Source organism: Silanimonas lenta DSM 16282 (genome assembly GCF_000429065.1).
GTDB lineage: Bacteria > Pseudomonadota > Gammaproteobacteria > Xanthomonadales > Xanthomonadaceae > Silanimonas > Silanimonas lenta.
In genome coordinates this window covers 450,287-506,179 of the sequence record NZ_AUBD01000001.1, presented here as the reverse complement: position 1 = coordinate 506,179, position 55,893 = coordinate 450,287, and the positions used below count along the sequence as shown (strand labels likewise).

Annotated in this window: 48 protein-coding genes and 1 tRNA gene (2 of these 49 only partly in view); 27 read left to right on the top strand and 22 right to left on the bottom strand. The window is 71.4% G+C overall.

Going from position 1 to position 55,893, the window contains the following annotated elements:
• From thrA to G408_RS0102355, 3 genes are all read right to left on the bottom strand, one after another.
• On the bottom strand, positions 1-2,375 hold the 5' portion of the coding sequence (gene thrA, locus G408_RS0102365; RefSeq protein ID WP_084628022.1) for a bifunctional aspartate kinase/homoserine dehydrogenase I. 103 nt of this gene lie to the left of the window's left edge; 2,375 of the gene's 2,478 nt are visible here — the first part of the coding sequence; it begins with the start codon at positions 2,373-2,375; its stop codon lies off the left edge, out of view.
• A 244-nt stretch (positions 2,376-2,619) separates the two neighbouring features.
• Positions 2,620-4,536, bottom strand: coding sequence for a GGDEF domain-containing protein (locus tag G408_RS0102360; RefSeq protein ID WP_028769782.1), 1,917 nt, complete (start codon positions 4,534-4,536; stop codon positions 2,620-2,622).
• A gap of 104 nt (positions 4,537-4,640) precedes the next feature.
• Complete coding sequence (locus G408_RS0102355; protein ID WP_028769781.1) at positions 4,641-6,143, bottom strand: aminotransferase class III-fold pyridoxal phosphate-dependent enzyme; 1,503 nt, start codon at positions 6,141-6,143, stop codon at positions 4,641-4,643.
• A gap of 249 nt (positions 6,144-6,392) precedes the next feature.
• On the opposite strand from G408_RS0102355, the gene G408_RS0102350 reads away from it, so the two are divergent.
• From G408_RS0102350 to G408_RS0102335, 4 genes are read left to right on the top strand one after another with little or no spacing between them, the layout of a single operon-like run.
• Positions 6,393-7,343, top strand: coding sequence for an ABC transporter ATP-binding protein (locus G408_RS0102350; RefSeq protein ID WP_051282521.1), 951 nt, complete (start codon positions 6,393-6,395; stop codon positions 7,341-7,343).
• The gene (locus tag G408_RS0102345; protein ID WP_028769779.1) at positions 7,340-8,113 is read left to right on the top strand and encodes an ABC transporter permease; all 774 of its coding nucleotides are present in this window, start codon (positions 7,340-7,342) and stop codon (positions 8,111-8,113) included. Before G408_RS0102350 ends, G408_RS0102345 begins: the two co-directional genes overlap by 4 nt.
• Before the next feature lie 9 nt (positions 8,114-8,122).
• Entirely contained in the window at positions 8,123-9,316 is a 1,194-nt protein-coding gene (locus G408_RS0102340) for a sensor histidine kinase (protein WP_051282520.1), read from the top strand.
• Complete coding sequence (locus G408_RS0102335; RefSeq protein WP_028769777.1) at positions 9,313-9,918, top strand: response regulator transcription factor; 606 nt, start codon at positions 9,313-9,315, stop codon at positions 9,916-9,918. The genes G408_RS0102340 and G408_RS0102335 overlap by 4 nt, the downstream gene beginning before the upstream one ends.
• 12 nt (positions 9,919-9,930) lie before the next feature.
• Here the strand turns inward: G408_RS0102335 and ahr are convergent, their stop codons facing one another.
• On the bottom strand, positions 9,931-10,944 hold the full coding sequence (gene ahr, locus G408_RS0102330) for an NADPH-dependent aldehyde reductase Ahr (protein WP_028769776.1): 1,014 nt from the start codon (positions 10,942-10,944) through the stop codon (positions 9,931-9,933).
• A 157-nt stretch (positions 10,945-11,101) separates the two neighbouring features.
• On the opposite strand from ahr, the gene queA reads away from it, so the two are divergent.
• The 5 genes from queA (at position 11,102) to secF (ending at position 16,614) form a co-directional block, all read left to right on the top strand.
• Complete coding sequence (gene queA, locus G408_RS0102325) at positions 11,102-12,142, top strand: tRNA preQ1(34) S-adenosylmethionine ribosyltransferase-isomerase QueA (protein WP_028769775.1); 1,041 nt, start codon at positions 11,102-11,104, stop codon at positions 12,140-12,142.
• Positions 12,139-13,260: a tRNA guanosine(34) transglycosylase Tgt gene (tgt, locus tag G408_RS0102320; protein ID WP_028769774.1), complete on the top strand. Its 1,122-nt coding sequence runs from the start codon at positions 12,139-12,141 to the stop codon at positions 13,258-13,260. The genes queA and tgt overlap by 4 nt, the downstream gene beginning before the upstream one ends.
• 97 nt (positions 13,261-13,357) lie before the next feature.
• Positions 13,358-13,699: a preprotein translocase subunit YajC gene (gene yajC, locus G408_RS0102315; protein ID WP_028769773.1), complete on the top strand. Its 342-nt coding sequence runs from the start codon at positions 13,358-13,360 to the stop codon at positions 13,697-13,699.
• Positions 13,700-13,766: 67 nt separating this feature from the next.
• A complete protein-coding gene (secD, locus tag G408_RS0102310; protein WP_028769772.1) occupies positions 13,767-15,644 on the top strand; it encodes a protein translocase subunit SecD in 1,878 nt (625 codons plus the stop codon).
• Positions 15,607-16,614, top strand: a complete 1,008-nt coding sequence (gene secF, locus G408_RS0102305) for a protein translocase subunit SecF (protein WP_051282519.1) — start codon at positions 15,607-15,609, stop codon at positions 16,612-16,614. Before secD ends, secF begins: the two co-directional genes overlap by 38 nt.
• A 110-nt stretch (positions 16,615-16,724) precedes the next feature.
• Here the strand turns inward: secF and G408_RS12750 are convergent, their stop codons facing one another.
• Positions 16,725-17,561, bottom strand: a complete 837-nt coding sequence (locus G408_RS12750; protein WP_051282518.1) for an inositol monophosphatase family protein — start codon at positions 17,559-17,561, stop codon at positions 16,725-16,727.
• Between the two features lie 95 nt (positions 17,562-17,656).
• On the opposite strand from G408_RS12750, the gene G408_RS0102295 reads away from it, so the two are divergent.
• From G408_RS0102295 to G408_RS0102285, 3 genes are all read left to right on the top strand, one after another.
• On the top strand, positions 17,657-18,415 hold the full coding sequence (locus tag G408_RS0102295; protein WP_028769770.1) for an RNA methyltransferase: 759 nt from the start codon (positions 17,657-17,659) through the stop codon (positions 18,413-18,415).
• 94 nt (positions 18,416-18,509) lie between these two features.
• Positions 18,510-19,376: a phosphate/phosphite/phosphonate ABC transporter substrate-binding protein gene (locus tag G408_RS12745; protein WP_245584242.1), complete on the top strand. Its 867-nt coding sequence runs from the start codon at positions 18,510-18,512 to the stop codon at positions 19,374-19,376.
• Positions 19,373-21,466: a putative bifunctional diguanylate cyclase/phosphodiesterase gene (locus G408_RS0102285; RefSeq protein ID WP_037411768.1), complete on the top strand. Its 2,094-nt coding sequence runs from the start codon at positions 19,373-19,375 to the stop codon at positions 21,464-21,466. The genes G408_RS12745 and G408_RS0102285 overlap by 4 nt, the downstream gene beginning before the upstream one ends.
• A gap of 12 nt (positions 21,467-21,478) precedes the next feature.
• Here G408_RS0102285 and G408_RS12740 read toward each other — a convergent pair whose 3' ends face one another.
• On the bottom strand, positions 21,479-22,099 hold the full coding sequence (locus G408_RS12740) for an exopolysaccharide biosynthesis protein (RefSeq protein WP_051282516.1): 621 nt from the start codon (positions 22,097-22,099) through the stop codon (positions 21,479-21,481).
• A 46-nt stretch (positions 22,100-22,145) separates the two neighbouring features.
• Positions 22,146-22,553: a hypothetical protein gene (locus G408_RS0102275; RefSeq protein ID WP_028769768.1), complete on the bottom strand. Its 408-nt coding sequence runs from the start codon at positions 22,551-22,553 to the stop codon at positions 22,146-22,148.
• Between the two features lie 33 nt (positions 22,554-22,586).
• On the opposite strand from G408_RS0102275, the gene G408_RS0102270 reads away from it, so the two are divergent.
• The gene (locus G408_RS0102270; protein ID WP_051282515.1) at positions 22,587-22,928 is read left to right on the top strand and encodes an MGMT family protein; all 342 of its coding nucleotides are present in this window, start codon (positions 22,587-22,589) and stop codon (positions 22,926-22,928) included.
• Between the two features lie 90 nt (positions 22,929-23,018).
• Positions 23,019-23,645 (top strand): rhomboid family intramembrane serine protease, encoded by a 627-nt coding sequence (locus G408_RS0102265; RefSeq protein ID WP_028769766.1) that lies wholly within the window; start codon positions 23,019-23,021, stop codon positions 23,643-23,645.
• Between the two features lie 42 nt (positions 23,646-23,687).
• On the opposite strand, the gene rapA is transcribed toward G408_RS0102265, so the two are convergent.
• Both rapA and G408_RS0102255 read right to left on the bottom strand, forming a co-directional pair.
• Complete coding sequence (gene rapA, locus G408_RS0102260; protein ID WP_028769765.1) at positions 23,688-26,525, bottom strand: RNA polymerase-associated protein RapA; 2,838 nt, start codon at positions 26,523-26,525, stop codon at positions 23,688-23,690.
• Positions 26,525-28,414, bottom strand: a complete 1,890-nt coding sequence (locus G408_RS0102255; RefSeq protein WP_028769764.1) for a M13-type metalloendopeptidase — start codon at positions 28,412-28,414, stop codon at positions 26,525-26,527. Before G408_RS0102255 ends, rapA begins: the two co-directional genes overlap by 1 nt.
• 106 nt (positions 28,415-28,520) lie before the next feature.
• Here G408_RS0102255 and G408_RS0102250 point away from each other — a divergent pair, with 106 nt between their 5' ends.
• The 5 genes from G408_RS0102250 (at position 28,521) to G408_RS0102230 (ending at position 35,256) form a co-directional block, all read left to right on the top strand.
• The gene (locus tag G408_RS0102250) at positions 28,521-29,072 is read left to right on the top strand and encodes a GbsR/MarR family transcriptional regulator (RefSeq protein WP_028769763.1); all 552 of its coding nucleotides are present in this window, start codon (positions 28,521-28,523) and stop codon (positions 29,070-29,072) included.
• Positions 29,065-30,438, top strand: coding sequence for a cytochrome ubiquinol oxidase subunit I (locus G408_RS0102245; RefSeq protein WP_028769762.1), 1,374 nt, complete (start codon positions 29,065-29,067; stop codon positions 30,436-30,438). Before G408_RS0102250 ends, G408_RS0102245 begins: the two co-directional genes overlap by 8 nt.
• Positions 30,439-30,449: 11 nt before the next feature.
• On the top strand, positions 30,450-31,550 hold the full coding sequence (locus tag G408_RS0102240) for a cytochrome d ubiquinol oxidase subunit II (protein WP_211226632.1): 1,101 nt from the start codon (positions 30,450-30,452) through the stop codon (positions 31,548-31,550).
• Positions 31,551-31,576: 26 nt separating this feature from the next.
• Positions 31,577-32,152, top strand: a complete 576-nt coding sequence (locus tag G408_RS12735; RefSeq protein ID WP_051282513.1) for a copper chaperone PCu(A)C — start codon at positions 31,577-31,579, stop codon at positions 32,150-32,152.
• Between the two features lie 119 nt (positions 32,153-32,271).
• Positions 32,272-35,256 carry a TonB-dependent receptor domain-containing protein gene (locus G408_RS0102230; protein ID WP_028769760.1) on the top strand — a complete coding sequence of 995 codons (2,985 nt, stop codon included), beginning with the start codon at positions 32,272-32,274 and terminating at the stop codon, positions 35,254-35,256.
• 214 nt (positions 35,257-35,470) lie between these two features.
• On the opposite strand, the gene G408_RS0102225 is transcribed toward G408_RS0102230, so the two are convergent.
• Positions 35,471-35,555: transfer RNA gene (locus G408_RS0102225), tRNA-Leu, on the bottom strand.
• A gap of 97 nt (positions 35,556-35,652) precedes the next feature.
• On the opposite strand from G408_RS0102225, the gene rnr reads away from it, so the two are divergent.
• From rnr to G408_RS0102210, 3 genes are read left to right on the top strand one after another with little or no spacing between them, the layout of a single operon-like run.
• On the top strand, positions 35,653-38,127 hold the full coding sequence (gene rnr, locus G408_RS12730) for a ribonuclease R (protein WP_425423331.1): 2,475 nt from the start codon (positions 35,653-35,655) through the stop codon (positions 38,125-38,127).
• A gap of 22 nt (positions 38,128-38,149) precedes the next feature.
• Positions 38,150-38,896 carry a 23S rRNA (guanosine(2251)-2'-O)-methyltransferase RlmB gene (gene rlmB / locus G408_RS0102215; protein ID WP_028769759.1) on the top strand — a complete coding sequence of 249 codons (747 nt, stop codon included), beginning with the start codon at positions 38,150-38,152 and terminating at the stop codon, positions 38,894-38,896.
• Positions 38,893-39,186: a CBU_0592 family membrane protein gene (locus G408_RS0102210; protein WP_028769758.1), complete on the top strand. Its 294-nt coding sequence runs from the start codon at positions 38,893-38,895 to the stop codon at positions 39,184-39,186. Before rlmB ends, G408_RS0102210 begins: the two co-directional genes overlap by 4 nt.
• Before the next feature lie 8 nt (positions 39,187-39,194).
• Here G408_RS0102210 and rnt read toward each other — a convergent pair whose 3' ends face one another.
• The 8 genes from rnt to G408_RS0102170 form a co-directional block, all read right to left on the bottom strand.
• The gene (rnt, locus tag G408_RS12725; protein ID WP_051282512.1) at positions 39,195-39,878 is read right to left on the bottom strand and encodes a ribonuclease T; all 684 of its coding nucleotides are present in this window, start codon (positions 39,876-39,878) and stop codon (positions 39,195-39,197) included.
• Positions 39,879-39,915: 37 nt separating this feature from the next.
• Complete coding sequence (gene phoU, locus G408_RS0102200; protein WP_028769757.1) at positions 39,916-40,614, bottom strand: phosphate signaling complex protein PhoU; 699 nt, start codon at positions 40,612-40,614, stop codon at positions 39,916-39,918.
• 16 nt (positions 40,615-40,630) lie between these two features.
• Positions 40,631-41,446, bottom strand: a complete 816-nt coding sequence (gene pstB / locus G408_RS0102195) for a phosphate ABC transporter ATP-binding protein PstB (protein WP_028769756.1) — start codon at positions 41,444-41,446, stop codon at positions 40,631-40,633.
• Positions 41,439-42,395 (bottom strand): phosphate ABC transporter permease PstA, encoded by a 957-nt coding sequence (gene pstA, locus G408_RS0102190; RefSeq protein WP_028769755.1) that lies wholly within the window; start codon positions 42,393-42,395, stop codon positions 41,439-41,441. The genes pstB and pstA overlap by 8 nt, the downstream gene beginning before the upstream one ends.
• Complete coding sequence (gene pstC / locus G408_RS0102185; RefSeq protein WP_028769754.1) at positions 42,395-43,354, bottom strand: phosphate ABC transporter permease subunit PstC; 960 nt, start codon at positions 43,352-43,354, stop codon at positions 42,395-42,397. Before pstC ends, pstA begins: the two co-directional genes overlap by 1 nt.
• Positions 43,355-43,454: 100 nt before the next feature.
• On the bottom strand, positions 43,455-44,522 hold the full coding sequence (gene pstS, locus G408_RS0102180; protein ID WP_156890027.1) for a phosphate ABC transporter substrate-binding protein PstS: 1,068 nt from the start codon (positions 44,520-44,522) through the stop codon (positions 43,455-43,457).
• 26 nt (positions 44,523-44,548) lie between these two features.
• Positions 44,549-45,568 (bottom strand): phosphate ABC transporter substrate-binding protein PstS, encoded by a 1,020-nt coding sequence (gene pstS / locus G408_RS0102175; protein ID WP_028769752.1) that lies wholly within the window; start codon positions 45,566-45,568, stop codon positions 44,549-44,551.
• Between the two features lie 77 nt (positions 45,569-45,645).
• Complete coding sequence (locus G408_RS0102170) at positions 45,646-46,836, bottom strand: OprO/OprP family phosphate-selective porin (protein ID WP_028769751.1); 1,191 nt, start codon at positions 46,834-46,836, stop codon at positions 45,646-45,648.
• A 276-nt stretch (positions 46,837-47,112) separates the two neighbouring features.
• Here G408_RS0102170 and G408_RS0102165 point away from each other — a divergent pair, with 276 nt between their 5' ends.
• From G408_RS0102165 to G408_RS12720, 5 genes are read left to right on the top strand one after another with little or no spacing between them, the layout of a single operon-like run.
• Positions 47,113-47,676, top strand: coding sequence for a hypothetical protein (locus G408_RS0102165; protein WP_028769750.1), 564 nt, complete (start codon positions 47,113-47,115; stop codon positions 47,674-47,676).
• A gap of 37 nt (positions 47,677-47,713) precedes the next feature.
• The gene (locus G408_RS0102160) at positions 47,714-49,273 is read left to right on the top strand and encodes a sensor histidine kinase (RefSeq protein WP_028769749.1); all 1,560 of its coding nucleotides are present in this window, start codon (positions 47,714-47,716) and stop codon (positions 49,271-49,273) included.
• Entirely contained in the window at positions 49,270-49,959 is a 690-nt protein-coding gene (locus tag G408_RS0102155) for a response regulator transcription factor (RefSeq protein WP_028769748.1), read from the top strand. The genes G408_RS0102160 and G408_RS0102155 overlap by 4 nt, the downstream gene beginning before the upstream one ends.
• A gap of 11 nt (positions 49,960-49,970) precedes the next feature.
• Positions 49,971-51,269 (top strand): porin, encoded by a 1,299-nt coding sequence (locus G408_RS0102150; RefSeq protein WP_028769747.1) that lies wholly within the window; start codon positions 49,971-49,973, stop codon positions 51,267-51,269.
• A gap of 45 nt (positions 51,270-51,314) precedes the next feature.
• On the top strand, positions 51,315-53,033 hold the full coding sequence (locus tag G408_RS12720) for a putative bifunctional diguanylate cyclase/phosphodiesterase (RefSeq protein WP_051282511.1): 1,719 nt from the start codon (positions 51,315-51,317) through the stop codon (positions 53,031-53,033).
• Positions 53,034-53,058: 25 nt separating this feature from the next.
• Here the strand turns inward: G408_RS12720 and nth are convergent, their stop codons facing one another.
• The 4 genes in view from nth to G408_RS0102125 are tightly spaced (each overlapping or abutting the next) and all read right to left on the bottom strand, a layout consistent with a single transcriptional unit that may run on beyond the window.
• Positions 53,059-53,700, bottom strand: a complete 642-nt coding sequence (gene nth, locus G408_RS0102140; protein WP_028769746.1) for an endonuclease III — start codon at positions 53,698-53,700, stop codon at positions 53,059-53,061.
• Positions 53,697-54,389, bottom strand: coding sequence for an electron transport complex subunit RsxE (rsxE, locus tag G408_RS0102135; protein WP_051282510.1), 693 nt, complete (start codon positions 54,387-54,389; stop codon positions 53,697-53,699). Before rsxE ends, nth begins: the two co-directional genes overlap by 4 nt.
• Entirely contained in the window at positions 54,386-55,051 is a 666-nt protein-coding gene (locus G408_RS12715; RefSeq protein WP_051282509.1) for an RnfABCDGE type electron transport complex subunit G, read from the bottom strand. The genes rsxE and G408_RS12715 overlap by 4 nt, the downstream gene beginning before the upstream one ends.
• Positions 55,048-55,893 carry the 3' portion of an RnfABCDGE type electron transport complex subunit D gene (locus G408_RS0102125; RefSeq protein WP_051282508.1) on the bottom strand. The gene runs 117 nt beyond the window's last position, so only the last 846 of its 963 coding nucleotides appear in the window; its start codon lies beyond the right edge, outside the window; the stop codon is at positions 55,048-55,050. The genes G408_RS12715 and G408_RS0102125 overlap by 4 nt, the downstream gene beginning before the upstream one ends.

Here is a 55,893-nt window from a genome sequence, read left to right as displayed (position 1 = left end):
CGGGAGTGGTAGCGCGCGGTGTGGAAGGCGAACAGGTTGTCGGTGCCCTGCGCGCTTGCCGCGGGGTGGTGGGGCTCCACCGCCCGCAGCGCCACCGAGGCGCCGCCGCTCGCGTCCACCTCGGCGAGATAGCGCAGCACCTTGCCCTCGGCCTTCGCGGCGGCGAGGCGTTCGGCCATCGGCGCGTCGAACTCGCCGAGGCGCTGCAGGAACTCGGGCAGGGGAAGGTCGCGCAGTGCCGGCGGCACGAGGGTCTCCACCGCCACCTGCGGCAGTGAGAGCGGCCAGCCGGCCTCGCGGGCGAGGATCACCGCCTTGCGCGCCACGTCGGTGCCCGAGAGGTCGTCGCGCGGGTCGGGCTCGGTATAGCCGGCGGCGCGGGCCTCGGCCAGCAGCGCGGAGAACGGCCGGCGGCCGTCGTAGTGGTTGAACAGCCAGGCCAGGGTGCCGGAGAACAGGCCGGCGATGCGCTGCGGCACATCGCCGGTATCGAGCAGGTTGCGCAGGGTGCCGATCACCGGCAGTCCGGCGCCCACCGTGGCCTCGTAGCGGAAGCGCGCGCCACTGCGCCGCCCGGCCTCGTGCAGGGCGGCGAGCCGGGCAGGATCGCCGCTGCCGGCATGCTTGCTCGGGGTGACGACGTGGATGCCCTGTGCCAGCCAGCCCTCGTAGCGCTCGGCCATTTCGGCCCGGCCCGAGCAGTCGACGATGATGGCGTGCGGAATGTGCTCGCTCTTCACGTGGCGGGTGAAAGCCTCGAGGTCGAGCGGCTCGCCGCGCTCGAGGTCGAGCGAGGCCAGCGTGGTATCGGAGCGCAGCATCCGCCGCGAGTTCGCCACGGCGCGGATGCGCAGGTCGAGCTGGCGCTCGCGCATCAGCCGGGGGCGGGCCTCGAGGATCTGCCGCAGCAGGGCGCCGCCCACGTTGCCGGGGCCGATCAGGCCGATCGACACCGTCTGCGGCGAGAGCCAGAAGGCGGTGTGCGCCACCCGCAGGGCGCGTTCGGCATCTTCCTCGCGCACGGCCAGCGAGACGTTGCGCTCGCTGGCGCCCTGGGCAATGGCCCGCAGGTTGATGCCGGCCCTGGCGATCGCGCTGGAGAGGCGGGCTACGATGCCGGGCGTGCCGATCATGCCGTCGCCCACCGCCGCCAGCACGGCAAGGTCGGGCTCGAGGTCGATGCCCTGCACCTGGCCGCTGGCGATGTCCTCGGCGAACTCGGCCCGCGCGGCCTCCAGCCCGGCCCCGGCCTGCTCGCGGCGCACCAGGGCGCAGATCGAGTGCTCGCTGGAGGCCTGGGTGATCATCACCACCGAAACGCCGGCCCGGTGCAGGGCGGCGAAGAAGCGCTCGGCGCTTCCCGGTACCCCCATCAGGCCGGAGCCGGCCAGTTCCAGCGCCGAGAGCCCGCGCACCAGCGAGAGGCCCTTCACCGGGCTGGCCGGGGCCGTGGGCCTGGCCACCACCCGCGTGCCCGGTTTTTCCGGCTGGCGCACGTCGCGCACGTGCAGCGGGATGCCGGCGGCCATGGCCGGGGCCAGGGCCTGCGGATGCAGGGCCTTGGTACCGAAATAGGCCAGTTCCATCGCCTCGGCGTAGCTGAGTTCCGGCAGCACCACGGCCTCGGGCTCGAGGCGTGGATCGGCCGACATCAGACCCTCGACTTCCTTCCAGATCGTCAGCTCGCGCGCCCCGAACAGCGCGGCGAACAGGGCCGCGGAGTAGTCGCTGCCGTTGCGGCCGAGCGTGGTGTGCGTGCCATCGGCGAGCCGGGCGAGGAAACCGGTGGCCACGAGATGGGGCTGCGGGTTGGCCTGCCGCCAGAGGGCAAGGCGCTCGCGGGTGGCATCTTCCTCCAGCCGCGCCCCGAGTTCGCCCTGCCGCACCACCAGCAGTTCGCGGGCGTCGAGCAGGGCCCAGTCCTCGCCGAGCAGGGCGGCGAGCAGGCGCGCCGACCACACCTCGCCCATGCCGCTGATGCGTGCGGCCTGGCCTGCATCCGGCCTGCCGGCGCGCAGATGCGCGAGGTCGGCCTCGAGCTGGGCGATGTCGCCATCGAGCAGGCTTGCCGGCAGGCCCAGCGTGGCGGGCAGGGCGCGGTGCGCGGCGAGCAGGAAGGGCAGGTCGGCATGTTCGCGCCCCGCGCGTGCTGCCGAGAGCGCGGCCAGCAGGCGGTCGGTGGTGCCCAGGGTGGCGGAGACCACGGCGAGCTGCGGTCGCGGCAGGCCGGCCTTCAGCAGCGCGGCGGCGCGTCGGAAGCCCGCGGCATCGGCCAGCGCCGCGCCGCCGAACTTGTGGGCATCGGGCGCGAGGCGGGCCTGCCGGTGCGCGTCGGCAGGGGCAGCGGAAGCGGAAGCGAGGGGGGCGGCATCCAAGGGGCGACTCCTTCGAGGAGGCCGGTCATTGGATGGGAAACCCCGCGTCCGTGACCGGCGCGGGGTGGTGGATCAGGTCGGCCACCCCGGCCCCTGGCAGGTGCCGGTCGTGGTGGTGAGGCCCACGACCGGCACGCCAATACCGATCACACCACCGCGGGTGGTGAGGCGAAGGGCAGGCGTGGCGAGTGCGTGGCGCATGACCCCACTTGAACCCGGCGCTCGTCGAGTTGTCAAGCCGGTGTCAAGTGGTTTCGTCGGAAACCACGCGGTTCCGGCCTTCCTGCTTGGCCCGGTACAGGGCGGCATCGGCACGGGCCAGCACGGCGGCGAAATCGGCATCGGTGGCACGCGCCTGCGCCACGCCCACGCTGACCGTCACCCGCAGGCCCGGCGCCACATCCCCGAGATCCAGGGCCTCGACGCCGGCCCGCAGCCGCCCGGCCACCTGCAGTGCCGCTTCGTTCGCGGTTTCCGTCAGCAGGCCGCAGAACTCCTCGCCGCCGATGCGGCCCATCAGGTCGAGGCGGCGCAGGGTGCGCTGGCACTCGCGGCCCACCCGCTGCAGCACCAGGTCGCCGACGGCATGGCCGAAGGTATCGTTCACCCGCTTGAAATGGTCGATGTCGATGGCGAGCACGCTGAAGGGCTGGCCCGAGGCGCGGGCCAGCCTGAAGGCCTCAGCGCCTCGGTACTCGGTCTGGCGGCGGTTGGCGAGGCCGGTGAGCGGGTCGGTCAGGGCCAGCAGGCGCAGGCGCCGCATCCGGGCCAGCTGACGCGCCATCAGGCCTGCCAGCACCAGCAGCAAAAGACCGCCGAGGACGAGCGCCACTCCCTGCCAGCGGCGCGCCGTCTCGAGCGCGCTGATCTCCTTGAGGCGTGCGGCTTCGCGGGCGCGCAGCTCGGCATTCTCGATCTCGCGCCGCGAGGCGTCGAACTGCTCGCGCATGAACTCGGTGCGCTGCGCCGAGCGCTGGCGGAAATCCTGCTCGTGTACTTCCACGAAGCGGTGCAGGTCGGCCAGCGCCTCGCGGTCCCGGCCTAGGCGCTCGTACAGGCGCGAGCGCTCGGGCAGGGCCAGGGCGAGGTAGCGCGCGTTCGATTCCGCCTCCCATGCCGCGATGGCGGCATCGAGCAGCGGCAGGGCTTCCTGTACGCGGCCGAGCCTGGCCAGCGCCTGCCCACGGATCAGGGCGACCATGCTGGGATCGCCCGGGTCGCCGGAGGCCTCGAAGTCGGCCTCTGCCTGCGAGAGCACGCCGAGGGCGCGCTGCGGAGCGCCGGCCCTGGTCTCGACGCTGGCCAGGGCGAGGCGGGCATAGCCGCAGTCGCTGCGGCTCTCGTTCGCGGTACAGAGCTCGAGGGCTTCGCCGATCACCCGGCGGGCATCCGCGAAGCGGTCGGTTTCCTCGAACAGGTAGCCGAGCTGCAGCAGGGTGATGAGCCGGTAGACCCAGTTGCCCTGGATCTCGGGCAGGGCGAGGCTGCGCAGCAGGTACTCCTCGGCCTGCCCGTACTCGCCCATGCGGCGGTAGGCGATGCCGGCGTTCTGCAGCACGATGGCATTGAGCGCGTCTTCGCCCAGGGCTTCCAGCAGGCGCTGCGCCTCGAGGGCGTCGGACAGGGCGCGGCCGAAGGCGTCGTTCATCGACTGCGCCCCCGCCCGTGCCGACAGCAGGGTGCCGAGCAGCAGGGTGTTGCCGCTCTCCCGGGCCTGTTCCACGGCGAGGTCGTAATCGGCCAGCACCAGCCCAGGCTCGCTGTTGCCCGGGCGGTAGATGCCGCGGCAGAGGTAGAGCAGGGCGAGGTTCGTCGGATCCGGCGCCGCCTCGGCCCGTTCCGCGGCGAGCAGGGTCTCGGCATGGCGCAGGGCCTCGCGGCGGTTGGCCCGTGGGGCGGAACAGGTGGCGGCCTCGAAACGGCGCAGGCGGAAGCGGTCGCCGTCCGGGACCAGGGCGCGCAGGCGGGCGATCAGTGGCGCGGCCTCGGCCGGGGTGCCCCCCAGACCCTCGCGGAGGCTCTGCTCGAAGGCCGCATCGAAGGCTGCGGCGTCCGCCGCCGGCGCACCGGCAAACCCACCCTCCGCGGCCGGAGTGGCGGCATGGAGGCGACAGACCGCCAGCAGGGCGAGCAGAAGAGCGATGGTACCGAGGCGTTGCATGGGCTTTCCTCGGGGATGCCGGCCCATCTTGACGGCATCCGCCATGAAAACAAGCCACCCGGCCGGAGCCGGGTGGCAGTCGCCTCGACGCGGGTGATGAAACCTCAGGCCGCCTCGGCCTCGGCAAGGCGCGGGCCGTGCAGCAGGGCCTGGCGTACCGCATCGACGATGAGCTCGGCCTCGGCGCTACCCACGGCGAACACCGGGGTGAAGCGCAGCGAGTTCGTGCCGCCGTGGATCACGTTCACCCCGCGCTCGCGGATGTATTCCTCGGTGCTGCCGGCGCCATAGCACTTGTAGTGCGGGGCGATCTCGCAGGAGAACAGCAGGCCGGTGCCCTGTACCTTGGTGATGGTGCCGGGCGGCAGCTCGGCCTTCAGCGCCTCCAAGCGGGCGAGGAACTCGGCACCGCGGGCGCGGATATTGGCCCGCAGCTCGGGAGTGAGTTGCGAGAGCGTGGCCGCGGCGGTGTCCATGGCGCGCGGGTTGGCGGTCATGGTGTTGCCGTAGGTGCCGCGGCGGTAGAGCGAGGCCGCGCGCTCGGTGACGGCGAGGATCGACATCGGGAACTGCGCGGCGTTCAGCGCCTTGGAGTAGGTCTCCATGTCCGGCGCCTCGAGGCCCTCGAAGCCCGGGTAGTCGACGATCGAGAGCACGCCATGGGCGCGCAGGCCGGCCTGGATGCTGTCGATGAGCAGCAGGGTGCCGTGCTCCTTGGTGAGTCGGCGGGCCTCGGCGTAGAACTCGGGCGGCAGGGCGCGGCCCGGGTCGCCTTCGCCCATCACCGGCTCGAGGAACATGGCCTCGAAGTACCAGCCATTGGCCTCGGCATCGGCGAAGGCCTGGCGCAGCGCCTCGATCGAGTAGGGCTCGATGGTGACGAGCTGGTCGGCGTGGTGCTTGTGGCTGGCGAGATGCTGGGCGTAGGTCTTGCGGCTGGAATCCGAGTACAGGGCCGGCAGCTCGGTGCGGCCGTGGAAGGCGCCCTTGATGGCGAGGCGCTTCACCCGCTTGCCGGCATGGCGGCCGCCCGGATCGGTGTGGAGCTTGGTGTTGACGTCGGCGATGCGTCCGGCCAGCGACACCGCCTCGGAGCCGGAGTTCAGCGCCAGGAACTTCGCGTAGGGGCAGCCGCCGCGGGTATGGCCGATCTCGGCGCGCAGGGCGCGCTCCAGCCGCAGGTGGCTGAGCGAGGGGGTCATGATGTTGGCCATCACCTGCGGCCTGGCCATGGCCGAGAGCACGGCGAAGGGCGTGTGGCCGAAACCGAGCATGCCATAGCCGCCGCAGTCATAGATCACCGCGCCCTTGAGCGTGACGATCCAGGGGCCGCGCGCGGCCAGCGCCACGTAGGGGTTCACCGCGTCGTCGGGGTAGAAGTTGAGGAAGCCGCCCTGTGCCAGCGCGATCTGCTCCGCCTCGCCGAGATCCAGCAGCTCCGGGAACTCGGCCTTCACCGCCGCGTACGCCTCCAGCGCGGCCTCGACGGCGGCGGACAGCTGCGGATGGGTGGCGGAGAAGCGCTCGATGACCTCGTCGGGAAGGCCGGGAGTGCGGACGGTGCCCGGATGGGCGCGGAGCGGTTGCAGGCGTGCGGCGAGGCTCATGGAAACTCCGTGTGGGCGGGAAACGAAAACAGCGCCAAGGCGGTGCTGGGCGCTGTTTTCCTTTGGAGAACAACAACTTGCCCCGATGCTAACACTGCCGGCGGGGGGTGGTAACCCCCGCTGCTTCAAACATGTGAATGAGGGCGGGGCCCGCCATGACAGCTGTCATGGCGCCGGGCTGACGCCGGCCACTGGGAGGGCGGACCGGCGGCGGGCGAGGCTGGACTCCCCCGTCCCGAGCCGACCGCCATGCCTGCCCTCCACGCCGCCCCCCGCCCGCTGCCCGAGGCCGCCGTCCTTGCCCGCCTCGCCGGCGTTCGCCACCGCTACGGCGCCGTCACCGCCCTCGATGGCCTCGATCTTTCTCTGCATGCCGGCGAGATGCTGGCCCTGCTGGGGCCGAACGGCGCCGGCAAGAGCACCGCCATCGGCCTGCTCACCGGCCTCTTGCGCGTGCAGGCGGGGCGGGTGGAGCTCTGCGGCGGCGATCCGCGCGACCCGGCCCGGCGGCAGGCCCTGGGCGCCATGCTGCAAGCGGCGCAGTTGCCCGAGACCCTGACGGTGCGCGAACTGCTGCAGCAGGCCAGCGCCGCCTATGCCATGCCGCGCCCGGAGGCCGAGACCCTGGCGCTCGCCGGTCTCGAGGCCCTGGCCCGGCGCCGCTACGGGGCGCTCTCGGGCGGCCAGCAGCGGCGGGTGCAGTTCGCCCTCGCCATCTGCGGGCGGCCGCGGGTGGTGCTGGTGGACGAGCCCACCACCGGCCTCGATGCCGAGGCCCGGCGCGCCTTCTGGGCGGTGCTGCGCAGCCTGCGCGAGGCCGGCGCGGCCCTGCTGCTGACCACGCATTACCTCGAGGAGGCCGATGCCCTGGCCGACCGGGTGGTGGTGCTGCGCGAGGGCCGCATCGCGGCCGAGGGCACGCCGCGCCAGCTCAAGGCGCGCAGCGGGGTGGCGCGTCTGCGGGCGGTGAGCGCCCTCGATCCGGCCGAAGTCGCCGGCCTGCCCGGGGTGCTCGAGGCCTGGCGCGAGGGCGCGGTGCTGCAGGTGCGCTGCCGCGACGCCAGCGCGCTCGCCCGCGAACTGCTGGCCCGCGATGCCGCGCTCAGCGGTCTGGAAATCCAGTCGGCCAGCCTCGAGGAGAGCGTGCTCGGTCTCGTCGCCGGCGATGCCGCCGCGCAGGATGCGGAGGCCGCGGCATGAACACCGCCGTCCTGCGCTTGCCGCCGCGCCGCCTGCTGCGCCTGCAGGCCCTCGAAACCCGCAATGCCCTGCTCGAGGTCTGGCGCCAGCCGTCCTTCGCCGTTCCCACCCTGCTGTTCCCCTTGCTGTTCTACGTGCTCTTCGGCCTCCTGTTGCCGAGCAGGACCGGCAGCGCCGCGCCGGCCCACTACCTGCTCGCCACCTATGGCGCCTTCGCGGTGATCGGCCCGGCCCTGTTCGGCTTCGGTGTGGGCATGGCAATGGACGAGGAGCGCGGCTGGCTGCGGCTGCGGCGCGTCTCGCCCATGCCGATGGCGGTGTATTTCCTCGCCCGCATCGCCACCGGCATGGTGTTCGCGCTGGCCGTGGTGCTGCTCTTGAGCGCGCTTGCCGCCCTGGCCGGCGGGGTGCGGCTGGAGCCCTGGCGCTGGGCCCTGCTCTGGGCAACCCTGGTGCTCGGCACGCTGCCCTTCAGTGCGCTCGGCCTGCTGGTGGGCTCGCTGGTACCGGCCCGGAGCGCGGTGGCGGTGGTGAACCTCATCTATCTTCCCCTGTCCCTGCTCTCCGGCCTCTGGGTGCCCATCCTGTTCTTCCCCGAGGGGCTGCAGCGCTTCGCCATCGCGCTGCCGGCTTTCCACCTCGGCGATCTCGCGCTCGCCATCGTGGGTATCGGTGAGGCCAATGTGCCGCTCTCGCTCACCGTGCTGGCCGGCTCGGGGCTGCTTTTCCTTGGCCTCGCGCTCGCCGTGCAGCGCCGCCGCCGCGGCTAGACTCGCCCCATGCGCACCTCCTCGCCCCAGGCCATCGGCCATTCCCCCGCGGATTCCGCCCCGGACTCCTGCGAGGCCCTGCGCGAACGCCTCGCCGCCGAGCCCGGCAGCCCCTCGCAGCGGGCCTGGCGCCGGCTCAACCTGGTCTACCTCGTCTTCGTCTTCCTGCCGCTCGTCTGGGCCCGGGGCGAGATGCTGCTGGCACTCGGCGCCACCCTGCTGGCCGTGGCCCTGTTCCTGCCGGTGTACTGGAAGGGCTACGAACTCGAGGGCCGGGCGGCCTGGGGCGCGGCGCTGGCGATGGCGGCACTGGGCTTCGCCCTCACGCCCTGGAACCCGGGCGGCAACACCTTCCTCGTCTACGCCTTCGCCAGCCTCGGCTTCTCCCAGCCCTGGCGCGCGGCCGTGGGCGGTGCGCTGCTGCTGATGCTGCTCTACGCCGGCTGGCTGCTGGCCCTGGGCCTGCCCATACCCTTCGCCATCGGCCCCGTCATCATCGGCGGCGCGGTGCTGGTGGGCGCCATCCTCGGCCGGCGCGAAATGCAGCGTAACGAGCGCCTGCGCCTCACCCAGGCCGAGGTGGAGCGCCTGGCCCGCGTGGCCGAGCGCGAGCGCATCGCCCGCGACCTGCACGACCTGCTGGGGCACACCCTGAGCGTGGTGGCGATGAAGAGCGAACTGGCGCGCAAGCTGGCCGAGCGCGACGGCTCGGCGGCGGCGGCGCACATCGGCGAAGTGGAGCAGGTGGCGCGCGAGGCCCTGAAGCAGGTGCGCGAGGCGGTGAGCGGCATGCGCTCGGCCCAGCTGGCGGTGGAACTGGTGAATGCCCGCCTCGCGGCGCTGGCGGTCGGTCTCGAGTTCGAGGCCCGGGTGGACCCGCTGCCGCCGCTCGATGCCGCGCAGGAGAACGCGCTCGCCATGGCCCTGCGCGAGGCCGTCACCAATGTGCTGCGCCATGCCGAGGCCTCCCGCATCGAGGTGGAACTGGCGCGCGAGGGCCGGGAACTGCGGCTTTGCGTGCAGGACGATGGCCGCGGCTGCCGGGGCGCGCCCGGCAACGGTCTGTCCGGCATGCGCGAGCGCGCCGGTGCCCTGGGCGGGCAGGTGCTGCTCGAGGTCCCGCCGGGCACCGGGCGCGGCACCCGGCTGTGCTTTGTGCTCCCTGTGGACGGGCGGCGGGCGGGCGAGGGGGCGCGGGCATGATCCGCCTCGTGCTGGCCGAGGACCAGGCCCTGCTGCGCGGCGCGCTCGCGGGCCTGCTGTCGCTGGAACCCGATCTGGAGGTCGTGGCCGAAGCCGGCGATGGCGACGCCGCCTGGGCCGCCGTGCAGCGCCACCGGCCCGACCTGCTGCTCACCGACATCGAGATGCCGGGCCTCACTGGCCTCGACCTCGCCGCCAGGGTGAAGGAGGCCGGCCTGCCCACCCGCGTGGTCATCGTCACCACCTTCGCCCGCGGCGGCTACCTGCGCCGCGCGCTGGACGCCGGCGTGCGCGGCTACCTCTTGAAGGACGCGCCGGTGGAGACCCTGGCCCGTGCCCTACGCGACGTGCATCGCGGCGGCCGCGCCATCGCCCCCGAGCTGGCGGTGGACGCCTGGCGCGAAGAGGCCGACCCGCTCACCGAGCGCGAGCGCGCCGTGCTGCGGCTGGCCGGCGAGGGCCTCTCCTCGCAGGACATCGCCCTGAAACTGCACCTCTCCAATGGCACCGTGCGCAACTACCTCAGCGAGGCCATCGGCAAGCTGGGTGCCAGCAACCGCGTCGAGGCGCACCGCCTCGCGCGGCAGAAGGGCTGGCTCTAGGCCGGCAGCGCCTCAGGCGAAGTCGGCATCCAGCACGATGCGATAGCGCGCCTTGCCGCTGTGCAGGTGCTCGAAGGCCTCGTTGATCCGCGACATCGGGAAGCGTTCCACCTGCGGGGCGATGCCGTGCCGGGCGCAGAACTCCAGCATCTGCGCCGTGGTGGCCGGGCTGCCCAGCGGCGAGCCGCTCACCGATTTCTGCCCGCCGATCAGGGCGAAGGCCGGCACCGGCACCGGCTCCAGCACCGCGCCCACAAAGTGCAGGCGGCCATTGGGCGCGAGTGCCGACAGGTAGGCGCCCCAGGGCAGGGTGACATTGGCGGTGACGAGGATGAAATCGAAGCGCCCGGCCTCCTTCGCCAGCGCCTTCGCATCGGTGCTGACCACCGTGCGGTGGGCGCCGAGCCGGATCGCTTCCTCGTGCTTGCCCTCGCTGGAGGTGAAGGCCGTGACCTCGCAGCCCCAGGCCTTGAGGAACTGCAGGGCGAGGTGGCCGAGGCCACCGATGCCGACCACGCCCACGCGGTCGGTGGGCTTGATGCCGAAATGGGCGATGGGGCCGAACACGGTGATGCCGCCGCAGAGCAGGGGGCCGGCGCTGGCGGCGTTCACGCCCTCGGGAATCGGCGTGGCCCAGACCCAGTGCGCGCGCACGCGCTCGCCAAAGCCGCCATGGCCGGAGACGATGAGCCCGCTCGATTTCCCGCAGACGTTGTGGTGGCCCGAGAGGCACTGTTCGCAGGCCATGCAGCTGCTCTGGTACCAGCCGATGCCCACGCGGTCGCCCACCTTCACCCGCTTCGCCTCGGGGCCGACCGCCACCACGCGGCCGATGGCCTCGTGGCCCGGTACCAGCGGGTAGCGGGCATTGCCCCAGTCGTTGTTCACCATGCTGAGGTCGGAGTGGCACAGGCCGCAGTGCTCGACCTGCACCTCGACGAACTCGGGCGGCAGCGGGCCGGGCTCGTACTCGAAGGCCTCGAGGCGGCCCTTCGGGGCCGTGGCGGCATAGGCGCGGATGGGCATGGCGGGCTCCGGGGTAGGTTCAATCAAGGGAAAGTGTGAGCTTGCACGCAGGCAAGGGAATGTCGAGGGGAGAGCGCGGTGATGGGAGTCCGACGCGTACAATCGCTACCCCGCGCCGCACGGCGCCTGCTGGAGGAGCGGCCAGTCAAGCCGGTCCATGAAAAAGTCTGATTTTGCTTACGAGCTGCCGCCGGAGCTGATCGCTCAGGCGCCGCTTCCGGAACGTTCCGCATCTCGCCTGCTGCATGTGCCGCCCGCTCCGGCGCCGTTCGAGGACCTCGGGGTGCGTGATCTGCCGGGCCTGCTGCGCCCCGGCGATCTCCTGGTCTTCAACGACACCCGGGTGATCCCGGCGCGGCTGTTCGGCCGGAAGGCCACCGGGGGGCGGGTCGAGGTCCTGCTCGAGCGCATCACCGGGGCGCACGAGGTGCGGGCGCAGGTGGGCGCCAGCAAGTCGCCGAAGCCGGGAAGCACCATCACCCTCGACGAGGGCACGGTGCTCACCGTGCTGGGCCGCGAGGGCGAGTTCTACCGCCTGCGCTTCGAGACCGCCGAGCCGCTGGAGAAGGTGCTGCTGCGTGCCGGGCGCATGCCGCTGCCGCCCTACATCCAGCGCGAGGCCGACATCCGCGACGACGAGCGCTACCAGACGGTGTTCTCGAAACACGTGGGCGCGGTGGCCGCGCCCACCGCCGGCCTGCATTTCGACGAGACCCTGCTGGGAGCGCTGCAGGCGCGCGGCATCGCCTTTGGCCACATCACCCTGCACGTGGGCGCGGGCACCTTCCAGCCCATGCGCGCCGAGCACGTGAAGGACCACGTGATGCACAGCGAGTGGCTGAACGTGGGCGCGGAACTCTGCCAGCAGATCCGGCAGACCAAGGCCCGGGGCGGTCGGGTGGTGGCGGTGGGCACCACGGTGATCCGGGCGCTGGAGACGGCCTGGCGCGATGGCGAGGTGCTGCCCTTCGCGGGCGATACGCAGATCTTCATCACCCCGGGCCACCGCATCCGCTCGGTCGATGCCCTGTTCACCAACTTCCACCTGCCGGAATCCACGCTGATGATGCTGGTGAGCGCTTTTGCCGGACATGCCCGCATCATGGCCGCCTACCGCCATGCGGTGCAGCAGCGCTACCGCTTCTTCAGCTATGGCGATGCGATGCTGCTCTGGCCCCCGGCGGAGGTGGGCGCATGAGCCGCATGCAGTTCGAGAAACTCGGGCAGGATGGCGCGGCCCGGCGCGGCCGCATCACGTTCCCGCGCGGCCGCATCGAGACGCCGGCCTTCATGCCGGTGGGCACCTATGGCACGGTGAAGGCCATGCGGCCGGCGGAGATCGAGGCCATCGGCGCTGAGATCATCCTCGGCAACACCTTCCACCTCTACCTGCGGCCGGGCCTCGAAGTGATCGAGGCACACGGCTCGCTGCATGGCTTCACCCAGTGGTCGAAGCCCATCCTCACCGACTCGGGGGGGTTCCAGGTCTTCTCGCTGGCGCACAGGCGCAAGATCACCGAAGCCGGCGTCACCTTCGCCTCGCCGGTGGACGGGGCCAGGGTCTTCCTCGGGCCCGAGGAGAGCATGCAGATCCAGCGCGTGCTGGGCTCGGACATCGTGATGATCTTCGACGAGTGCACGCCCTACCCGGCGACCGAGGCAGTGGCCCGGAAATCGATGGAGCTCAGCCTGCGCTGGGCCGAGCGTTCGAAGCGGGCGCACGAGGGCAATGACGCGGCCCTGTTCGGCATCGTGCAAGGGGGCGTGTACCCCGAGCTGCGCACGCGCTCCGCCGAGGGTCTGAAAGCCATCGGCTTCGACGGCTACGCGGTGGGCGGTCTTGCGGTGGGCGAGCCTGCCGAGGAACGCGAGCGCACCCTGGAGGCCATCTGCCCGCAGTTGCCCGAGGACAGGCCGCGCTACCTGATGGGCGTGGGCAAGCCCGAAGACATCGTCGAGGCCGTGGCCCGCGGGATCGACATGTTCGACTGCGTGATGCCCACCCGGAACGCCCGCAATGGCCACTACTTCACCGACTTCGGCCAGGTGCGCATCCGCAACAGGCGCTACGAGCACGACCTGCGGCCGATCGAGCCCGGCTGCGACTGCGCCACCTGCACGGGGGGCTTCACCCGCAGCTATCTTCGCCACCTCGACCGCTGCAATGAGATCCTGGCCTCGATGCTGGCCACCACCCACAACCTGCGCTACTACCTCAGGCTGATGGAGCGGATCCGGGCGGCGATCGAGCAGGGGCGCTTCGCCGAGTTCCGCGAGGCCTTCTACCGCGCCCGGGCGGCCGGCGAGCCGGCCTGAGCCGGTTCCCGGAGGCGGGCTGCCCCGGGGGCGGGCCGGCGGGGCGGGGGCGTGGCATACTTCCGGGCTGTTTCGGTCTGCTGGAAGCTGCACGCCCATGTCCCTGCTCGATCTCCTCATTCCTGCCGCCCATGCCCAGGCCGCCGGTGCCCCAGCCCAGCCCAGCCCGTGGCCGAGCTTCATCCTGCTCGCCGCGGTCTTCGTGCTGATGTACTTCATGATGATCCGGCCGCAGATGAAGCGGCAGAAGGAACACCGGCAGATGGTCGAGAAGCTGGCCAGGGGCGACGAGGTGATCACCAGTGGCGGCATCGCCGGCCGCATCGAGGAGGTGGGCGAGAGCTTCCTCACCGTCGAGATCGCCGAGGGCATCCGCATCCGCCTGCAGAAGGGCGCGATCAATGCCGTGCTGCCCAAGGGCACCTTGAAGTCGCTCTGAGCCACCCCCACCCCCCGGCTTCCTGCCGGATCCACACGGCTGGCGCCTGCCGGCCCGACCCACGCCCATGCTCGAATACCCCCGCTGGAAATTCATCCTGGCCGCGCTGATCCTGGTGCTGAGCACCCTGTACGCGCTGCCCAACCTCTACAAGCAGGATGCGGCGGTGCAGATCACCGCCAACCGCGGCTCGGTGGTGGATGCCGCCTTGCGTGACCGGGTGGCCGGCCTGCTGGATGCCGCTGGCATCCCCTACAAGTCGGTGGCCGAGGAGGGCGGCAACCTGCTGGTCAGGCTTGCCAGCGATGACCAGCTGCGCGCCGCGCAGCTGCTGCGGTCCGAGTTCGAGGGGGGCTACACGGTGGCGCAGAATCTCGCCTCCACCGTGCCGCGCTGGCTCGAGCTGATCGGCGCCCGGCCGATGCTGCTCGGCCTCGACCTGCAGGGCGGCGTGCACTTCCTGCTGCAGGTGGACCAGAAGGCCGCGCTGGAGAAGCGCGAGACCGCCTATGCCGAGCAGATCCGCGCGGTACTGCGCGAACAGCGCATCGGCGCCCAGGAAGTGCTGGTGCGTCCGAATGACATCCTGGTGCGCCTGAGCCGGGCCGAGGACCTCTCGCGGGCGATGGCGCGGGTGGCGGCCGATGCTCCGGAGCTGACCCTGCAGCTGCTTTCCGGCAGCGCCGGCCCCGGCTTCACCGCCGCGCTGCCGCCGACCGCGGTGCAGGCCCTGCTCACCGAGACCATCAACCAGAACGCGGCCATCCTGCGCAACCGCATCAACGCCCTGGGCGTGGCCGAGCCGGTCGTGCAGCGCCAGGGCGACTCGCGCATCGTGGTGCAGTTGCCGGGCGTGCAGGACACCGCGCTGGCCAAGCGGGTGATCGGCGCCACCGCCACCCTCGAGTACCGCGCCGCTCTGCTCACTGGCGCCGACGCCATCGAGGCCGAGCGCACCGGCCGCATTCCGCCGGAGGGCCGGCTTTACTACATGCGCGAGCGCGCGCCGGATGGCAGCCGCATTCCGGTGGTGCTGGCCAAGCGGGTGATCGCCTCCGGCGACCAGCTGGTGGCCGCCACCTCGATCACCGACCCCGAGACCGGCACGCCGGGCGTGTCGGTGACGCTGAACGCCTCGGCTGGCCAGCGCATGTTCGAGTTCACCTCGCAGAACGTCGGCAAGCCGATGGCGGTGGTCTACATCGAGCGCACCCCCGAGGTGCGCATCGTCAATGGCGAGGAAGTGCGCAGCACGCGGGTGACCGAGGAGATCATCTCGCTCGCCACCATCCGCGGCGTGTTCAGCCGCCAGTTCCAGACCACCGGCCTCGAGAGCCCGGCCGAGGCCCAGCAGCTCGCCCTGCTGCTGCGCTCGGGCGCGCTCGCCGCGCCGATGGAGTTCGTCGAGGAGCGCATCATCGGTCCTAGCCTCGGTGCCGAGAACATCGAGCGAGGCGTAAAGACCATCGTCGCCTCCTTCCTCATCGTGCTGGTGTTCTTCCTCGTCTACTACCGCATGTTCGGCCTGGTGACGAACCTCGCCCTGCTGCTCAACCTGCTGATGCTGGTGGCGATCATGTCGATCATGGGGGCCACCATCACCCTGCCGGGCCTGGCGGCGATCGCGCTCACCGTGGGCCTGTCGGTGGACGCCAACGTGCTGATCAACGAGCGTATCCGCGAGGAACTGCGGGCCGGCAACACGCCGCTCAACTCCATCGTGGTGGGCTACGAGAAGGCCTCGGGCACCATCTTCGACGCCAACATCACCACCCTGCTGGCGGGCGTGGCGCTGTTCGTGTTCGGCACCGGCCCGATCAAGGGCTTCGCCATCGCGCTCATCATCGGCATCCTGACCTCGATGTACACCGCCGTCTCGGTGTCGCGCGGCATCGTCACCCTGATCTATGGCGGCCGCCGGAAGCTGGCCGGCCTGGCCATCTGACCGGAGTCTCCGCGTGTTCCGCCTCATTCCCTACCAGACCAACATCGACTTCCTGCGCCTGCGCTGGGTGTGGCTTGCCATCGGCCTCGGGCTGATGCTGGCCTCGGCGCTGCTGATCCCCTTCAAGGGCTTCAACTTCGCGCTCGACTTCACCGGCGGCACCGTGGCCGAGCTGCGCTTCGAGCAGCCACCGGACCTCGAGCAGCTGCGCGCCAGGCTCACCGCCGAGGGCTTCAGCAGCCCGGTGGTGCAGACCTTTGGCTCGGACCGCGACGTGATCGTGCGCCTGCAGCCGCGTCCGCAGGACGTGGAGGGCGGCGCCGAGGCCATGGCGGCGGCCGGCGGCATCATCGCCGATGTGCTGAGCACGCCGGACAACCGCGCCACCGTGGTGCGCTCCGACTTCGTCGGCCCGCAGGTGGGCCGCGAGCTGGCCGAGGACGGCCTGCTGGCGCTCGGCTTCGTGGTGATCGGCTTCCTCGTCTACATCACCGCGCGCTTCGAGTGGAAGTTCGCCGTGGCCGCCATCATCACCTCGCTGCACGACGTGCTGCTGGTGCTGGGCTGGTTCTCGCTCAACGGCCACGAGTTCGACCTCTACGTGCTGGCCGGCGTGCTCTCGGTGATGGGTTACTCGATCAACGACACCATCGTGATCTTCGACCGCGTGCGCGAGAACTTCCGCAGCATGCACAAGGTGGAGCCGGTGAAGGTGCTGAACAACGCCATCAACGGCACGCTCTCGCGCACCATCATCACCTCCATGGCCACCTTCATGTCGGTGTTCGCGCTCTACCTGTTCGGCGGCGCCAGCCTGCAGGGCATGGCCGAGTCGCAGATGGTGGGCATCGTCGTTGGCACCCTGTCCTCGATCTTCCTTGCCTGCCCGCTGCTGCTGTGGATGAACGTGAGCAAGCAGGACCTGCTGCCCAAGGCGCGCGACACCTCGGATCTCGACCGCCGGCCCTGAGGCCGGCCTGACGGCGCTTTACGGTGAAGGCCGCGGGATTGCCGCGGCCTTCGTCGTTTCCGCCCCTGCGGCCACCGTGGCGCGTGGGGCTCCGGGGGGCAGCGGGGCGTTCAGCCCGGCGTGCCGGCGGGGTTCAGCGGCGGCGGGGCGAAGCTGGCCAGCCAGCCGCTCTCCTGCACCGCCTTCTGCACCCGCTCGACCACCTTCATCGGGCCGGCGATCACCTGGCCTTCGAACAGCATCTTCTCGGAGCGCCCGCGAAAATCGCAGGCGCGGCCGCCGGCCTCGCGCACCAGCAGGATGCCGGCGGCGATGTCCCAGGGCTTCACCCCGGCCTCGAAATAGCCGTCGCAGCGGCCGGCCGCCACCCAGGCGAGGTCGAGGGCGGCAGAACCGCTGCGACGCACGTCCTCGGCCTCGGCCAGCAGCATCTCGATGGCCTTGAGCTGCGGCGCGAGGCGCTTGCGCTCGCGCGGCGGGAAGCCGCTCACCAGCACCGCGCCGGGCAGCTCGCGCTGGGTGTTGAGGCGCAGGCGGCGGTCGTTCAGCACCGCGCCCGAGCCGCGGCTGGCGCAGAACAGCTCGTTGCGCAGTGGATCGTAGATGACGGCATCGGTCGGTTCGCCGTTGTCGACGAGAGCGATCGAGACGCAGAAGTGCGGGATGCCGCGCAGGTAGTTCGAGGTGCCGTCGAGCGGATCGACGACGAAGGTGTGGCGGCCCTTGCCGGTCTGGCCGGTTTCCTCGCCGAGGATGGCGTAGTCGGGGTAGGCGCGCTTGAGCTCGCGTATGATCTCGCGCTCGGCCAGGCCGTCGACTTCGCTGGCGTAGTCCTGGCGGGCCTTCTCGACCACGTTGAGGCTGTCGAGTCGCGCCATGTTGCGCAGCAGGACGCTGCCCGCGGCGCGCGCGGCCTTGACCATGACATTGACGACAGGGTTCTGCATGCGCTGCCCGCCTCTTATCCGCCCGGTTGAAGAAGAACGTCGGCCCGGTCCGTGCCGGGCCGGCGCGGAGTGTACCCGTTTTCCCGGAGGCTGCCTTGCGCGTGCTTGAACGGGTGCGGATGGTCCTGGTGGGCACCCAGCACCCGCGCAACATCGGCTCCTCGGCCCGGGCCCTGAAGACCATGGGCTTCCGGGCCCTGCACCTGGTGGCGCCGGAGCGCTTCCCGCACCCCGAGGCCCATGCCCTCGCCGCCGGGGCCGACGACCTGCTCGACGGGGCGCGGATCAGCGCCACGCTGGCCGAGGCGGTGGCCGGCTGCACCCTGGTGTTCGGCAGCACCGCCACCCAGCGCGCCGTGCCGATGCCCGAATACAGCCCGCGCGAGGCCGCGGCACGGCTGCTCGACGCGGCGGCATTGGGCGAGGTGGCGCTGGTGTTCGGCCCCGAGCGCACCGGCCTCGAGAACGCCGAGCTGCAGCAGTGCCATGCCTCGGTGTGCATCCCCACCGATCCCGGGTTCACCTCGCTCAACCTTGCCCAGGCGGTGCAGGTACTGGCCTACGAGCTGCGGCTGGCGGCCCTGGAGCGCGAGGGCCGGGACACGGCGCGCCCGCCGCTGGAGGTGCGCCGGCCGGCCACCCATGACGAGCTGGAACGCTTCTTTGCCCATCTCGACGAGACCCTGCGCGACATCGACTTCCACAAGGGCCGCAGCGGGGTGACGGTGATGCGCCGCCTGCGCCGGCTGTTCCTGCGCGCCGCCCCCGACGAGCGCGAGGTGCGCATCCTCCACGGCATCCTCGCCGATGCCCAGCGCATGGCCCGGCTGGCGCAAAGACGGGAATCACAATAATCGTCAAACCGTGTCACACTCGGCGGGTTTCCGTTTTCCAAGGTCGAGGATGGACGGGCGGTACCGGTTCTACGCATTCGCACTGATGGTGTTCATGGCCCTGGCCGCGGCGGCCCGGGCCGAGTCCGGCATCCTCGTCCTCGGCCGTATCAGCGATGATCCGCAGCGCCATTACGACCAGCTGAAGCCCCTGCTCGACTACGTAGTGCCGCGCATGGCCGATGTCGGCATCCGCGAGGGGCGCATCCTGATGGCCCCGGATGCCTCGCGCATGACGAGCTACCTGCGCCATGGCCGGGTGGACTGGGTGACCGAGACGGCTGGCAGCGGCCTTCTGCTGATCGACCGCGCCGGCGCGCTGCCGGTGCTGTTCACCGAGCGCGATGGCGTGCGCTACTACCGCTCGGTGCTGTTCGTGCGCCACGACTCGGCAGTGCAGGGCCTGCGCGACCTGCGTGGGCGGCGGCTGGCGCTGCAGCGCCCGGCCTCCACCAGCGCCTACCTGCTGCCGGCGATCACCCTGCTCGACCATGGGGTGCCGATGGAAATCCTGCCGAGCCCGGCCGACCGCCCGCGCTCCGGCAGCGTGGGCTATGTGTTCGCCAACTCCGAGGCCAATATCGCCACCTGGGTGCTGAAGGGCGTGGTGGACGCCGGCGCCTTCAGCGAGGTGGACCTGGAGCAGCTCCGCGCCCGCGACCCGCGGGCGGAGGCCTTGCGGGTGGTGGGCCGCAGCCCGCAGGCGCCACGGGCGATGGAGCTGGTGCGCCCGGATCTCGATGCGCGGGTACGGCGGCGCCTCACCGAGGTGCTGGCCGCCGCGGCCGAGGACCCGGAGGCGGCCCCGGCGCTGCGGCGTTTCTTCGACACCACCGCCTTCCTGCGCCCGGAGCCGGCCGACCTCGCCGCCCTCGCAGTGCTGGCCGATGCCGCCCGCCGCACCCGGGAGGCCATCGAATGAAGATCCGCTGGACTCTGCGCGCCCAGATGCTGGTTTGGGTGGGCCTGTGCGTGGGCACGATCGCCCTGGTGTTCGCCGGGCTGATCTGGCGTGAGCAACGCAGCTTCAGCGCCATGCGCGAGGGCGGCGATGCGCTGGTGCTGGAACTGCTGCGCGACGGACTCAGGCAGCGGGGCGACAGCCTCGCCGCACAGCTCGCCGCCGCGGTGGCCAACCCGTTGTACTTCCTCGATCTCGACCGCATCGGCGAGTACGTGCGCAGCACCGGGCAGCAGGCCGACGTGGTGTACGTGCGGGTGGTAGACGCCGCCGGGCGCATCGTGCACGACGGCAGCCGCGACATCGCCCGCTTCGGCGAGACGGAGGCGGGCGCGGGCCGCCAGCCCCCGGTGCGCTGGGAGGGCGACCTGCTGCATCTCGAGGCGCCGGTGACCCTGGGTGAACAGCGCATCGGCACGGTGCAGCTCGGACTGTCGATGGCGCAGGGCCGGGTGACAGCCCAAGCCTGGTCGCGCAGCGTCGAGCAGGGACTCGCCAGTACCCGGGCGGCGCATGTGCAGTGGCTGCTCGGCGGCCTTGCCTGCCTGTTCGGGTTCGGCCTGGTCGGGCTGTATTCCCTGCGCAAGCGGGTGCTGAAGCCGATCCGCCTGCTGGCCGAGGCGGCCGGCGCGGTGGAGGCCGGACGTTACGCCGAGGCCCGCGCCCTGCCGGTGCGCGACGACGAGATCGGCGACTTGACGCGGGTGTTCGTGCGGATGGCCGATTCGGTGGAGCGCCACGAGCGCGACATCCGCCGCATCGCCTACACCGATCCGCTCACCGGCCTCGGCAACCGCCTCGCGCTTTCCGAATCGCTGGAATCGCGCCTGCTCACCCTGCAGGCCAGCAGCGGCGAGCTGGCGCTGCTGTTCATCGATCTTGACGACATCAAGCGGGTGAACGACACCCTCGGTCACCACGTCGGCGATGAGCTCCTGGTGGAGGTAGCGGCACGCATTCGCGAGGCCTGTGCGGCCGAGGACCTCGACGTGGTGGAACTCGCGCGCTTCGGCGGCGACGAGTTCGTGGTGCTGTTCCCTGGCGCCGACGTGCGCCGGCGCGCCGAGGCTCTGGCGCGGCGCATCCTCGCGGCCATCGCCCGGCCGTTGCCGCTCGGCGAGCGTGATCTCGTGGTCTCGGGCTCGATCGGCATCACCGTGTTCCCCGAGGACGCCGCCTCGGCAGCGCAGATGGTGAAGAACGCCGACATGGCAATGTACCAGGCCAAGGCCGCCGGCAAGGGCTGCGTGCGCTTCTACTCGCGCGCCCTCGACGAAGCGGTGGAGCGTCGGGTGCGCCTCGAGCACGACCTGCGCGGGGCCTGGGAGCGCGGTGAGATGAGCCTTGCCTTCCAGCCGGTGTTCGATCTCACCGATGGCCGCGCGGTGGGTGCCGAGGCCCTGCTGCGCTGGAGCCATCCGCACCTCGGCCTGGTGCCGCCCTCGGTGTTCATCGGCATCGCCGAGGAGAGCGGCCAGGTGGAGGAGCTGGGCCGCCGGGTGCTGGAGGAGGCGATGCGCGCCGCCGCGGGCTGGGCGGCGCCGGCCGGCGGGCGCGGGCCCTTCGTGGCGATCAACATCTCGCCGCGCCAGCTCGCCCGCGGCGACCTGCCGGAGACCGTGGAGGCGGCGCTCGCGCGCAGCGGTCTTGATCCGCGGCGCCTGCACCTCGAGCTCACCGAGACCGCCATCCTGCGCGACGAGGCCCAGGCCACCGCGGCCTTCACCCGGCTGCGCGCGGCCGGCGTGGGCGTCTGGCTGGACGATTTCGGCACCGGGTTTTCCGGCCTCTCGCACCTGCGCCGCGTGCCGGTGGACGGGGTGAAGATCGACCGCAGCTTCGTCACCGACCTCCTGCGCGACCCGAACGATCTCGCGCTCACCACCGGCGTCATCGCCATGGCCCATTCGCTCGGCGTCACGGTGGTGGCCGAGGGCATCGAGAACGAGGGCCAGCACGGCCTGCTGCGCGAACGCGGCTGCCCCCTGGGGCAGGGCTTCTACCTTGGCAAGCCGATGCCCGGCGAGGAAGTGGCGCGGCTGTTCGGCTAGGCCGGAAAGGCGTCAGCCGAAGAGGGCGCCGAGCCGCTCCATCAGCCCCGGCAGGCTGCGCAGCAGGCCGTCCGAGAACAGGGCCAGCAGGCCGATCTGCAGCAGCCCGAGCGCCCAGGCCAGGGCGAGCGCATGGCCGTCGCGCTCGATCAGGGCCACGGCATGGACCACCAGCACCAGGCCGAAGGGGTAGTTGGTGAGCGGGATCGGCAGGGCCAGCAGGAAGCCCAGCACGAGCAGCAGAAGGCCGGTGAAGGCCCGTGCCGCGGGGTGCTCGAAGACGCCGGCGCCGCGCGGGCGGCTGAAGCGTTCCAGCCAGCCCAGCGGGCGCGCCAGCCGGCGCTGGAAGCCGGCGAGATGGCGGGCCTCGATGCGGCGGCGGCGCAGCCAGGCCGGCAGCCACGGGTGCTCGGCGAGGCAGAGCATCTGCAGGCCGGCGAACATCACCAGAGGGCCGCTGATGGCACCGGCACCGGCCGGCAGGGGCAGGAAGGCAGGGAGCACCGCCACCAGCAGGAACAGGCCATGGGCGCGTTCGCGGAAGCGGTCGAGCAGCTCGCCGAAACTCGGCGTGGCCGAGGGGTCGGCGGCGATGGCCTCGATCAGGCGGCGTGTGGTCCAGTCATCCTGCATGGCCGGCAGTGTGCCGTGGCCGGCATGACTGGCAGGTGGCTGGCATTCAGAGCAGGTCGCCACCGGCCGAGAGCAGGCGCTCCATGCGGTCGCCCTGGCCGCCGATCTGCAGGATCAGGCGGTCGATCTCGGCGGCATCGAGGGCGTCGTAGGGGCGGTTCTCGCAGAGCTGCAGGTAGGGCACGCCGTCGAGCTCGCCGATCGCCAGCCAGCCCACCCGCGACTGCCAGTTGAAGGCCAGCATGCGCCGGGCGTCGATGCCGGTGATGGGGGCGATGATGGTGCTGGCGCGCAGGAAGCGGCGGCCGTCGTCGTCCTCGAGTTCGGCGAGGAACACGCTCTGGTGGCGCCGGCCGCCCTCCAGCGAGAGCTCGGCGCAGAGCACGTAGGGCTCGTTGGTGGTCACGTGGAAATTGGCCTGCACGTGGCCACGGATCTGTTCGAAGTTCTGCATGGCACCGCTCCCGGGAAGGGCTATCGTAGCGCCATGGCGAAGAGCGGGCATGACGAGGCGATCCGCGCGGCGATCCTGGCCATCCCGCCCGGCGAGGTGAGGAGCTATGGCGAGGTGGCCCGCCGTGCCGGCCTGCCGCGCGGCGCGCGCCGGGTGGCGCGGCTGCTGGCGGCGGAGGGAGACGCCGGCCTGCCCTGGCACCGCGTGCTGCGCGCCGATGGCCGGATCGCCTTCCCGGCGGGAAGCCCCGGGCATGCCGAGCAGGTGGCGCGGCTGCGTGCCGAGGGGCTGCGGGTGGAGGACGGGCGGGTGCGCCGGCCGCCCCCGCCGGAGCCCGGACTCGACGCCCTGCTCTGGGCGCCGCGGGAGGCCTGAGGCCGCGGGCCCGGCGCTGATGTGGCGCCGACCTCTGCCCGCCACGGCCCCGGTATGATCGGCGGCCATCGTTCCTGCCCGGAGTGCCCCGTGCCCCGTCTGCCGCCCGCCACGCTCTACCTGCTCTGGATCATCACCGGCGGCTTCGTGCTGCAACTGCTGGCCGGCCCGGCGGTGCTGCAGTGGTTCGCGCTCTGGCCGATCGGCAGCGAGGCGCTGGGCGGGCCGGGCTTCCTGCCCTGGCAGCTGCTGAGCTACGCCGCCCTGCACGGCGATTTCATCCATCTCTTCTTCAACGGGCTGATGCTCTGGATGCTGGGCGCGGTGCTGGAGAGCACCTGGGGCACCCGCCGCTACGTGCAGTTCGCCCTGGCCTGCATCCTCGCCGCCGGCCTCACCCAGCTGGTGCTCGGCGCCCTCGGCGTGTTTCCGCCGCGGCCCACGGTGGGCATCTCGGGCCTGACCTTCGGCCTGCTGCTGGCCTACGGCATGATGTTCCCCAACCAGCAGCTCATGCTGCTGATCCCGCCGGTGCCGGTGAGGGCGAAGTACCTGGTGCTGATCTTCGCCGCCATCGCCCTGCTGATGGGGCTGTCCGGCGCCAGCGGCATCGCCCATTTCGCCCATCTCGGCGGCATGGCCGGCGGCTGGCTGATGATCCGCTACTGGCGCGGCCAGCCGCCCTTCGGCCGGCGCGGGCCGCGCATCGTGCGCTGAAGGTCGCCGGCCCGCGGCCCGGCATGCGGGCGCCGGATCGTCTCAGCGCCGCAGCAGCAGGAAGTCGGGGCTGGTGACGAGGCGCACCGCGTCCAGCCGCGGACGCGCGCCGGGCAGGGCGGCGAGGATGGCCTCGCGTTCCGCCTTCAGCGCCGCTATCTCGGCTTCGCCGACCGCCGGATTCACCGCGGCCAGGGCCTCGAGGCGCGCGATCTCGGCCGAGAGCCGGCGGTCGGCGGCCTCGGCGGCCTCGGCGATGATCGCCGCGGCATCGCGGCGCACCGCGGTCTCGCAGGCCCCCAGCATCGGCGGCACCAGGCTGTTCAGCACCTTGCGCATCGGCGAGAGGTCGAACTGGCGGTCGCCAGCCCTGGCCCGCGAATCGGCGTCGGGCTCGAAGCCATGACGGCGCTGCAGCCGGGTGTCGACCACCGCGCGCAGCGGCATCGGCGGCAGGAAGCGGGCGATGTTGAGCGCGGCATCGGCGATGCACTCCAGCACGTACACCGCCTCCAGCAGGGCGGTGCGGGGCGGCAGGGTCTCGTCGATCAGCAGGCAGGCATTGCCGGTTTCGCTGCCGAGCAGCAGGTCCTGCGCGCCCAGCACCATCGGGTGGTCGGCGCGCAGGTAGAGCAGGTCGTCGCGGGAAAGCGCGAGGCGGCGGTCGAAGGTGGCTTCGCGCGGCCCGGCCTTCAGTTCCTCGAAGCCGTCCACCGTGAGGTATTCCGGATCGAGCAGGAAGCGCTCGTCGGCGAGCGGCTCGTTCTGGATGCCGAAGGCCTCCAGCAGTTCCAGCATGGCCTCGCGGGAGGCGAGGTCGGCATCGTCGCCGGCCAGGGCGGCGGCGAGCTCGTCGGCATCGGCGCGCTGGCTGGCGCGCTCCAGCAGGCGGTCGCGGCCGCGGGCGATCTGCTCGGAGAGCTCGGCATGGGCCTGGCGGGTGGCGGCGAGCAGGGCTTCCACGGCCGGTTCGCGGCCGGCAGCATCGGCTTCCGCCAGCGCCACCAGTTCGTCGACGTGGCGGCGCAGCAGCTCGCGGCCATCGGGCACCACGCTGCGGAAGGCATCGAGGCCCTCGTGGTACCAGCGCAGCAGCACCTCCTGCGCGCTGCCGGCCACGGCGGCGGCATGCAGGTGCACGTCGCCGGGCTGGCCGATGCGGTCGAGGCGGCCGATGCGCTGCTCCAGCATGTCGGGGTGCAGGGGCAGGTCCCAGAGCACGAGGTGCTGGGCGAACTGGAAGTTGCGGCCCTCGGCGCCCACCTCGGAGGCGATCAGCACCCGCGCGCCCTCCGGGTCGGCGAAGAAGGCGGCGTTGCGATCGCGCTGCAGCAGGTTCATGTCCTCGTGGAAGCGCGCCACCGGGTGGCCCCAGCGCAGGCGCAGGGCCTCTTCCAGCGCCTGCACCTTGGCCCGCGAGCGGCACAGCACCAGCACTTTCTCGCTGCCCAGCGATTCCAGGGTGGAAAGCAGCCAGTCGAGGCGCGGGTCGCGGGTGTAGTCGTGGGTGGGCTCCTCGTCGAGGTCGCCGACCTCGAAGGCGAACTCGGCGCGCAGCCGGCCGAGCAGCTCCGGGTCGTCGCTGGCGGGCAGAAGATCGATGTGGGCGATGCGGCGCGGGAAGCCGCCCACCGCGGCGCGGCGGTTGCGCACCATCACCCGGCCGGTGCCGTGGCGGTCGACCAGGGCATCGAGCAGGGCCTCGCGGGCGGCGGTGTCGCCGGCATCGATGGCGGCGAGGGTGGCATCGAGCCAGGGGCGCTCGGCCGCGAACAGGCCGCGCAGGGTCTCGAGGTCGGCGGCCGTGGTCTCGCCGGCCTCCAGCCGCTCGGCCAGCGCCGAGAGCGCCACGAAGCGTTCGGATTCGGCGAGGAAGGCGGCAAGGTCGGTGTAGCGCGCCGGGTCGAGCAGGCGCAGGCGGGCGAAGTGGCCGCCGCGCCCGAGCTGTTCCGGGGTGGCGGTGAGCAGCAGCAGGCCGGGCACGCGCTTCGCCAGCGCCGCCACCAGGGTGTAGCCGGGGCTCTCGAACTCCGGCGTCCAGATCAGGTGGTGGGCCTCGTCCACCAGCAGCAGGTCCCAGCCGGCCTGCACCACCTGCTTCATGCGCTTGTCGTGCTCGGTGAGCCAGTCCACCGAGGCCAGCACGAACTGCTCGTCCTCGAACGGGTTGCGCGAGGGCTCGTTCATCTCGAGCGCCTCGCAGCGCTCCTCGTCGTAGATGGCGAAGGGCAGGTTGAAGCGCCGCAGCAGTTCGACGAACCACTGGTTCACCAGGCTCTCGGGCGTCAGCACCAGCACGCGCCTGGCGCGGCCGCTGGCGATCTGCTGGGCGGCGATGGCGCAGGCCTCGATGGTCTTGCCAAGGCCCACCTCGTCGGCCAGCAGCAGGCGCGGGGTGCGGCGCGCGGCGGCGGTCTCGATGACACGAAGCTGGTGCGGGATGAGGTCGATGCGCGCGCCGAGGATGCCCCAGCCGGGGTGGCGGCGGGCGCGGGCGCGCAGTTCCAGGGCCCGCACGCGGCGCTCGAACTGGTCGTTGCGGTCGATGCGCCCGCTGATCAGCCGCTGGTCGGCCTTGGAGACCGGCTGCTCGGCATCGAGCTGGCCTTCCATGAAGGTCTCGCTGCCGGCGCGGTACCAGACGAGGCCGTCGCGCTCCTCGACGGCCTCGATGGTGAGTTCCCGGCCGTCGATGCGCACGCGGTCGCCGGCGCGGAACACCGCCCGCACCAGCGGCGCGGCCTCCAGCGAGTATTGGCGCACGGTACCGGAGGCGGTGAACACGATCTGCACGCTGCGGCCGGCGATGCGCAGCACGGTGCCGAGGCCGAGCTCCGGCTCGGCCGAGGAGAACCAGCGTTGGCCGGGAACCAGCGGCATCAGCGCCACACTCCGATCGGATTGGCGGCGCGCATCGGCTGGCCCGGGCGGCAGCCGAAGGCCTCGGCGAAGGGCGGGAACTGCGCCAGCGGGCCATTCACCCGGAACGCGGCCGGAGCGTAGGGCGAGCCCTGCACCTCGGCGGCCAGGGCCTCCGGGGTCTGTGATTTCGCCCAGAGCTCGGCCCAGGCGCTGAAGAAGGCCTTCTTCGCCTCGGCATCGGCCTGCGGCTGCGCCTTCTGGAAGGCGGCCCAGGCGAACTCGAGGCCGGCGAGATCGGCGCGGTTCATCGGCAGGGTACGGTTGCCGTCCACGCGCAGGGCCGGCGTGGCCATGAAACCGTTGTACAGCGGTCCTAGGCCGGCGCCGCGGCTGCCGGGCTCGAGGCGCTTGGCGAGCTCGTGGCCGACGAGGGCGCCGAAGGCGCCGAAGTCGCGCGGCCCCGGGCTGGCATCGTTGCCGGCCAGCAGGGGCGGGGCGAGGGCGGCGGCCGAGACCGCCAGCAGGCCCTGGGCCGGAAGCCACTGCACTGCCGGCAGGCGCGCCGGCAGGGGATCGACCGGCGTGGGGCGGTTGGCCAGCACCCGGGCCTCCTGCCAGCGCGAGAGCCGCAGCAGGTTGCCCACGTGATCGTCGCGGCTGAACGCCAGGCCCTCGCCATCGAAGCCCGGCGTGGCCGAGCCGGCGATGTCGAAGCGGATCGCCTCCAGCTTGCGGGCCTCCTCCGGGCTGCCGGCCTTGGCCACCATCTCGATGGCGGCAGCGCGCACGCCCTCGGCCACCCGGGTGGCACGCTCGCGCAGCGGGGCCGGGGCATAGCGGCCGATGTAGGCGGCATCGTTGAGGCCGCCCAGATTGCGGCGCAGCAGGGTGGCCATGTGCTCCTCGCGCGCCGGAGCCGCGGGCAGGCCGCGCAGGGCGCTGGCAAAGAACGCGGCATGGGCGTTGCGGAACGGAGCGTGCAGGTCGGGGGCCAGGCGGTGCAGCACGCGGTAGCGCAGGTACCAGCGCAGGCGCTGCGGGTCACGCTCGCCGGCGAGGCGCGAGAGGGTGGCGAAATAGGCCGGGCTCACCACCACCAGGGTGTCGGTGCTGGCGTTCAGCGCCTTCATCAGGGCGGCGAAGCCGAGCGCGACATAGCGGCGGTCCTGGGCACGCAGCGAATCGCTGCTGCGGGCGTCCGGGCCTTCGCCGGCCAGCGCCTGGGCGAGCTGGGTCTCGATCTGCAGCACGGCCTCGGAGGCCGGGCCGATCTCGGCTTCCGGCAGGCCGGAGGCACGCAGCAGGGCTTCCACATAGCTGCGGTACTGGCCGAGCAGGCGGCGCGCCTCGGCCTCGGTGCTGAGATAGAAGGCCGGATCGACCAGACCGAGCGGGGCCGGCACCGCGGCCAGCGGCCGGCCGCTGCCCTGGCTGTCTTCCAGGCGCACGAACTCGGCCAGCGGGAACAGGCCCTTGCGGTGGAAGGCCGCGGCCACCTGCGGCAGGTCGCGCGGACGGCGGAACTGGGACAGCGGCGCCAGGGCCTCGCGCAGGGCCTCGGGGCCGCGGCGGTCGAGGCCGGCCTCGTCGAGGCCGGCGGCCCAGAAGGCGCCGAGCAGGGCCTCTTCCGGCGTGGCCGGAGCGCGCTGTGCCGCATCGAACAGAGCCTGCTGCCTTTGCTGGGCCTCGCTGGCGAGCAGGCCGAGGCGGCTGCGCTCGGGCTGGGCGGCGCTGGCCGGGTTGGCCTGCAGCCAGGCGCGGTTGGTGAAGGCGTGGAAATCGGTGCAGGCGGTCGGGGCCGGCGGCGGGGGCGGGGTACGGCCGCGCTGGGCCAGGGCGGGCAGGGCGGCGAGCGAGAGGCCGAGGGCGATCGACAGGGGCAGCAGGCGCATGGAGGGCTTCGACATCAGGGGACCGCGAAGTTTAACGGTCCCTCACCGGCCCTGCCGGTCTTCACCCCGGACGCATTGGGATGCCTATAATTTCAGGAAATCCTGAAATAACGGAACCTCCATGCTGCCACCTCTGGTTCAACGTTTCGTGCTCCACTTCGGCGAGATGGGCAGCCGCTGGGGCATCAACCGCACGGTGGGGCAGATCTACGCCCTGCTGTTCGTGAGTCCGCGGGCCCTGAATGCCGACGAGATCGCGGAAAGCCTCGGCTTCTCGCGCTCCAACGTCAGCATGGGCCTGAAAGAGCTGCAGAGCTGGCGGCTGGTGCGCCTGCAGCACCTGCCGGGTGACCGCCGCGACTATTTCTCGGCTCCCGAGGACGTGTGGACGATCTTCCAGACCCTGGCCGAGGAGCGGCGCAAACGCGAGGTCGACCCCACGCTGTCGATGCTGCGCGATGCGCTGATGGAAACCCCCGGCGATCCTGCCGAGCAGCATGCGCAGGACCGCATGCGCGAGATGCACGACCTCATCGAACTCACCACGGGCTGGTTCGAGGAGGTGCGGGCGATGGACCGCGAACGCCTGGTCGAGCTGATGCGGCTCGGCAAGAAGGTGGGGAAGCTGCTCGATGCCCGTGACCGTTTCCTTGGAGCCAAGAGCCATGCTTGAGTCGCTCGATCCCCTGCTGCTGGCGCGCATCCAGTTCGCCGCCAATGTCAGCTTCCACATCCTCTTCCCCACCATCACCATCGCCCTCGGGTGGGTGCTGCTGTTCTTCAAGTGGCGCTTCACGAAGACCGGCGATGCGAAGTGGATGGACGCCTACGGCTTCTGGGTGAAGGTGTTCGCGCTGTCCTTCGCCCTCGGCGTGGTCTCCGGCATCACCATGAGTTTCCAGTTCGGCACCAACTGGCCGGGCTTCATGGAGCGGGTGGGCAACATCGCCGGGCCGCTGCTGGCTTACGAGGTGCTCACGGCCTTCTTCCTCGAGGCCACCTTCCTCGGGATCATGCTGTTCGGCTTCAAGCGGGTGGGCAACCGCATCCATACCCTTGCCACCTTCCTCGTCGCCTTCGGCACCACCATGTCGGCGTTCTGGATCCTGGTGCTGAACTCCTGGATGCACACACCGGCCGGCTTCGAGCTGCGCGAGGGCGTGGCGCACGCCACCGACTGGTGGGCCATCGTGTTCAACCCCTCCATGCCCTGGCGTTTCAGCCACATGCTGCTGGCCTCCTTCCTCACCGTGGCCTTCCTGATGGCCGGCCTCTCGGCCTACCGCTGGCTGCGCGGCGACCGTGGCGCCGGGGTGCTGGCGGCCATGCGTACCGGCGTGTTCATGGGCGCGCTGCTGATCCCGGTGCAGATCGTGCTGGGCGACCTGCATGGCCTCAATACGCTGAAGCACCAGCCGCAGAAGATCGCCGCCATCGAGGCGATCTGGGAGACCGAGCGCGGCGTACCCCTGGTGCTGTTCGGCTTCCCCGACGAGGCCACCCGTACCACCCACCTCGCCATCGAGGTGCCGCGGCTCGCCTCGCTCATCCTCACCCACGATCCCGACGGCGAATTGAAGGGACTCAACGAGTTCGAAGGCCGGCATCCGCCGGTGGCGCCGGTGTTCTGGGCCTTCCGCATCATGGTGGGGCTGGGGGTCGCCATGCTGCTGGTAGGCGCCTGGGGTGCCTGGGTGCTGAAGCGGCGCGGCGAACCCACGCCCTGGCTCTCCCGCGCCCTGGTGGCCATGAGCTTCTCGGGCTGGGGCGCGGTGCTGGCCGGCTGGTACACCACCGAGATCGGTCGCCAGCCCTGGCTGGTGCAGGGCGTGCTCACCACCGCCGAGGCGGCGAGCGCGGTGCCGGCGCCGATGATCGGCCTTACCCTTTTCGGCTACCTCGCGCTGTATGCCGTGCTGCTGGCGGCCTATGTCAGCGTGGTCTTCTACATGGCGCGCAAGGCGGGGAGCCGCAAGGAGACGCCCGAGGCCGAGGGACCGGCCGTGCTGCCCTATGCCCAGCCCCAGCCCAGCGCCTGAAGGAGACCGCCATGTCCCGATCGATCGCTACCTTCCTCGCCCTGCTGGCCGGGGCTGCCGCCATGCCGGCCCTGGCCGCTCCCGCGGCCATCCCCGAACTGTCCACCCCGGCTGGCTGGCTGCCGGTGGCCTTCACCGTGGTGATGGGGCTTGCCATGCTGGCCTACGTCGTCCTGGATGGCTACGACCTCGGCGTGGGCGTGCTGATGCGCCGCGCCGCCGATGCCGACAAGGACCGCATGGTGGCCGCCATCGGTCCTTTCTGGGACGCCAACGAGACCTGGCTGGTGCTGGGCGTGGGCGTGCTGCTGGTGGCCTTCCCGCTGGCCCACGGGGTGATCCTGCAGGCGCTCTACCTGCCGGTGGCGCTGATGCTGCTCGGCCTGATCCTGCGCGGCGTGGCCTTCGACTTCCGGGTGAAGGCCCGGGCCGAGCACAAGGCGGCCTGGAACCGCGCCTTCTACGCAGGCTCGCTGATCGCCACCCTCGCCCAGGGCTACATGCTCGGCCTGCTCATCATGGGCTTCGAGCGCAGTGCTGGGGCGATGGCTTTCGGCGCCCTGATCGCGGTCTGCCTGGTGGCGGGCTACGCGCTGCTCGGCGCCGGCTGGCTCATCATCAAGACCGAGGGCGCGCTGCAGCAGCAGGCGGTGCGCTGGGCCCGCGGCAGCCTCTGGCTCACCGCGCTCGGCATCGCCGCCGTCTCGCTGGCCACGCCGCTGCTCTCCGAGCGCATCTTCGACAAGTGGTTCTCGCTGCCCTGGGTGGTGCTGCTCTCGCCGGTGCCGCTCGCCACCGCGGTGCTGTTCTTCGTGGTCGACCGCAGCCTGCGCCGTCTGCCGCTCAGGCTGGCCGAAGGCAATGAATACGGCGCCTGGGTGCCGTTCGCCGGGGCCATCGGCATCTTCGTGCTGGCCTTCTACGGGCTTGCCTACAGCCTCTTTCCCTACCTCGTGGTGGACCGCCTCACGGTATGGGACGCGGCGGCCGCGCCCGAGTCGCTGATGATCATCTTCGTCGGCGCCTGCGTGGTGCTGCCGGTGATCATCGGCTACACCGCCTTCGCCTACCGGGTGTTCCGCGGCAAGGCCCAGCCCCTCGACTACACTTGAACCTCCCCGTTCCCGGAGTCTTCCGCATGCGCCCGACCCACGGCCCCGCCCTTGCCACCGCCATCGCCCTGTCGCTGGCCGCCTGCTCCGGCAGCCACGGGTCCGGAGGCGATGCCGCGCACGAGGCCCATGCCGCGGCGGCCGCGCCGGCGGCGGGGCAGGAAGCCCATGCCCATGGCGAAGCCCACGCCGCCGCCCACGTGGGCCTGATGGCACACCAGCCCTGGAGCCGCCCGCTGGCCCCCGGCGCCACGGTGGCCGCCGGCTACATGCACCTCATGAACCACACCACGCAGCCCGAGACCCTGGTGGGGGCGCGGGCCGAGGGCGTGGAGCGGATCGAGATCCACGACATGGTCGAGGTGGACGGCGTGATGCAGATGCGCCCGGTGGAGGGCGGCGTGCCGCTGGCCGTGGACGGCATGGCGGCCTTCCAGCCCGGCGGCAGGCACCTGATGTTCTTCGGGGTCTCGCGCTCCTGGGCCGAGGGCGAGACGGTGCCGGTGACGCTGGTCTTCGAGAGCGGCGCCGAGGTAGCGGTCGAGTTCCGCATCGGCACCCCGGCGGAGGCCGAGGGAAGCGACGAGCACGCCCACCATTGAGGGCCTTCCTGCGCCCGGCGCTGGCGCGTGACTGGAAGATGACCGTTTCGCGGCGGCTGCCATGAAGCTGTAACGGCAGCGCCACAGACTCTCGCGGATTCCCGACCCGGACCTCCGCGATGAAGCGCTCCACCGCCCTTGCCCTTTCCTCGATCGCCGTTGCCGTCAAGCTGGCCCTCGCGCCGGTGCAGGCGCAGTCCCCGGCCACCGGCGCGGTGGTGCAGGCGCAGCCCCGGGGCGCGGCCCAGGTCTGGGTGTATGCCTACCGCGCCGGCCAGCCCGCGGCCGGCGTCGAAGTGAAGCTCGGCGCCCGCGTCCTCGGCGTCACTTCCGCCCAGGGCGTGGTCGGCGGCGCCGTCACCACCGGGGCGCAGACCCTGGAGGTGCGCGACGGCCAGCGCGTGGTGCCGATCGAACTCGACCTCGCCGAGGGCGAGCAGGTGCAGATCGCCCTGCAGTTCGTGCCTGGCCGCGCCCCGGCTTACACCCTGAAGAGCTCGGTCTCCGGCACCCGTACCGTCGATCTTGCCGCCGAGGAGGCGCGCGCCGCCGCCGCGGCCCAGGCGGCCGCCGAGGCCGAGCGCGGCGCCACCACGCTGGACGCGGTGGAGGTGGGCGCGGAAGCCTTCCGCACCGATGACCAGGCCGCCTACGTCGATCTCAAGCGCATGTCGGTGTCGGTGGACGACACGCTCTCCATCGAGCAGATCAGCCGCGCTGGCGACAGCGATGCGGCCGTGGCCCTGCGCCGCGTCACCGGCCTCACCCTGGTGAACAGCCGCTTCGTCTACGTGCGCGGCCTGGGCGAGCGCTATTCCTCGGTGCTGCTCAACGGCGCCCAGATCCCCTCGCCGGATCCCACCCGCCGCGTCATCCCGCTCGACCTGTTTCCCACCGAGGTACTGGAGGGCGTGGTGGTGCAGAAGAGCTATACCGCCGACATGCCAGGCGAGTTCGGCGGCGGCACCATCCAGCTGCGCACCCGTACCGTGCCGCTGGAGCCCTTCTTCAAGGCCACGGCGAGCATCGGCGGCACCCAGGGCACCACCTTCAGCGAAGGCCTGCGCGAGCAGGGCGGCAAGCGGGACTGGACCGGCCGCGACCGCAGCGCGCGCAATCCCGATCCCACCCTCGACGGCGTGCGCCGCGCCGGCGGCTTCTTCGCCCCGCAGACGCTCGCCAATCCGAATGGCTTCACCGCGACCCAGATCGAGCAGGTGGGCGAGCGGGTGGCGGCCAGCAGCAACTACGAGCCGCGCCGTGCCGACATCGCGCCGGACGTGGGCCTGGGCCTCGCGGCCGGCCAGCGCTTCGAGCTCTCCGACGACGTGCGTCTCGGCCTGCTCGGTTCCTTCCGCTGGTCGCAGGGCTGGGATACCCGCGAGGAAACCCGCCGCTTCCTGCAGGCGAGCTCCCAGGGCCTTCTGGTGCGCGACGAAACCGCGCTGACCGGCACCACCCGCGAGGTGGATGTCTCCGGCTTCAGTGTCCTCGGCCTGGAGCTGGGGGCCGACCACCGCCTTGCCCTCACCTCGATGCTGCTGCGCCAGACCGAGAACGAGGTGCGCGAGCAGATCGGCGTGGTGGACGCCCAGCCGCTGCAGCGCAACCTGCTGGAATGGGTGGAGAACTCGCTGCTGAGCCACCAGCTCGCCGGCACCCACCGCCTGCCCTGGTTCGAGGAAATGGCCGATTTCGAGTGGCAGTACACCGATGCCACGGCCCGCCGCTACGCCCCGAACACCCGCGAGTACCTCTACGTCTTCGACGACGACGGCAACCGCTCGCTCTCCACCTTCAGCGACATCAACCAGCAGAGCTGGGCCAACCTCGACGACGACTCGCGTTCGCTCGACCTGCGCTTCAAGGCGCCGTTCGCCTTCAACGACGGCGCTGCCTTCGGCACCGTGAGCCTCTCTGCCGGCCGCACCCTGCGCGACCGCGACAGCTACATCCGCCGCTACCAGTTCGGCCTGCGCTTCACCGACCCGAACCTGCGCCGCTTCGTGCTCTCGCTGCCGAACTTCGAGCAGATGCTGCAGCCCCAGTACATCGGCCCCAACGGCTTCGTGCTGCAGGAGATCACCGCCGCCACCGACAACTACGTGGCCGACCAGCGTCTCGACTACGTGGGCCTCGGCGTCGACGTGACCTTCGACGACCGCTTCCGCCTCAACGCCGGTGCCCGCCGCGAGCGCAACATGCAGTCGGTCTCCACCTTCTCGGTGCTGCAGGCTGGGCAGCAGATCGACAGCCGGCTCGACGAGGCCACCTGGCTGCCGAGCTTCGGCGCCACCTGGATGATCAACGACGAGCAGCAGCTGCGCTTCGGCTGGAGCCGCACGCTCTCGCGCCCGGACTTCCGCGAGCTCTCGCCCGCGCCCTTCCTCGATCCGATCCTCGACATCCTCACCTTCGGCAACCCGGACCTGCAGACGGCCCGCATCACCAATCTCGACCTGCGCTGGGAGTACTACTTCTCGGCCGACGAGAGCCTCTCGGTGGCCCTGTTCCGCAAGACCTTCGACAAGCCGATCGAGAAGCTGCTGCTGCCGGCCACCGGCTCGCTGCTGCAGACCCTGGCCAATGCCGAGTCGGCCACCAACCAGGGGCTCGAGATCGACTACTTCCAGCGCATGGGCTGGGCCGACGGCTGGTTCGGCGACGTGGACATGTCGAACTGGTTCATCGCCGCCAACTACTCCTGGATCGACTCCGAGATCCGCCTCGACCCGGCCCGCGCCGGCGTCAGCACCAGCCTGAACCGCCCGCTGGAAGGCCAGTCGCCCTACGTGGCCAACCTGCAGCTCGGCTACAGCAGCCCCGAGGGGACCCACGAGACGGCGCTCAGCTTCAACATCAGCGGCAAGCGCATCGTCCAGGTGGGCATCGATACCCAGCCCGACGTCTACGAGCAGCCGGCGCCGTCGCTGGACTTCAACTGGAAGTGGCAGTTCGCCCCCGAGTGGTCGACCCGCCTGCGCCTGCGCAATCTGCTCGACCCCTCGGTGGAGTTCCGCCAGGGCGACATCAACATCCGCGAGTTCAAGCGTGGCCGGGAGATCAACCTCTCGCTCGAATGGTCGCCCAAGCGGGGCGGCTGATCCGTCCTCTCCAACGGATCGGTGGCGGAGCCGGTGGGCCGGCAACGCCAAACGGGAAGGCCGGCACGTTCGGGTGCCGGCCTTTTCCTTAGGCGAGCCTGCTGAACAGGGGAGGGGGCGGGCCGCGCGCGGGCGCGCGAGGAAGGGCAGGCGATCCCGCGCAGTGCCGGGCCAGGGCCCAGAAACGCTGAAGGCCGCATCATGCGGCCTTCGTTGGTGCCCAGGAGAGGACTCGAACCTCCACGGTTTTACCCGCTAGTACCTGAAACTAGTGCGTCTACCAATTCCGCCACCTGGGCAGGTGCTTCCGCGGCAATCGCGCTGGAAGGCCGCGAAGATTACGGATCGCCCGCCGCAATGTCAACGCCCCGGGGCGGCGCAGGGTATGCTGCGCAGATGAAGAAGTCGAAAGGACCGTCGGGCCGCGGCCCGGCCCGGAAGCCCGGCGGAAAGACCGCAGCTGCCTCCTCCCGCCTGCCGCCCTGGATGCCACCTCCCGCCTCCGCGCCGGGAACGAAGCGCCCCCGCAGCTACGATCCCTTTGGCCGCGATGCGCCAGCGCCCCGGCAGGCCGGGGCCACGCCGCCGGCCGATCCCTTCGCCAGCCGCGAGGCCCGGCGCTACGAGCATCCCATCGTCAGCCGCGAGGCCATCCTCGCCCATCTGCGCGCCGCTCCCGGGCCGATGACGGCGGAAGACCTGGCCGCGGCCTTCGGACTGTCCGCTCCCGACCGCTTCGAGGCGCTCTCCAAGCGGCTGGCGGCGATGGTGCGCGATGGCCAGCTGCTCCTGAACCGGCGCGGCGGCTTTGCCCCGGCCGAGCAGCTCGACCTGATCCCGGGGCGGGTGGTGGCCAATCCCGATGGTTTTGGCTTCCTCAAGCCCGAGGACGGCAGCGACGATCTGTTCCTGCCGCCGAACGAACTGCGCAAGGCCATGCACGGCGACCGCGTGCTCGGCAGCGTCACCGGCGTCGACCGCCGCGGGCGGCGCGAGGGCGTGATCGTCGAGGTGCTGGAGCGCCGCCTCACCCGGGTGATGGGCCGCTTCGAGGAGCGCGCCGGCATCGGCTACGTGGTGCCGGACGACCGTCGCATCCTCTCCGAGGTGCTGATTCCGCCGCTCGCCCGCCATGGGGCGAAGGAGGGGCAGCGGGTGGTGGCCGAGATCACCGCGCCACCGGAGCCGGGGCGGCCGCCCTTCGGCCGCATCTTGGTGGTGCTGGGCGACCGTCTCACCGCCTCGCGGGTGGTGGAGGCCGCCATCCACACCCATGACCTGCCGCACGAGTTCCCGCCCGAGGTGCTGCAGGAGGCCGAGGCCGTGCCGCTCGAGGTGCCGCCCGAGGCGGCGCTGGCGCGCACCGACCTGCGCGCGCTGCCGCTCGTCACCATCGATGGCGAGGATGCCAAGGATTTCGATGACGCGGTGTGGTGCGAGGCCGACGCCCGCGGCTTCCGGCTGATCGTCGCCATCGCCGATGTCTCGGCCTACGTGCGCCCGGGCACGGCGCTCGATGCCGAGGCGGTGCGGCGCGGCACTTCGGTGTACTTCCCGGGCTACGTGGTGCCGATGCTGCCGGAAACGCTCAGCAACGGCATCTGCTCGCTCAATCCGAAGGTCGACCGGCTGTGCTTCGTCTGCGACATGCGCATCGACTTCGACGGCCGGGTGACGCGTTCGCGCTTCTATGAGGCGGTGATGCGCTCGCATGCCAGGCTCACCTACACCACCGTGGGCAAGGCCATCGACGGCGATGCCGAGGCAATCGCGCAGCTGGGAGAGCTCCGGCCCCGGATCGAGGCCCTGCACCAGCTCTACCGGGTGCTGGCCAAGGCCCGCCGCGAGCGCGGCGCGATCGAGTTCGAGTCCGGCGAGGTGCGCTTCGTCCTCGATGCCAAGGGCGAGGTGATCCAGGCCGGCATGCTGGAGCGCAACGACGCCCACAAGCTGATCGAGGAATGCATGATCGCGGCCAATGTCGAGGCTGCGAAGTTCGTCATCCGCAGGAAGATCCCGGCGCCGTTCCGCATCCACGACCGCCCGCCGGAGCGCAAGTACGCCGAGCTGCTCGAGTTCCTCGCCGAATTCGGCCTGCGCCTGCCGCCCTGGGAGAAGGTGCAGCCCAAGGACTTCACCGCCCTGTTGCGCAAGGTGCGCAAGCGCCCCGATGCCGCCCTGCTGGAGACGGTGCTGCTGCGCTCGCAGAGCCTCGCGCAGTACTCGATCGACAACATCGGTCACTTCGGCCTGGCGCTGGAGAGCTACGGGCACTTCACCTCGCCGATCCGCCGCTACCCCGACCTGCTGCTGCACCGCGCGATCAAGCATGTCCTCGGCGGCGGCACGGCCGCCGATTTCGCCTACACGGCAAAGGAGATGGGGGCGCTCTGTCTCGCCTGCTCGGAGAAGGAGCGCCGCGCCGACGAGGCCGAGCGCGAGGTCGACGAACGCTACCGCAGCGCCTGGATGGAGCAGCACGTCGGCAGCGATTTCGACGGCGTGGTGAGCGGCGTGACCAGCTTCGGGCTGTTCGTGGAACTCACCGAGAGCAAGGTGAACGGGCTCGTCCACGTGACCATGCTGCCGCACGATTACTACCACTTCGATGCCACCCGGAAGACGCTCTCCGGCGAGCGCCGCGGCCTTGCCTGGTCGCTCGGCGACACGGTGCGGGTGAAGGTGCTCAGGGCCTCGGTGGAGGACCGCCGCATCGACTTCAAACTGGTGCTGCCGGAATCGGTGGACACCCCACGCAAGGGCGGCACGCCGACCGCGCGCCCGCATCCCAATGCCAGGCCGCCGCGCGGCGGCGATATCCCGGCCCCGCCCCGAAAGGGCGGCAAGGGCGCGGCCAAGCGCCGCCGCTGACGGACACGACACGGACTCCATCATGAGCAAGACCAGCTGGATCGTCGGCATCAACGCCGTGGCCTCCGCCCTCGAGCACGACCTCGCCCATGTGCGCGAGCTTCTGCTGGAGAGCGGGGCGAAGAACCCCAGGCTCGCCGCGATCGAGAGCGAGGCCCGGGACTGCGGCATCCCGGTGCGCCGGGTGAGTACGCAATCGCTGGAGGGCATCGCCGGCGGTGCCCGCCACCAGGGGGTGGCGGCCCGCTATGAGGCAGCGAAGCTGCTCGACGAGAAGGATCTGAAGGGCCTGGTCGAGGGTGCGGCGGGCAGGACGCTCGTCCTCGTGCTCGATGGCGTGCAGGACCCGCACAACCTCGGCGCCTGCCTGCGCAGCGCGGCGGCGGCGGGCGTCACCTGCGTGGTCATCCCGAAGGACAAGGCCGTGGGCGTGACTGCCACCGTGCGCAAGACCTCGGCCGGGGCAGCCGACCGCATCCCGCTGGTGCAGGTGACCAATCTCGCCCGCGCGCTGCGCGAGCTGAAGGACCTCGGCGTCTGGCTGTACGGCTTCGCTGGCTCGGCATCAGACTCGTTCTACACCCTCGACCTGCGGGGCAACGTGGGCCTGGTGCTGGGCGGCGAAGGGGATGGCCTGCGCCGGCTCACCGCCGAGACCTGCGACCAGCTGGTCCGCATCCCGATGCCGGGCGACATGGAAAGCCTCAATGTCTCCGTGGCCGCCGGCGTGGCCCTGTTCGAGGCGGTGCGCCAGCGGGGGGCCGCATGAGCCTGCAGTGGTTCGATTTCGTCGGTCTTTCCGGCATCGGCTTCGTGCTGCTGGCCTATTTCCTGCTGCAGGCAGGAAAGCTGCATGGCGCCTCGCTCGGCTACCAGCTCGCCAACCTGTTCGGGGCGGTGTTCATCCTCGTCTCGATCATCGCCTCGCCCGCCTCGATCATCGATGTGCTCACTCCCACCCTGATGCAGCTGGCCTGGATCGCCATCAGCCTCTACGGGCTGTGGCGCGGACTGAGGGAGCGTGCAGCGAGGCTGCGGGCGCCGAAGCCGCCGGGCTGAGGCAGGGCTCAGCCGCCCGCCGCCGCGCGGGCGAGATCGAGGTCGTTGAACTGCTTCCAGCGGTTCATCACCGCGCAGAAGAGCTGGGCCGTGCGTTCGGTGTCGTAGACCGCGGAGTGCGCCTCGTTGCCATCCCAGGGCAGGCCGGCGGCCTGGCAGGCCTTGGCCAGCACGGTCTGGCCGTAGGCGAGCGCCGCCAGGGTCACCGTGTCCAGGGTGCTGAAGGGGTGGAAGGGGCTGCGCTTGTGCCCGGTGCGGGCAATGGCGGCATTGAGGAAGCCAAGGTCGAAGTGGGCGTTGTGGCCCACGAGGATGGCGCGCTGGCAGCCGTTGCGCTTCGCCGCCGCGCGTACCGGAATGAAGATGCGGTCCAGCGCCAGTCTCTCGGGCTGGGCGTCGCGGAAAGGGTGGTCGAGCCGGATGCCGGTGACTGCCAGCGACCTGGGATCGATCTCGAGGCCCGGCGCGGGCTCGACATGCACGCTCACCGTCTCGCCGGGAAACAGGAAGCCCTCCCCGTCCATCTCGATCGGCACCGCGGCGATCTCCAGCAGCGCATGGCGGCCGGCATCGAAGCCGCCGGTCTCGACATCGACCACTACCGGCAGGAAGCCGCGGAAGCGGCGGGCCATGGCGGGCGCACCAGCCGGGGCGGGGCTGCCCTCGGGGCCCTGTTCGTCGAAGTCGGACATCGGCTGCGAATGCGCGGCGGGCTGGGCTTGGCCGGCCTCACTCGCTGGTCTTGTCGGCCTTTTCGCGGTTGCCGCTCATCGGCTCGCCGTGCACCAGGAACCAGGTGTTCTCGGCGATGTTGGTGGCATGGTCGCCGATGCGTTCGATGTTCTTGGCCATGAACAGCAGATGGGTGCAGGGCGTGATCTGCTTCGGGTCCTCGGCCATGTAGGTGAGCAGCTCGCGGAACAGGCTGGTGTAGGCGGCATCCAGCTCGGCATCGCGGTTGCGCATGGCCAGCGCGCGGTCGGCGTCGCGCAGGCGGTAGGCCTCCAGGGCCTCGGAGAGCAGCTCGGAGGCGAGGCGGGCGAGGGCGGGCAGGCCACGGGCCGGGGCCACCGGGGCAGTCTGGTTCAGCACCATCGAGCGTTTTGCGACGTTCGAGGCGTAGTCGCCGATGCGCTCGATGTCGGAGGCGATGCGCAGGGCGGCGTAGACCTCGCGCAGGTCGCGGGCCATCGGCTGGCGCAGGGCGAGGATGCGCAGCACGTCGTTGGAGACGGTGCGCTCCAGTTCGTCGATGGCATCGTCGTTGATGGTGACGCGCTCGGCGGCCTTGCTGTCGCGCCGCTGCAGCACATCGATGGCCGCCTCGATCTGCGAGAGCGCCATTTCGCCCATGCGGGTGATCTCGCCGTTGATGCGCTCCAGCTCGGCGTCGTAGCTCTTGACGATGTGTTCGTGGGAGGTGGCCATCGCGATCTCCGGGGGTTCAGCCGAAACGGCCCGTGATGTAGTCCTCGGTCTGCTGCTTCGAGGGTTTGGTGAAGATTTGCTGGGTCACGCCGTGCTCGACCAGCTCGCCGAGGTACATGAAGGCGGTGAAGTCGGAACAGCGGGCCGCCTGCTGCATGTTGTGGGTGACGATCAGAATGGTGAAGTCCTGCTTCAACTCGGCGATCAGCTGCTCGATCTTGCCGGTGGCGATCGGGTCGAGGGCCGAGGTGGGCTCGTCGAACAGGATCACCTCGGGCTTCAGCGCCACGGCACGGGCGATGCACAAGCGCTGCTGCTGGCCGCCGGAGAGGCCGAGCGCGCTCTGCTTGAGCTTGTCCTTGACCTCGTCCCAGAGCGCGCCCTGGCGCAGGGCCTGCTCGACGCGCTCGTCCATCTCGGATTTCTTGAGCTTCTCGTAGTGGCCGATGCCGTAGGCGATGTTGTCATAGATCGACATCGGGAACGGCACCGGCTTCTGGAACACCATGCCCACCTTGCTGCGCAGGCGGTTGAGCGGATACTTCGGGTCGAGCAGGTCCTGGCCGTCGAGCAGGATCCGCCCTTCGGCACGCTGGCCGGGGTAGATCGAGTAGATCTTGTTGAAGATGCGAAGCAGGGTGGACTTGCCGCAGCCCGAGGGACCGATCAGCGCGGTGACGCGCTTCTCCGGGACCACGAGATTGATGTTCTTCAGCGCGCGGTATTCGCCGTAGAAGAAGTTGAGGTCCTGGGCGACCAGCTTGGCCGGCGCCTCGGCGACCGGCTCGGCGGCGGGAAGGCTGGTCTGCAGGGCGATCTGCACGTTAGTCATGGCTCATCTTCTTGCGCAGCAGGAGGGTGCGGGCCAGGACGCTGACCAGCAGGACGAAGCAGGTGACGAGGAAGGCGCCGGCCCAGGCCAGCAGCTGCCAGTTCTCGAAGGGGCTCATGGCGAACTGGTAGACCGTGACCGGCAGGTTGGCCATGGGCTCGCCAAGATCGAGGCTCCAGAAACTGTTGTTGAAGGCCGTGAACAGCAGCGGGGCGGTTTCGCCGGAGATGCGGGCGAGGCCCAGCATCACGCCGGTGAGGATGCCGGAGAGGGCGGCGCGGTAGAGTACGTTCACCGTGACCTTCCACTGCGGGATGCCGAGCGAGAGGGCGGCCTCGCGCATCTGTGGCGGCACCAGGCGCAGCATTTCGTCGGTGGTGCGCACCACCACCGGCAGCACGATGAAGCCGAGCGCCACGGCGCCGGCGATGGCGGAGAAGCCGGAGATGCCCTCCAGCCAGCCGGCGAAGGCCGCCAGCGCGCCCTGCTGCCCGACCTCGGTGGACTGGATCGCCCCGGCGAGCTGGCGCGGGGTGGCGATCAGCAGCATGTAGACGAACAGGCCGAGCACGATGGAGGGCGCCGAGAGCAGGATGTCGTTGACGAAGCGGATCACCGCGCCGATCTTGCGGAAATTGGCGTACTCGGCGAGGTAGGTGCCGGCGGCGATGCCGACGGGTGCGGCGAGCAGCACCGCCAGCACGCACATGATGATGCTGCCGACGATGGCATTGAGCAGGCCGCCCACGCCCACCTCGGCGCCCGGGGGCGGCGTCATCTCGGTGAACAGGGCGAGGCTCAGGCCATTCAGTCCCTTCGAGAGCGTGGTGAGCAGGATCCAGCCGAGGAAGAACAGGCCGATCAGCGCCGCGCCGCCGGAGAGCACCAGGGCGGCGGCATTGACGAGGCGGCGGCGGCGGTAGAGGCCTTCGGCGACGGCGAGGTCCATTACTTGCCCTCCCGGCGCTTGAGGCTCATCAGCATGAGCTTGGCGATGCTGAGCACGACGAAGGTGACGATGAAGAGCACGAAGCCGAGGGCCAGCAGCGAGCTGCGGTGCAGGTCGGCGAAGGCCTCGCCGAACTCGTTGGCTATGGTGGCGGCGATCGAGCTGGAGGGCTCGAGCAGGTTGGCGAGGCGGTTGGCGTTGCCGAGCACGAAGGTGACGGCCATGGTCTCGCCGAGCGCCCGGCCGAGGCCGAGGAAGATGCCGCCGATCACCGCCGAGCGGGTGTAGGGCAGCACGATGTCCCAGACCACCTCGAAGGTGGTGGAGCCGAGGGCGTAGGCCGACTCCTTGAGCCGGGTGGGCACGGTGAGGAAGACCTCGCGCATCACCGAGGCGATGAAGGGGATGATCATGATCGACAGCACGAGGCCGGCGGTGAGCATGCCGATGCCGATCGGCGGGGCGTCGAACCAGCTGCCGATGAGGGGCAGTTTCGAGCCATGCTCGCTGAGCGCCGGGTAGACGTGCTGGGAAAGGAAGGGCACCAGCACGAACAGGCCCCACATGCCGTAGATGATCGAGGGGATGCCGGCGAGCAGCTCGATGGCGGTGGACACCGGGCCACGCAGCCAGGGCGGCGCGACCTCGGTGAGGAAGAGCGCGATGCCGAAGCTCACCGGCACGGCGATCAGCAGGGCGATGGCGGCGGTGATCAGGGTGCCGACGATGGGGGCAAGACCGCCGAAGACGAGGTTGCCCGGGTCCCAGTTGTCGGAGGTGAAGAAGCCGCTGCCGAAGGTGGCGAAGGCCTCGCGACCGCCCCAGGCCATGGTCAGCGCCGCGCCCACCAGGCCGGCCAGCACGAAGAAGCCGGCGGCTGCCACGCTCAGGCGGAACAGCCGGTCGGCGCGGGCATCGCGGCGGGCGAGGAGGTCGAGTTCGGAGGTGGCGGGCGCCATCGGGAGCTACCGGCGGGATCGATCGAAAACGAGGGGCGCCGGACCTGCCGGCGGGGCAGGCGCGGCGCCCGGAAGGGCGAAGCGCGGATTGTACCGGGGATCAGAAACGGAAGTTCTCGCCCCAGTAGGCCTCGACCTGGGCCACCAGCTCGGGCGGCAGCGGCACATAGCCGAGTTCCTGGGCCCGGGCATCGCCCTCGGCATAGCCCCAGCGGAAGAAGTCGAGCACGGCGCGGGCGCGGGCCGGGTTGCGCGGCGCCTTCGAGAGCAGGATGAAGTTGGTGGCGGCGATCGGCCAGGCGGCCTCGCCCGGGGCATTGGTGATGACGAGATGGAAGTCCTTGGCATTCGCCCAGTCGGCGCTGGCGGCGGCGGCCTGGAAGCTCTCGATGTTCGGCCGCACCCAGTTGCCGGCGGCGTTCCGCAGGCTCACCGTGGTCATGTTGTTCTGCAGCGCGTAGCTCAACTCGACGTAGCCGATGGCGCCGGGCAGCTGCTTGGTGTAGGCCGCCACGCCCTCGTTGCCCTTGCCGCCCACGCCGGTGGGCCACTTCACCGCGGTGCCGGGCTGGCCCACCGTTTCCAGCCAGGCCGGGCTGACCTGCGAGAGGTAGTTGACGAAGTTGAAGGTGGTGCCCGAGCCGTCGGAGCGGTAGACCACGCGGATGCTGGTGTCGGGCAGGCTCACGCCGGGATTGATCTCGACGATGGCCGGGTCGTTCCAGCGCTGGATGCGGCCAAGGTAGATGTCGGCGACGAGCTCGCCGGTGAGGCGCAGCTGGCCATCGGCCACGCCCTCGAGGTTCACCACCGGCACCACGCCGCCCACCACCGAGGGGAACTGGCCGAGGTTGGCCGCGGCGAGCTCCTCCGGCGCGAGCGGGGCGTCGGTGGAGCCGAAGTCCACGGTGCCGGCCTTGGCCTGGGCGATGCCGCCGCCCGAGCCGATGCTCTGGTAGTTGATGCGGTGGCCGGTGGCGGCGGCGTAGTCGGTGGACCACTTGGAGAGCAGCGGGAAGACGAAGGTGGCGCCGGCGCCGGTGACATCGATGCGGGCGCTGCGGGCCGGGGCCTCGGCCCCTTCCTGCGGGGCGGGCGAGGCGCCGCAGGCGGCGAGCAGGCCGACGGTGCCGAGGAGGAGGGTGGTGCGCAGCAGCATCGAGGTCATGGGTGGACTCCGTCAGGGATTCGGGATCAGCGGGGCAGCTTCTCGGCCCAGTAGGCCTTCACCTGGGCCACCAGATCGTCGGGCAGGGGCACGTAGCCCAGGGCCTCGACCGCGGCATCGCCGTTGGCGTAGGCCCAGTCGAAGAAGTCGATCACCGCCCGGGCCTTGGCCGGGTCGCGGGGCTGGGCCGGCAGCAGGATGAAGTTGGTGGCAGCGATCGGCCAGGCGGCCTCGCCCGGGGCGTTGGTGATCACCAGGCTGAAGTCGGTGGCGTTCTTCCAGTCGGCGCTGTCGGCGGCGGCGCGGAAGCTGGCGATGCTGGGCTGCACCCAGTTGCCCGCGGCATTCCGCATCGAGGCATAGGTCATGCTGTTGGTGAGCGCATAGCTGAGCTCGACGTAGCCGATCGAGCCCTGCAGCTGCTTGACGTAGGCCGAGACGCCCTCGTTGCCGCGGCCGCCGAAGCCGGTGGGCCAGCGCACGGCGGTGCCGAACCCCACTTTCTGCTTCCACTCGGGGCTGACCTTCGAGAGGTAGTGCACGAAGTTGTAGGTGGTGCCCGAGCCGTCGGAGCGGTAGACCACGCGGATAGTGGTGGCCGGCAGGGCCAGGCCCGGGTTCAGTTCGGCGATGCGGGGATCGTCCCAGCGGGTGATCTTGCCAAGGTAGATGTCGGCGACGAGCTCGCCGGTGAGGCGCAGCTGGCCCGGCGCCACGCCGCGCAGGTTGACCACCGGCACCACGCCGCCGATCACCGAGGGGAACTGGATGAGCTTGCTGGCGGCCAGTTCCTCCGGCGGAAGCGGGGCGTCGGTGGAGCCGAAGTCCACGGTGCCGGCCTTGGCCTGGGCGATGCCGCCGCCCGAGCCGATGCTCTGGTAGTTGACGCGGCCCTTGCCGGCGGCGGCGTAGTCGCTGGACCACTTCGACATGGCCGGGAACACGAAGGTGGCGCCGGCGCCATTGATGTTCTGGGCATGGAGACCCGGGGCGGCCAGGGCGAGGCCGGCGAGCAGGGCGAAGGTGCGGGTGAGGGTACGGATCACGTTGGGCTCCCGGGCCGGGGCCTTGCGGCGCCGGCCAGTCAGTATGTGTCAGGTCGGTGTCGGTTCCGTGACAGGGCTCAGATGGTGATCTGGCCGCGCAGTTCGAGGATGTCCGGCCTGTTCTGGATCAGCACGCCGGACTGGCTGCGCTCGCTGTCCACCTTCACGTAGTTGGCCGAGAGGCGGAAGTTGCTGCGGATGTACCAGTTCACGCCGAGGGTGAGGGCCTTCTGCACGCCGCCCAGCACCGCGCCGTCGTTGGCGTCGAGATGGTCGTAGCGCAGGCCGAGCTGCCAGAGGCCGCGCACCGGGTCTTCCGGCATCGAGGTGGTGTAAAGGCCGCCGCGGTAGCCGTATTTCTCCGGCCCCAGGGTGTAGAGGGCCGAGACGTACCAGCCGTCGGTGTCGTAGGCGGGCTGGCCGTGGCGGCGGGTGCGCGAGGCCATGTATTCGCCCATCAGCTTCACCGGGCCGTCGAACCACACGGCCTCGAGGCCGCCGATGGTGGTGTCGCGGGCATCGGTGAGGCTGGCCGAGATGCCGTTGAAGCTCACGATGTCGGCCTGCGGGCGGGCGGAGAGGCTGAACCGGTCGCCCAGCGCATCGACGCGCACGGCCGAGGCGCCGAGGTGCAGGGCGCGGCCGGCCTCGAGGTCGAGCACCGGGGCCCAGGTGGCGCGGGTGCCCCAGCCGGTGCCCACGCGCTGGTTCACGTTGATCTCGCGGGTGAACCAGGTGCCGGTGAGGGTGACCGTCGGGCTGGTGTAGGCCAGTTCCGCGCCGATGCGGCGGGAAAGGCCATAGGCATTGGTGATGGTGGCCTTGGAGATGAACTCGTTGTTGCGGGTGGTGCTCAGCTCCTCGAGGCTGTTCGGCTGCTTGAACTGGCCCACGCGGTAGGTCCAGTCGGCGTTGATGCGGCCGCGGTAGCTCACGTCCAGCCAGCGGCCATTGCGGCCCGAGCCGCGGCTGCCCACGGTGTCGTAGCCCACCTGCCATTCGCCGGTGGGAGTCTTGCCGCGGAAGATCAGCTCGCCGCGGCGCAGCTGGCCGTTGTTCGACAGGGTGTTGGCCGCCAGTTGGGCCGGGGTGAGGGGCAGGCCGTCGGCGCGGCGGATGTCATTGCGGTACTGGTACAGGTCGAAATGCACCAGGGCGTCGAAATAGAGCTCGGTGTTGCCGATCACGTCGATCGGCACCTCGGCGCGGGCCGGGGCGGCGAGGGCGGCGAGCAGGGCGGAGACGAGGAGCGGGCGGGCAAGGTGCATGGTGGGCGGTCCGGTGGGCGGGGCGTGAGGAGCCTATGTCCGCTTCGTGACAGCCATGTTTCAGTTGACACGGGGATGAAATGCCAGCGTCGCCAGGCTGAAGCCTTTTGCTCATGATTCATTCACATTCGGAGCCGGGATGGCCGGTTCATGGGTTTTTCATCCGCCAGAGCGCCCCGGCTCATCGAGGGCGGACGGCGGCCACACGGGGCCGCTGGCGCAATGGCGGCCGAGCGGCGGGCATCGGGCCCGCCCCGCGCCATCCCGAGGTGTGACATGCCCCTTCGACTGCTCTCCGCTTCCCTCGCCCTGGCCCTCGCGGCCGGCGCTGCCGGTGCCGTGGCGGCGCCCAAGGTGTTCGATGCCAACATCACCAAGCCCGAGGTGCTCGCCGCCCAGGAGGCCTGGTGCAATGCCCTGGTGCAGATCAGCACGGTGGGCGCCCGTGAGGGCCAGGCCGCCGCCAGGGCCATCGCAGGCGAGGTGCTCGACACGGCCTACGGCTACAACCTCGGGCCGGTGCTGTTCAAGCCGACCCTGACCGAGGCCCCGCAGACCTTCCGCACCACCCGCGAGGGGGCGCTGGCCTATTTCGTGGGCGGCGATCCTGCCTTCCCCAAGGATGACGGCTTCGCCCTCAAGGGCTGGACGGCCTGCACGGTCGAGAACGTGGCCATCCACATCAACGGCGACGTGGCCACCACGATGGGCAACGTCATGATCACCAACCGCAACGGCAGCGTGACGACGGTGGACAAGACGTGGACCTTCAAGAAGACCGACGACGGCAGGCTGCGCATCGTGCTGCACCACAGCTCGCTGCCCTACACCTCGGGCTGACGGCGGTCGGCCCCGCATCCTCCCCGGCGGGCAGGCGATGATCCGCACCCGGCTGGCCATCGCCTTCGCCCTGCTCGCCCTGCTGGCCGGCCTGCAGGGCGGTTTTGCCTGGTGGGCGGCCTCCTCCGCCGCCCACCATGCCGAGCGCAGTGTGGTGGCCACCCGCCTGCTGGCCGGCTATCTCGCCCTCTCCGGTGACAAGCAGCGGCTCAAGGTCTGGTTCGCCGAGCGCATGCTCTCCGGCGAGGCCGATCCGAACGTCCGCGACCGGCTGATCGCCTCGATGTGGGCCAGCGTAGGGGAGCTGCGCGAACTGCTGCCGCTTGCCGAATCCGATCCGGCCGGCCCGGAGCGGCAGGCCGTCGAGGCCGTCTCGCTGAACATCTCGGCCCTCGAACGCGCGGTGCTGGAGGCCGACCGGGCCGATGGCGGGCCGATCCCGCCGCAGGAATGGCGCCGGGTGATCCTGGCCTTCGACGAATCCGCCGGCCAGGACATGCGCCTGCTGCTGCGCGAGGCGGTGCAGCGCCATCATGCCGCCAGCCTGCGTGAATCGGCGGCCCTGGCCCGGGCACTGGCGCATGCACGCAAGGCCAATACGGCGATGGCGCTGGCAGTCGTCCTGCTGGCCCTGGCAGCGGTGGTTTACTTCCTGCATGCCATCGAGCGGCCCTTCGCCCAACTGGCCCGGGTGACCGAAGACCTCGGTCGCGGCGACTTCCAGGCCCGCAGTGGGCTTTCTGGGCGCGACGAGTTTTCCCGTATCGGACAGCTGCTCGACAGCATGGCCGGGCGCCTTGAGGAAGCCCGTATCCGCAGCGCTGCGCTGCAGCAGCGTCTGGATGCCCTGGTGGGCGAGCGGACCCGGGCGGTGACGCAGGCGTATGAATCGCTGCTCGAGCTCGAGTCCCGCCGGCGCCGCTTCCTTGCCGAACTCGGGCACGAGCTGCGGACCCCGGCCACGGTGATCCGCGGTGAGGCCGACCTCGCCCTTCGTGGCAGCGGGGAGCCGGACACCCTGCGCCAGGCCTTGCGGCGCATCGTCGAGGCCTGCGAGGAACTGGCTGCGCGGGTGCGCGAACTGCTGGAGGCGGCGCGCGAGGGCCGGGTGGCCTATGCCCTGCAGGTACAGGGCGTGCCGCTGGCGGCGGTGGTGGCCGCGGCGGTGGAGCAGATGCAGGCCGTGGCCCAGCACCGTGGAATCCGGCTTGCCGTGCGGGCGGTGCCCGCCGGCGAGGCCATGGTGGCGGCGGACCGCGAGCGCCTGCAGCAGGCCCTGGTGGTGGTGCTGGACAATGCCCTGCGCTACCTCGATGCCGGTGGCCGGGTGGAGGTGGAAGTGGGCCAGGACGCCGATGGCGCCTGGGTGCAGGTGGATGACGACGGGCCGGGAATGGCGGCGGAAGAGCTCGAGCAGGCCTTCGAGCCGCATTTCCGGGGGCGCGCCGGCCGCGAGCGCGATGCGCGGGGGCTCGGTCTCGGGCTTTCGATCGCCCGCCGCATCGTCGCTGCGCATGGCGGCAACATCGAGCTCGTGCCGCGGCAGCCGCAGGGACTCTCGGTGCGTTTCACCCTTCCCGCAGGAGTGCCGGCATGAGGCTGCTGGTGGTGGAAGACGAGGCCCGGGTGGCCGATTTCCTGCAGCGCGGCCTGCGCGCCGAGGGCTATGCGCCCACGGTCGTCGGCAGCGCCGAGGAGGCCCTTCCGCTGCTGCGCGGTGGCGGCTTCGAACTGGCCCTGCTCGACGTGATGCTGCCCGGGCAGTCCGGGCTTGCGCTCTGCCAGCAGGTTCGCGCCGAGTGCAATCCGGTGCGGGTGCTGATGCTCACCGCCATGGGCACGGTGCAGGACCGGGTGGCTGGCCTGCGCTGCGGCGCCGACGACTATCTTGCCAAGCCCTTCGCCTTCGACGAACTGCTGGCCCGCATCGAGGCCCTGCTGCGCCGGCCGGCCCTGCTGGCGCCGCGCGAGGAGCAGCTGGTGGTGGGCGAGCTGGTGTTCGACCGGGTGCGCATGGAGGTCCGGCTCCGTGGCGAAGGGCTGCCGATGACCCCGAAGGAACTCGCCCTGCTCGAACTGCTGATGAGCTCGCCCGGGCGCATGTTCAGCCGCGAGCGCATCCTGTCGAATGTCTGGGGCCTCGATGCCGACCCGCTCACCAATGTGGTGGACGTGTATGTGCGCCGCCTGCGCGGCAAGCTCGATCTGCCCGGCCGGCCCTCGTGGATCACCACGGTGCGCGGCCTGGGCTACCGTCTCGATCCTCCCGATCCTGCTGCCTGAAGGACCTCGTGATGACTGCATTCCGTTCGGCGGCGCCGGCCGCGCTCCTGGCCCTGGCCGCCTCCCTGCCGCTCCTGCCGGGCCCCGCGCTCGCCGCGGCGCCGGAGGAGGAGATCGCCCGACTGCGGGCCGAACTCGCCGCGCTCCAGGCGCGGCTGGAGGCGCTCGAGCGCCGGGCCGCCGTGCCTGCTTCCGTCGATCCTGCCTCCGTGTCGGCGCCTGTGCCCACGCCGCCCGCCGTTGCCACCAACGAAGCGCCGGCCGCGCCGCCCGCCGCGCGCAGCCGCCCCGAGGTCAAGCTCGGCGGGCGCATCCACTGGGAGGCCTATGCCTTCGACACCGACCAGCGGCCGGCCACCGGCGGCACCGAGTTCCGCCGTGTGCGCTTCCAGCTGCAGGGCGCCCTGCATGGCTGGGGCTTCCGCCTGCAGCCGGAGTTCGCCGGCGGCGATGCCGAGCTGCGCGACGTCTACCTGCAGCACGCCCTCGGGGCGGGCACCCTGACCATCGGCCAGTTCAAGCCTTACCGCTCGATGGACGAGCTGACCAGTTCGAACGATGGCTGGGCGCTCGAGCGTGGCCCGACCTCGGCCTCCGGCCTGTTCACCGGCCGGCAGTGGCAGCAGGGCCTCGGCTGGCAGGTCGGCGGCGAGGCCGGTGGCTTTGGCATCGCCCTCTTTGGCCTGCGCAACAGCAACGAGCCGCGGAACGAGGGCCATGGCCTGTCCTTGCGCGGCACGCGGATGCTGCGCATCGATGAGCAGACCTTCTGGCATGTCGGCGGCTGGCTCAGCCTCGAGGAGGGCGGTGCCGGCACTCCGGCACGCGACATCGGTTTTTCCTACGGCGGCCGGCGCGGGCCGTCTGCCGTGCTGCGGCAGACCGCCGCGGGCAGCGCCTTTTCGCAGCAGTCGGCGGGCGTGGAACTGGCCGGCGCGCGTGGGCCATGGCACTGGCAGGGCGAGTGGGCGCGGGCGCGCCTCGCCCTGCCCGGGGGCGGCAGCGGCACGCTGGAGGGGGGCTATGCCCAGCTTGCCTGGCTGCCGGGCGGGCAGCGCAGCTATGACGCCGGCGATGGCGTGTTCGGTTCGCCGAAGAACATCGGCCGCGGCCTTTGGGAAGTGATCGCCCGCCTCGACCACCTGCAGGATGCCGACCGCTCCGGCGCCGATCTCAGCCGCTGGTCGCTGGGCCTGAACTGGTACGCCTCGCCGCAGGTGCGCTTCATGCTGCAGTGGACGCAGGGCCGCGACGAGGCGAGCGGCGACGATCCCGGCCAGCTCGGTTTCCGGGCCCAGTACGTGTTCTGAGCGACCGGGCTACACTGCCCCGGCAGGGCTTAGGGAGGGCCGTCGATGCAGGACCCGGGCAGTACCCCCCGCATCCTCGTGGCCGAGGACGACACCGGCATCCGCGCGGTGCTGAAAGCCACCCTGCGCTCCGCCGGCTACGTGGTGTACGAGGCTAGGAATGGCAGCGAGGCGCTGGGCCTCGCCATCGAGCATTTGCCCGATCTCATCCTCTCCGACGTGCTGATGCCGGGCGGCGACGGCCAGACCCTGCTTGCCGCCCTGCGTGCCGATGCCCGCACCAGCGAGCTGCCCTTCGTCTTCCTCACCGGCCTGGACGAGCGCCAGGCGGTGCGCGACGGCATGAACCTCGGCGCCGACGATTACCTCACCAAGCCCTTCCGCCCCACCGAGCTGCTCTCCCTGGTGCAGGCCCAGCTCAGGCGGTCGGCCAAGCGCATCGAGGCGCGGCGCCAGCTCGAGGCCGAGGCGCAGAAGCTGCGCGAGTTCGATTCCATCACCGGCCTGCCGAACCGCGGCCACTTCCTCGGCCGCATCGCCCGCGAGCAGGCAAGCGGCCCGGTTCATGCCCTCGCCAGCATTGCTCTCGGCCAGCTGCCGGTGCTGCGCCAGTCGCTGGGGCAGGCCCCGGCCGATGCGGTGATGCGCGAGGCCGCCAACCGCCTGCTCGACAGCGCCCGCCAGCATCTCGGCAGCGAGGCCCTGCTGGCGCGTTCGGGCGAGCACCGCTTCGCCCTCTCGCTTCGCGGTGAGCAGGACGAGGCGCGCATCGAGGCCCGGCTGCGCGAGGTGCTCGCCCCGCTGGCCGAACCGATGGAGGCCGGAGGGCGCCGGCTGTTCCTCGACGCCTCGGTGGGCGTGGCGGTGTCCCCGCGCGACGGTGATTCCCCCGAGGCCCTGCTGGACCATGCCGAGACCGCCGAGCCGGCCACCGCCCCCGGCGGCACCGTGGCCTTCTATTCCGCCGAGAACAGCGCCGTGCGCGGCCGCCGGGTGCGCCTGCTGCAGGATTTGCGCATCGCTCTCGAGCGCGGCGAACTCGGTCTCGCCTACCAGCCGCAGGTGGCCCTCGCAGGCGAGCGCCTGGTGGGTTTCGAGGCCCTGCTGCGCTGGCACCACCCGGAGCTGGGACAGGTGGCGCCCGCCGAGTTCATTCCGCTCGCCGAGGAGTCCGGCCTGATCCTGCCCATCGGCAGCTGGGTGCTGGCCGAGGCCGCGCGCCAGCTCGGCGAATGGCAGGCCGAAGGGCTGGCGGTGCCGCGGGTGGCGGTGAACCTCTCGCCGCGCCAGTTCGAGGACCCGGGCCTGCTGGACGGGGTACGCGCGGTGCTGGCGGGCAGCGGCCTGCCGCCGGGGGCGCTGGAACTGGAGGTCACCGAGAGCGCGGCCCTGCTCGACCCGGAGCGGGCGATCGGCCTGATGGCGCGGCTGCGCGAGATGGGCGTGGCCCTCGCGCTCGATGACTTCGGTACCGGCTACTCCAACCTCTCGCAGCTGAAGCGATTGCCGGTGGACGTGCTGAAGATCGACCAGCTCTTCGTGCGTCAGATCGTGCGCGATCCCGGCGATGCCGCGATCGTGAGCGCGGTGGTGACGCTGGCCCACGGCTTCGGCCTCAAGGTGGTGGCCGAGGGCGTGGAAGGCCAGGCGCAGGTGATCAAGCTGGCCCAGCTCGGCTGCGACATCTGCCAGGGCTACCACTATGGGGCGCCACTGGCGGCCAGTGCCGTGCCCGGCTGGATGCAGGAACGCGGCTTCGCCTGAGGCCGCGCGCCACGGCGCGGCGGGCCTATGCGGTGGCCGAGGTCTTGTCCCTGTAGCGGCAGAGATCGCGCACCGGGCAGGCGCCGCACAGCGGCTTTCGCGCCTTGCAGGTGTAGCGTCCGTGCAGGATCAGCCAGTGGTGGGCATCCTGCTTGAACTCGGCCGGCACCACCTTCAGCAGCTTTTTCTCCACCGCATCCACGGTCTTGCCGGGCGCGAGGCCGGTGCGGTTCGAGACGCGGAAGATGTGCGTGTCCACCGCGATGGTGGGTTCGCCAAACGCGGTGTTCAGCACCACGTTGGCGGTCTTGCGGCCCACGCCGGGCAGGGCCTCCAGCGATTCGCGGTCGCGCGGCACTTCGCCGCCGTGTCGCTCCAGCAGCAGGCGGCAGGTGGCGATCAGGTTCGCCGCCTTGGCGTTGTAAAGGCCGATGGTGTTGATGTAGGCCTTCAGGCCGGCCTCGCCGAGGGCGAGGATGCCGGCCGGCGTGTTGGCCACCGGGAACAGCCGGCGCGTGGCCTTGTTCACGCCCACGTCGGTGGCCTGCGCCGAGAGCATCACTGCCACCAGCAGCTCGAAGGGCGTGCGGTACTCCAGCTCGGTGGTGGGCTTCGGGTTCAGTTCGCGCAGGCGGCGGAAGAACTCGTGGCGGTCGGCGGGCTTCATGCGCGGCGGTCGTCCGGCAGGGGGCGGGGAGCGGTGCGTGTTGCCTGCCAGTGCTGGCGCAGGGCGATGAGCAGGGCGAGCAGCAGGAAGGCGCCCACCGGCAGCACCGCCAGCAGGAAGCCGCGGTAGCCGGGCAGCAGGGTCCATTCCAGGCCCGGCAGGCCGAGCAGCGGGCCGGCACCGGCGAACAGGGTGCCCCGGCCGATCAGCTCACGCAGGCCGCCCAGCGCCAGCAGCACCAGCAGGAAGCCGCTGCCCACGGCGAAGCCGTCGAGCGCGGCGCGGGCCGGGTCGTGGCGCGAGGCGAAGGCCTCGGCGCGCCCGAGCAGGGCGCAGTTGGTGACGATGAGCGGGATGAACAGGCCGAGCACGCCGTGCAGGGCGGGCAGGAAGGCGCGCATCGAAAGCTCGATGGCGGTGACTACGCAGGCGATGACGGTGATGAATACCGGGATGCGCACGTCGCGGCCGGTCTGCTTCCGCAGCAGGGCGATGATGGTGTTGGTGGCGGTGAGCGCCAGCACGCTGGCAAGACCGAGGCCGAGCGCCGGCACCAGCCCGGTGCTCACCGCCAGCAGCGGGCAGAGCCCGAGCAGTTGCACCATGGCGGCATTGCCGCTCGACAGGCCGTATTCGAGGATGGCGCGCGGCGCCGGGGCGGCGGGCAGGGGGGGAGGAAGGGCGCTCATCGCAGGGCCTCCGGGGCATCGTCGAGGCGCAGGGTACTGCCGGCCGGCGCCGCGGCCAGGGCCTCGCCATGGCGTTCGACGAGTTCCAGGGCACGCTGCACGGCCCCCAGTACCGCCCGCGAGGACAGGGTGGCGCCGGCCAGCGCATCGAAGGCGCCGCCCTCCTGCCGCAGGCGCCAGTCGGCGCGCGGCGGGTCGCGCAGGCGGCGGCCCTGCAGCTGCCGGCTCCAGTCGCTGCGCTCCGGGTCGATGCCATCGCCAAGGCCCGGGGTTTCCCGGTGCTCCAGCACCCGCAGGCCGAGGAGTTCGCCCCCGCGGCTGGCGGCGAGCAGCAGGCGGATGTCCCCGTTGTAGCCATCGGGCGCGACGGCCTCGATGACGAAGGCGGAGGCCCTTCCCTCGCGCCGGGCCCGGCGCAGGGGCAGGGCGGCCTCGCTGCCGAGCCAGCCGGGGGCGAGCAGCAGGATCCGGTCCTCGTCCGGGGCGTTGTCGTGCAGCGCCGGGGGCAGCACCCGGGCCAGGGCCGCGCGCTCGCGGGCGCGCTCCTGTTCGGTGATGCGTTCGGCGGTGAGGGCGCGCAGGCCGAGCAGGCCGCCCAGCCCCACGAGGGCCACGAGGGCCAGGGTCAGCGCCGGGCGCCACAGGGCGGTGCCGGGGGTCATGGCGCCCCCCGGTCTTCGCCGAACCAGCGCGGCCGGAGCAGGCGGTCGAGCAGCGGCGCGGCGCTGTTCATCAGCAGCACGGCGAAGGCCACGGCATCGGGGAAGGCGCCCCAGCGGCGGATGGCGAGGGTGAGCAGGGCCACGCCGGCGCCGAAGGCCAGCCGGCCGCGCGGCGTGGTGCAGCCGCTCACCGGGTCGGTGGCGATGAAGAAGGCGGCGAACACCAGTGCGCCGGCCCCGAGATGGAACAAGGGCGAGGGATGGCGGTCCGGTTCGAACAGCCAGAACGGCAGGCTGAGGAGCACCGTGGTGCCCAGCACCGCCACCGGCGTCTGCCACGGGATGACCCGCAGGGCCAGCAGGAACAGCCCGCCGAGCGCATGGGCAGCGGCGATCCAGGCCCAGGGCGCGAGCACGATCGCCGCGCGCAGCTCGGAGAGCGCCAGCGCCGCCTGCGTGCCCTCGCGCATGCGCGCGAGCGGCGTGGCCTGCGAGACGGCATCCCAGTGCCCGGGCACGGTCCACTGGCTGTACTCGTAGGGGAAGGCCAGCACCACCACGGCCACGCCCACCATGGCCGGGTTGAAGGGGTTGTGGCCGAGCCCGCCGAACAGGTGCTTGGCCACCGCGATCGCCGCCACGATGCCGACGAGCAGCATCCACCACGGAGCCGAAGGCGGCAGGGCGAGCGCGAACAGCACGCCGGCGAGCGGCGCCGAGAGGTCGGTGAGCGCGGGCCTCAGCGCCGCGCCGCGCAGGGCCAGCACGGCCGCCTCCACCGCCAGCGCCAGCAGGGCCGCCAGCGCCAGGTTCAGCAGCAGGCCGGGGCCGAAGGCCAGCAC

Excerpts from the sequence above, each read along its gene's own strand:
- G408_RS0102360 (WP_028769782.1), bottom strand. The coding sequence starts at position 4,536 with ATGCAACGCCTCGGTACCATCGCTCTTCTGCTCGCCCTGCTGGCGGTC.
- G408_RS0102355 (WP_028769781.1), bottom strand. The coding sequence starts at position 6,143 with ATGAGCCTCGCCGCACGCCTGCAACCGCTCCGCGCCCATCCGGGCACC.
- G408_RS0102350 (WP_051282521.1), top strand. The coding sequence starts at position 6,393 with ATGCCTGCCCTCCACGCCGCCCCCCGCCCGCTGCCCGAGGCCGCCGTC.
- G408_RS0102345 (WP_028769779.1), top strand. The coding sequence starts at position 7,340 with ATGAACACCGCCGTCCTGCGCTTGCCGCCGCGCCGCCTGCTGCGCCTG.
- G408_RS0102340 (WP_051282520.1), top strand. The coding sequence starts at position 8,123 with ATGCGCACCTCCTCGCCCCAGGCCATCGGCCATTCCCCCGCGGATTCC.
- G408_RS0102335 (WP_028769777.1), top strand. The coding sequence starts at position 9,313 with ATGATCCGCCTCGTGCTGGCCGAGGACCAGGCCCTGCTGCGCGGCGCG.
- ahr (WP_028769776.1), bottom strand. The coding sequence starts at position 10,944 with ATGCCCATCCGCGCCTATGCCGCCACGGCCCCGAAGGGCCGCCTCGAG.
- queA (WP_028769775.1), top strand. The coding sequence starts at position 11,102 with ATGAAAAAGTCTGATTTTGCTTACGAGCTGCCGCCGGAGCTGATCGCT.
- tgt (WP_028769774.1), top strand. The coding sequence starts at position 12,139 with ATGAGCCGCATGCAGTTCGAGAAACTCGGGCAGGATGGCGCGGCCCGG.
- yajC (WP_028769773.1), top strand. The coding sequence starts at position 13,358 with ATGTCCCTGCTCGATCTCCTCATTCCTGCCGCCCATGCCCAGGCCGCC.
- secD (WP_028769772.1), top strand. The coding sequence starts at position 13,767 with ATGCTCGAATACCCCCGCTGGAAATTCATCCTGGCCGCGCTGATCCTG.
- secF (WP_051282519.1), top strand. The coding sequence starts at position 15,607 with ATGGCGGCCGCCGGAAGCTGGCCGGCCTGGCCATCTGACCGGAGTCTC.
- G408_RS12750 (WP_051282518.1), bottom strand. The coding sequence starts at position 17,561 with ATGCAGAACCCTGTCGTCAATGTCATGGTCAAGGCCGCGCGCGCCGCG.
- G408_RS12745 (WP_245584242.1), top strand. The coding sequence starts at position 18,510 with ATGGCCCTGGCCGCGGCGGCCCGGGCCGAGTCCGGCATCCTCGTCCTC.
- G408_RS0102285 (WP_037411768.1), top strand. The coding sequence starts at position 19,373 with ATGAAGATCCGCTGGACTCTGCGCGCCCAGATGCTGGTTTGGGTGGGC.
- G408_RS12740 (WP_051282516.1), bottom strand. The coding sequence starts at position 22,099 with ATGCAGGATGACTGGACCACACGCCGCCTGATCGAGGCCATCGCCGCC.
- G408_RS0102275 (WP_028769768.1), bottom strand. The coding sequence starts at position 22,553 with ATGCAGAACTTCGAACAGATCCGTGGCCACGTGCAGGCCAATTTCCAC.
- G408_RS0102270 (WP_051282515.1), top strand. The coding sequence starts at position 22,587 with ATGGCGAAGAGCGGGCATGACGAGGCGATCCGCGCGGCGATCCTGGCC.
- rapA (WP_028769765.1), bottom strand. The coding sequence starts at position 26,525 with ATGCCGCTGGTTCCCGGCCAACGCTGGTTCTCCTCGGCCGAGCCGGAG.
- G408_RS0102255 (WP_028769764.1), bottom strand. The coding sequence starts at position 28,414 with ATGTCGAAGCCCTCCATGCGCCTGCTGCCCCTGTCGATCGCCCTCGGC.
- G408_RS0102250 (WP_028769763.1), top strand. The coding sequence starts at position 28,521 with ATGCTGCCACCTCTGGTTCAACGTTTCGTGCTCCACTTCGGCGAGATG.
- G408_RS0102245 (WP_028769762.1), top strand. The coding sequence starts at position 29,065 with ATGCTTGAGTCGCTCGATCCCCTGCTGCTGGCGCGCATCCAGTTCGCC.
- G408_RS0102240 (WP_211226632.1), top strand. The coding sequence starts at position 30,450 with ATGTCCCGATCGATCGCTACCTTCCTCGCCCTGCTGGCCGGGGCTGCC.
- G408_RS12735 (WP_051282513.1), top strand. The coding sequence starts at position 31,577 with ATGCGCCCGACCCACGGCCCCGCCCTTGCCACCGCCATCGCCCTGTCG.
- G408_RS0102230 (WP_028769760.1), top strand. The coding sequence starts at position 32,272 with ATGAAGCGCTCCACCGCCCTTGCCCTTTCCTCGATCGCCGTTGCCGTC.
- rnr (WP_425423331.1), top strand. The coding sequence starts at position 35,653 with ATGAAGAAGTCGAAAGGACCGTCGGGCCGCGGCCCGGCCCGGAAGCCC.
- rlmB (WP_028769759.1), top strand. The coding sequence starts at position 38,150 with ATGAGCAAGACCAGCTGGATCGTCGGCATCAACGCCGTGGCCTCCGCC.
- G408_RS0102210 (WP_028769758.1), top strand. The coding sequence starts at position 38,893 with ATGAGCCTGCAGTGGTTCGATTTCGTCGGTCTTTCCGGCATCGGCTTC.
- rnt (WP_051282512.1), bottom strand. The coding sequence starts at position 39,878 with ATGTCCGACTTCGACGAACAGGGCCCCGAGGGCAGCCCCGCCCCGGCT.
- phoU (WP_028769757.1), bottom strand. The coding sequence starts at position 40,614 with ATGGCCACCTCCCACGAACACATCGTCAAGAGCTACGACGCCGAGCTG.
- pstB (WP_028769756.1), bottom strand. The coding sequence starts at position 41,446 with ATGACTAACGTGCAGATCGCCCTGCAGACCAGCCTTCCCGCCGCCGAG.
- pstA (WP_028769755.1), bottom strand. The coding sequence starts at position 42,395 with ATGGACCTCGCCGTCGCCGAAGGCCTCTACCGCCGCCGCCGCCTCGTC.
- pstC (WP_028769754.1), bottom strand. The coding sequence starts at position 43,354 with ATGGCGCCCGCCACCTCCGAACTCGACCTCCTCGCCCGCCGCGATGCC.
- pstS (WP_156890027.1), bottom strand. The coding sequence starts at position 44,522 with ATGACCTCGATGCTGCTGCGCACCACCCTCCTCCTCGGCACCGTCGGC.
- G408_RS0102170 (WP_028769751.1), bottom strand. The coding sequence starts at position 46,836 with ATGCACCTTGCCCGCCCGCTCCTCGTCTCCGCCCTGCTCGCCGCCCTC.
- G408_RS0102165 (WP_028769750.1), top strand. The coding sequence starts at position 47,113 with ATGCCCCTTCGACTGCTCTCCGCTTCCCTCGCCCTGGCCCTCGCGGCC.
- G408_RS0102160 (WP_028769749.1), top strand. The coding sequence starts at position 47,714 with ATGATCCGCACCCGGCTGGCCATCGCCTTCGCCCTGCTCGCCCTGCTG.
- G408_RS0102155 (WP_028769748.1), top strand. The coding sequence starts at position 49,270 with ATGAGGCTGCTGGTGGTGGAAGACGAGGCCCGGGTGGCCGATTTCCTG.
- G408_RS0102150 (WP_028769747.1), top strand. The coding sequence starts at position 49,971 with ATGACTGCATTCCGTTCGGCGGCGCCGGCCGCGCTCCTGGCCCTGGCC.
- G408_RS12720 (WP_051282511.1), top strand. The coding sequence starts at position 51,315 with ATGCAGGACCCGGGCAGTACCCCCCGCATCCTCGTGGCCGAGGACGAC.
- nth (WP_028769746.1), bottom strand. The coding sequence starts at position 53,700 with ATGAAGCCCGCCGACCGCCACGAGTTCTTCCGCCGCCTGCGCGAACTG.
- rsxE (WP_051282510.1), bottom strand. The coding sequence starts at position 54,389 with ATGAGCGCCCTTCCTCCCCCCCTGCCCGCCGCCCCGGCGCCGCGCGCC.
- G408_RS12715 (WP_051282509.1), bottom strand. The coding sequence starts at position 55,051 with ATGACCCCCGGCACCGCCCTGTGGCGCCCGGCGCTGACCCTGGCCCTC.